Annotated in this window: 54 protein-coding genes and 1 pseudogene (1 of these 55 only partly in view); 26 read left to right on the forward strand and 29 right to left on the reverse strand. The window is 68.5% G+C overall.

Annotation, left to right across the window (positions count from 1 at the left end; all coding sequences use genetic code 11):
* From RCG67_RS13780 to RCG67_RS13805, 6 genes and pseudogenes are all read left to right on the forward strand, one after another.
* Window positions 1–216, forward strand: a pseudogene (locus RCG67_RS13780) (hypothetical protein); the annotation flags it as partial.
* Window positions 217–577: 361 nt separating this feature from the next.
* Window positions 578–883 (forward strand): DUF4193 domain-containing protein, encoded by a 306-nt coding sequence (locus tag RCG67_RS13785; protein WP_368827073.1) that lies wholly within the window; start codon window positions 578–580, stop codon window positions 881–883.
* Between the two features lie 752 nt (window positions 884–1635).
* The gene (locus RCG67_RS13790) at window positions 1636–2454 is read left to right on the forward strand and encodes an MBL fold metallo-hydrolase (protein ID WP_438612677.1); all 819 of its coding nucleotides are present in this window, start codon (window positions 1636–1638) and stop codon (window positions 2452–2454) included.
* 366 nt (window positions 2455–2820) lie between these two features.
* On the forward strand, window positions 2821–3228 hold the full coding sequence (locus RCG67_RS13795) for a hypothetical protein (protein WP_368827076.1): 408 nt from the start codon (window positions 2821–2823) through the stop codon (window positions 3226–3228).
* Window positions 3229–4122: 894 nt separating this feature from the next.
* On the forward strand, window positions 4123–5346 hold the full coding sequence (locus tag RCG67_RS13800) for an FG-GAP repeat domain-containing protein (RefSeq protein ID WP_368827078.1): 1224 nt from the start codon (window positions 4123–4125) through the stop codon (window positions 5344–5346).
* Window positions 5347–5523: 177 nt separating this feature from the next.
* Entirely contained in the window at window positions 5524–6792 is a 1269-nt protein-coding gene (locus RCG67_RS13805; protein ID WP_368827079.1) for an FG-GAP repeat domain-containing protein, read from the forward strand.
* A gap of 623 nt (window positions 6793–7415) precedes the next feature.
* Here RCG67_RS13805 and RCG67_RS13810 read toward each other — a convergent pair.
* The gene (locus RCG67_RS13810) at window positions 7416–7778 is read right to left on the reverse strand and encodes a SpoIIAA family protein (protein WP_368827081.1); all 363 of its coding nucleotides are present in this window, start codon (window positions 7776–7778) and stop codon (window positions 7416–7418) included.
* Between the two features lie 69 nt (window positions 7779–7847).
* Between RCG67_RS13810 and RCG67_RS13815 the strand changes: the two genes are divergently transcribed.
* A complete protein-coding gene (locus RCG67_RS13815) occupies window positions 7848–8072 on the forward strand; it encodes a hypothetical protein (protein WP_368827082.1) in 225 nt (74 codons plus the stop codon).
* A 342-nt stretch (window positions 8073–8414) separates the two neighbouring features.
* Here RCG67_RS13815 and RCG67_RS13820 read toward each other — a convergent pair whose 3' ends face one another.
* Window positions 8415–9671, reverse strand: a complete 1257-nt coding sequence (locus RCG67_RS13820) for an FAD-dependent monooxygenase (protein ID WP_368827084.1) — start codon at window positions 9669–9671, stop codon at window positions 8415–8417.
* 283 nt (window positions 9672–9954) lie between these two features.
* On the opposite strand from RCG67_RS13820, the gene RCG67_RS13825 reads away from it, so the two are divergent.
* From RCG67_RS13825 to RCG67_RS13840, 4 genes are all read left to right on the forward strand, one after another.
* Entirely contained in the window at window positions 9955–10755 is an 801-nt protein-coding gene (locus RCG67_RS13825; protein ID WP_368827085.1) for an IclR family transcriptional regulator, read from the forward strand.
* Between the two features lie 152 nt (window positions 10756–10907).
* Window positions 10908–12008 (forward strand): cupin domain-containing protein, encoded by a 1101-nt coding sequence (locus RCG67_RS13830; protein ID WP_368827086.1) that lies wholly within the window; start codon window positions 10908–10910, stop codon window positions 12006–12008.
* Between the two features lie 107 nt (window positions 12009–12115).
* On the forward strand, window positions 12116–12991 hold the full coding sequence (locus RCG67_RS13835) for a fumarylacetoacetate hydrolase family protein (RefSeq protein ID WP_368827088.1): 876 nt from the start codon (window positions 12116–12118) through the stop codon (window positions 12989–12991).
* Window positions 12992–13000: 9 nt separating this feature from the next.
* Window positions 13001–13741 (forward strand): maleylpyruvate isomerase family mycothiol-dependent enzyme, encoded by a 741-nt coding sequence (locus tag RCG67_RS13840; protein WP_368827089.1) that lies wholly within the window; start codon window positions 13001–13003, stop codon window positions 13739–13741.
* Between the two features lie 205 nt (window positions 13742–13946).
* Here RCG67_RS13840 and RCG67_RS13845 read toward each other — a convergent pair whose 3' ends face one another.
* Window positions 13947–15128 carry an NAD(P)-dependent malic enzyme gene (locus RCG67_RS13845; RefSeq protein ID WP_368827090.1) on the reverse strand — a complete coding sequence of 394 codons (1182 nt, stop codon included), beginning with the start codon at window positions 15126–15128 and terminating at the stop codon, window positions 13947–13949.
* Window positions 15129–15424: 296 nt separating this feature from the next.
* On the reverse strand, window positions 15425–17152 hold the full coding sequence (locus tag RCG67_RS13850) for a CocE/NonD family hydrolase (RefSeq protein ID WP_368827091.1): 1728 nt from the start codon (window positions 17150–17152) through the stop codon (window positions 15425–15427).
* A 196-nt stretch (window positions 17153–17348) separates the two neighbouring features.
* Between RCG67_RS13850 and RCG67_RS13855 the strand changes: the two genes are divergently transcribed.
* Window positions 17349–18290: an MBL fold metallo-hydrolase gene (locus RCG67_RS13855; RefSeq protein ID WP_368827092.1), complete on the forward strand. Its 942-nt coding sequence runs from the start codon at window positions 17349–17351 to the stop codon at window positions 18288–18290.
* A 120-nt stretch (window positions 18291–18410) separates the two neighbouring features.
* Here the strand turns inward: RCG67_RS13855 and RCG67_RS13860 are convergent, their stop codons facing one another.
* The 8 genes from RCG67_RS13860 to RCG67_RS13895 all read right to left on the reverse strand — a co-directional run bounded on the left by RCG67_RS13860 (window position 18411) and on the right by RCG67_RS13895 (window position 26043).
* Window positions 18411–19334 (reverse strand): alpha/beta hydrolase, encoded by a 924-nt coding sequence (locus RCG67_RS13860; protein ID WP_368827094.1) that lies wholly within the window; start codon window positions 19332–19334, stop codon window positions 18411–18413.
* Between the two features lie 4 nt (window positions 19335–19338).
* Window positions 19339–20451 carry an FAD-dependent oxidoreductase gene (locus RCG67_RS13865; protein WP_368827095.1) on the reverse strand — a complete coding sequence of 371 codons (1113 nt, stop codon included), beginning with the start codon at window positions 20449–20451 and terminating at the stop codon, window positions 19339–19341.
* Window positions 20452–20518: 67 nt separating this feature from the next.
* The gene (locus tag RCG67_RS13870) at window positions 20519–21490 is read right to left on the reverse strand and encodes a phosphotriesterase family protein (protein ID WP_368827097.1); all 972 of its coding nucleotides are present in this window, start codon (window positions 21488–21490) and stop codon (window positions 20519–20521) included.
* Window positions 21491–21531: 41 nt separating this feature from the next.
* The gene (locus RCG67_RS13875; RefSeq protein ID WP_368827099.1) at window positions 21532–22521 is read right to left on the reverse strand and encodes a phosphotriesterase family protein; all 990 of its coding nucleotides are present in this window, start codon (window positions 22519–22521) and stop codon (window positions 21532–21534) included.
* A 326-nt stretch (window positions 22522–22847) separates the two neighbouring features.
* Entirely contained in the window at window positions 22848–23591 is a 744-nt protein-coding gene (locus RCG67_RS13880) for a GntR family transcriptional regulator (protein ID WP_368827100.1), read from the reverse strand.
* 90 nt (window positions 23592–23681) lie between these two features.
* Window positions 23682–24320 (reverse strand): hypothetical protein, encoded by a 639-nt coding sequence (locus RCG67_RS13885; RefSeq protein ID WP_368827102.1) that lies wholly within the window; start codon window positions 24318–24320, stop codon window positions 23682–23684.
* Between the two features lie 394 nt (window positions 24321–24714).
* On the reverse strand, window positions 24715–25302 hold the full coding sequence (locus RCG67_RS13890) for a TetR/AcrR family transcriptional regulator (RefSeq protein WP_368827104.1): 588 nt from the start codon (window positions 25300–25302) through the stop codon (window positions 24715–24717).
* A gap of 132 nt (window positions 25303–25434) precedes the next feature.
* On the reverse strand, window positions 25435–26043 hold the full coding sequence (locus tag RCG67_RS13895) for a TetR family transcriptional regulator (protein ID WP_368827106.1): 609 nt from the start codon (window positions 26041–26043) through the stop codon (window positions 25435–25437).
* Window positions 26044–26164: 121 nt separating this feature from the next.
* On the opposite strand from RCG67_RS13895, the gene RCG67_RS13900 reads away from it, so the two are divergent.
* Entirely contained in the window at window positions 26165–27685 is a 1521-nt protein-coding gene (locus RCG67_RS13900) for an MDR family MFS transporter (RefSeq protein ID WP_368827108.1), read from the forward strand.
* Between the two features lie 476 nt (window positions 27686–28161).
* Here RCG67_RS13900 and RCG67_RS13905 read toward each other — a convergent pair whose 3' ends face one another.
* Window positions 28162–29178 carry a NosD domain-containing protein gene (locus RCG67_RS13905; protein ID WP_368827110.1) on the reverse strand — a complete coding sequence of 339 codons (1017 nt, stop codon included), beginning with the start codon at window positions 29176–29178 and terminating at the stop codon, window positions 28162–28164.
* 524 nt (window positions 29179–29702) lie between these two features.
* Here RCG67_RS13905 and RCG67_RS13910 point away from each other — a divergent pair.
* On the forward strand, window positions 29703–30902 hold the full coding sequence (locus RCG67_RS13910) for an MBL fold metallo-hydrolase (protein ID WP_368827111.1): 1200 nt from the start codon (window positions 29703–29705) through the stop codon (window positions 30900–30902).
* A 330-nt stretch (window positions 30903–31232) separates the two neighbouring features.
* On the opposite strand, the gene RCG67_RS13915 is transcribed toward RCG67_RS13910, so the two are convergent.
* Both RCG67_RS13915 and RCG67_RS13920 read right to left on the reverse strand, forming a co-directional pair.
* A complete protein-coding gene (locus RCG67_RS13915) occupies window positions 31233–32174 on the reverse strand; it encodes a LysR family transcriptional regulator (protein WP_368827112.1) in 942 nt (313 codons plus the stop codon).
* The gene (locus tag RCG67_RS13920; RefSeq protein ID WP_368827113.1) at window positions 32167–32931 is read right to left on the reverse strand and encodes an HtaA domain-containing protein; all 765 of its coding nucleotides are present in this window, start codon (window positions 32929–32931) and stop codon (window positions 32167–32169) included. Before RCG67_RS13920 ends, RCG67_RS13915 begins: the two co-directional genes overlap by 8 nt.
* Window positions 32932–33015: 84 nt before the next feature.
* Here RCG67_RS13920 and RCG67_RS13925 point away from each other — a divergent pair, with 84 nt between their 5' ends.
* From RCG67_RS13925 to RCG67_RS13935, 3 genes are all read left to right on the forward strand, one after another.
* The gene (locus RCG67_RS13925; protein ID WP_368827114.1) at window positions 33016–33201 is read left to right on the forward strand and encodes a ferredoxin; all 186 of its coding nucleotides are present in this window, start codon (window positions 33016–33018) and stop codon (window positions 33199–33201) included.
* An 11-nt stretch (window positions 33202–33212) separates the two neighbouring features.
* Window positions 33213–34364, forward strand: coding sequence for an NAD(P)/FAD-dependent oxidoreductase (locus tag RCG67_RS13930; RefSeq protein ID WP_368827117.1), 1152 nt, complete (start codon window positions 33213–33215; stop codon window positions 34362–34364).
* 329 nt (window positions 34365–34693) lie between these two features.
* Entirely contained in the window at window positions 34694–35980 is a 1287-nt protein-coding gene (locus tag RCG67_RS13935) for an MFS transporter (RefSeq protein ID WP_368827118.1), read from the forward strand.
* 287 nt (window positions 35981–36267) lie between these two features.
* On the opposite strand, the gene RCG67_RS13940 is transcribed toward RCG67_RS13935, so the two are convergent.
* Together RCG67_RS13940 and RCG67_RS13945 are read right to left on the reverse strand one after the other, a co-directional pair.
* A complete protein-coding gene (locus RCG67_RS13940; RefSeq protein WP_368827290.1) occupies window positions 36268–37440 on the reverse strand; it encodes a cytochrome P450 in 1173 nt (390 codons plus the stop codon).
* Window positions 37441–38026: 586 nt separating this feature from the next.
* The gene (locus tag RCG67_RS13945; RefSeq protein WP_368827119.1) at window positions 38027–39124 is read right to left on the reverse strand and encodes a hypothetical protein; all 1098 of its coding nucleotides are present in this window, start codon (window positions 39122–39124) and stop codon (window positions 38027–38029) included.
* Window positions 39125–39421: 297 nt separating this feature from the next.
* Here RCG67_RS13945 and RCG67_RS13950 point away from each other — a divergent pair, with 297 nt between their 5' ends.
* The 3 genes from RCG67_RS13950 (at window position 39422) to RCG67_RS13960 (ending at window position 42503) form a co-directional block, all read left to right on the forward strand.
* Complete coding sequence (locus tag RCG67_RS13950; RefSeq protein WP_368827121.1) at window positions 39422–39694, forward strand: hypothetical protein; 273 nt, start codon at window positions 39422–39424, stop codon at window positions 39692–39694.
* A gap of 574 nt (window positions 39695–40268) precedes the next feature.
* Window positions 40269–41321, forward strand: coding sequence for a ferredoxin reductase (locus RCG67_RS13955; RefSeq protein WP_368827123.1), 1053 nt, complete (start codon window positions 40269–40271; stop codon window positions 41319–41321).
* Window positions 41322–41342: 21 nt separating this feature from the next.
* Window positions 41343–42503 (forward strand): fatty acid desaturase family protein, encoded by a 1161-nt coding sequence (locus tag RCG67_RS13960; RefSeq protein ID WP_368827124.1) that lies wholly within the window; start codon window positions 41343–41345, stop codon window positions 42501–42503.
* 60 nt (window positions 42504–42563) lie between these two features.
* On the opposite strand, the gene RCG67_RS13965 is transcribed toward RCG67_RS13960, so the two are convergent.
* The 3 genes from RCG67_RS13965 to cspE all read right to left on the reverse strand — a co-directional run bounded on the left by RCG67_RS13965 (window position 42564) and on the right by cspE (window position 44506).
* Window positions 42564–43457 (reverse strand): glycosyltransferase family 2 protein, encoded by an 894-nt coding sequence (locus tag RCG67_RS13965; RefSeq protein WP_368827126.1) that lies wholly within the window; start codon window positions 43455–43457, stop codon window positions 42564–42566.
* Between the two features lie 178 nt (window positions 43458–43635).
* Window positions 43636–43785 (reverse strand): hypothetical protein, encoded by a 150-nt coding sequence (locus RCG67_RS13970; RefSeq protein WP_368827127.1) that lies wholly within the window; start codon window positions 43783–43785, stop codon window positions 43636–43638.
* 514 nt (window positions 43786–44299) lie between these two features.
* Window positions 44300–44506 carry a transcription antiterminator/RNA stability regulator CspE gene (gene cspE / locus RCG67_RS13975; RefSeq protein WP_035923571.1) on the reverse strand — a complete coding sequence of 69 codons (207 nt, stop codon included), beginning with the start codon at window positions 44504–44506 and terminating at the stop codon, window positions 44300–44302.
* A gap of 281 nt (window positions 44507–44787) precedes the next feature.
* Here cspE and RCG67_RS13980 point away from each other — a divergent pair, with 281 nt between their 5' ends.
* Complete coding sequence (locus tag RCG67_RS13980; RefSeq protein ID WP_368827128.1) at window positions 44788–45072, forward strand: hypothetical protein; 285 nt, start codon at window positions 44788–44790, stop codon at window positions 45070–45072.
* A 282-nt stretch (window positions 45073–45354) separates the two neighbouring features.
* Here the strand turns inward: RCG67_RS13980 and RCG67_RS13985 are convergent, their stop codons facing one another.
* From RCG67_RS13985 to RCG67_RS14005, 5 genes are all read right to left on the reverse strand, one after another.
* Complete coding sequence (locus tag RCG67_RS13985) at window positions 45355–45993, reverse strand: NAD(P)H-binding protein (RefSeq protein WP_368827129.1); 639 nt, start codon at window positions 45991–45993, stop codon at window positions 45355–45357.
* A 303-nt stretch (window positions 45994–46296) separates the two neighbouring features.
* Complete coding sequence (locus tag RCG67_RS13990) at window positions 46297–46695, reverse strand: hypothetical protein (RefSeq protein ID WP_368827131.1); 399 nt, start codon at window positions 46693–46695, stop codon at window positions 46297–46299.
* Between the two features lie 9 nt (window positions 46696–46704).
* Window positions 46705–47424: a GAF and ANTAR domain-containing protein gene (locus RCG67_RS13995; RefSeq protein ID WP_368827133.1), complete on the reverse strand. Its 720-nt coding sequence runs from the start codon at window positions 47422–47424 to the stop codon at window positions 46705–46707.
* A 361-nt stretch (window positions 47425–47785) separates the two neighbouring features.
* The gene (locus tag RCG67_RS14000; RefSeq protein WP_368827135.1) at window positions 47786–48007 is read right to left on the reverse strand and encodes a hypothetical protein; all 222 of its coding nucleotides are present in this window, start codon (window positions 48005–48007) and stop codon (window positions 47786–47788) included.
* A 108-nt stretch (window positions 48008–48115) separates the two neighbouring features.
* Window positions 48116–48409: a hypothetical protein gene (locus RCG67_RS14005; protein WP_368827137.1), complete on the reverse strand. Its 294-nt coding sequence runs from the start codon at window positions 48407–48409 to the stop codon at window positions 48116–48118.
* Window positions 48410–48591: 182 nt separating this feature from the next.
* Here RCG67_RS14005 and RCG67_RS14010 point away from each other — a divergent pair, with 182 nt between their 5' ends.
* The 4 genes from RCG67_RS14010 (at window position 48592) to RCG67_RS14025 (ending at window position 51150) form a co-directional block, all read left to right on the forward strand.
* Window positions 48592–49371 (forward strand): TetR/AcrR family transcriptional regulator C-terminal domain-containing protein, encoded by a 780-nt coding sequence (locus RCG67_RS14010; protein WP_438612673.1) that lies wholly within the window; start codon window positions 48592–48594, stop codon window positions 49369–49371.
* On the forward strand, window positions 49368–49691 hold the full coding sequence (locus tag RCG67_RS14015) for a hypothetical protein (protein ID WP_368827138.1): 324 nt from the start codon (window positions 49368–49370) through the stop codon (window positions 49689–49691). The genes RCG67_RS14010 and RCG67_RS14015 overlap by 4 nt, the downstream gene beginning before the upstream one ends.
* 41 nt (window positions 49692–49732) lie before the next feature.
* A complete protein-coding gene (locus RCG67_RS14020) occupies window positions 49733–50668 on the forward strand; it encodes a diacylglycerol/lipid kinase family protein (protein ID WP_368827139.1) in 936 nt (311 codons plus the stop codon).
* Window positions 50669–50934: 266 nt separating this feature from the next.
* Window positions 50935–51150, forward strand: coding sequence for a hypothetical protein (locus tag RCG67_RS14025; RefSeq protein WP_368827141.1), 216 nt, complete (start codon window positions 50935–50937; stop codon window positions 51148–51150).
* Window positions 51151–51393: 243 nt separating this feature from the next.
* On the opposite strand, the gene RCG67_RS14030 is transcribed toward RCG67_RS14025, so the two are convergent.
* From RCG67_RS14030 to RCG67_RS14045, 4 genes are all read right to left on the reverse strand, one after another.
* On the reverse strand, window positions 51394–51909 hold the full coding sequence (locus RCG67_RS14030) for a flavin reductase family protein (RefSeq protein WP_368827143.1): 516 nt from the start codon (window positions 51907–51909) through the stop codon (window positions 51394–51396).
* An 8-nt stretch (window positions 51910–51917) separates the two neighbouring features.
* Window positions 51918–53252 (reverse strand): NtaA/DmoA family FMN-dependent monooxygenase, encoded by a 1335-nt coding sequence (locus RCG67_RS14035; RefSeq protein WP_368827144.1) that lies wholly within the window; start codon window positions 53250–53252, stop codon window positions 51918–51920.
* A gap of 378 nt (window positions 53253–53630) precedes the next feature.
* Window positions 53631–54347, reverse strand: a complete 717-nt coding sequence (locus tag RCG67_RS14040) for an NADPH-dependent F420 reductase (RefSeq protein ID WP_368827145.1) — start codon at window positions 54345–54347, stop codon at window positions 53631–53633.
* A gap of 198 nt (window positions 54348–54545) precedes the next feature.
* A complete protein-coding gene (locus tag RCG67_RS14045) occupies window positions 54546–55148 on the reverse strand; it encodes a TetR/AcrR family transcriptional regulator (protein ID WP_368827146.1) in 603 nt (200 codons plus the stop codon).
* A 382-nt stretch (window positions 55149–55530) separates the two neighbouring features.
* Here RCG67_RS14045 and RCG67_RS14050 point away from each other — a divergent pair, with 382 nt between their 5' ends.
* A protein-coding gene (locus RCG67_RS14050; protein WP_368827147.1) for a DHA2 family efflux MFS transporter permease subunit crosses the window boundary here: on the forward strand, window positions 55531–56307 show its 5' portion. Its footprint extends 759 nt past the window's final position; 777 of the gene's 1536 nt are visible here — the first part of the coding sequence; its start codon is at window positions 55531–55533; its stop codon lies beyond the right edge, outside the window.

The following is a 56307-nucleotide window of genomic DNA, read 5'->3' on the forward strand; positions in this document are numbered from 1 at the left end:
CAGGAGCAGATGGGCTCGATCTCCCCCCGGTACCGGGACGAGCTCATCGCCTCCGAGCAGCACTTCCACGAGCTGCTGGACCGCGTCCACGGCACGCACCACGAGTACCAGCGCACCGGGACAGGCCCGGAGACCGCGCCCACCCTCGAGGACGCGTCCGCGGAGGAGACGGGGGCCGGCACCCGGCGCGGCAACGACGGCCACAACACCGTCTGAGCCCGCCCACGCTGAAGGGACCGCCTCCGGGCGGTCCTTTCCTCGTGGACCGACGGACTTCCTCCGCTGCTCCGGAGAGGCGACCGAGGCCCCAGCCGACGTGCTGGCCGCCCGGGGTCCGCACTCACCCCCTGGGTTTCTCGCGGCCGGAGCTTGCACCGGAAGCCCCGGCCGCAGCGCCGCCCCCACAAGAAGGGCAGGGAGTCGGCCATATGTGAAGTTCAAGGCGCTGAGCCTGTCCGCCGCCTCCCCCCCCTGTCGATCGGCTGGGGCGCCACCTGGCGCGGAATCCTGGGGGTGTCGGCCGAGTTCTGATTCGAGTCCACTCCTTTGATTGCTGTGAAGGAGCATGCTTCCGCGCTTGGCCACCGATGGCGACACCCCGCGCACCCGCCCCGAGGACGAGCCGGCCAACGAGTCATCGGAGGCGATCCGTGCCCGCACCAGCACGGCAGCCCAGGCGCCGTCGATCGATCTCGAGGACGCCGACACCGCCGAGGGCATCGACCCGCCCGGCGCTGACCTCTCGCACGAAGAGCTCACTGTGGCCGTGGTGCCGCAGCAGGCCGACGAGTTCGCCTGCGCCTCTTGCTTCCTGGTCCACCACCGCTCCCAGCTCGCCCGCCAGAACAACGGCCGGGCGTACTGCACGGACTGCGAGGGCTGAGCCCCTCGGCTCTCGTTCAGGATCGACGGCGCGGGCCCCGGCACCGGACGGTGTCGGGGCCCGCGCCGTCGTCGTCCTGCCGCCTCCTGTTCAGCCGGCCGACGGTGCTACGAGCTGCCGGCGGCCTTCTTCCGGCGCCGCACGGCCTGCGGGTTGAGCTTGGAAAGCGGTCTCGCGGGGCTGTCAGTCAGTGACGTCGAGCTGGAGGCCCGCCCAGGGAACGGCAGTGAGTCGCCCCGAGGCCCCGTAGGGATGGGAGGTGACAGACTCAGCACTGGAGGCGGCCGAAGTGGGCGCTGAGACGGACCAGTCGTTGAAGATGTTTGCGAGAAGGCGGCGTGCAAAGCTCATAGCGGATCTCCTGGCGTTGTGATCGCAGATGTCGTTCGGACAGGGACCGACGGCGCCCCTGCACTGCGGAAGGTGGACGAACCCGGGACCGATCAGAAGGTGAGGGATGGTCCGCCATCAGACGTGGACTGACATCAGCTGGGGATACAGGATTGAAGAAGAGGTATCTGCAGATAATGCAACGCTGCGCGTAATGTGCAACGCAACGGCATGAGAAAAGTGTCCGTGGGAGTTCGACTCCCTGTCAAGAGATTTCTGAATGCGGTCTCCCGCGTCGGGTCAGAGACTGTCAGCAGAGACCTCTCGTGCGCCTACTGTCCACGGGTGTCAACGGGTGGTGTGGTCGCCTGGGGTTTGTACGCTGTGGCCAATGCCGCACCGTAGGAGGAGAACCCGTGCCTGTGTGGATGTGCCGATCGTGTGGTGTGGAGCATGCTCTGACGGCCCAGCCGCCTGAGGGCTGCGCAATCTGCGCGGACGACCGGGAGGACAAGGCGCTCCACGGCCCGCGGTGGACGACTCTGGAAGAGCTGCGCAGCGCGGGCCATGAGACCCGGATCGAGCAGCTCGAGCCGGACCTGTACGGAATCCGTGTCGTTCCCCGTGTCGGGATCGGACAGCGTGCCCTGTTGTTGCGCACTCCGGCGGGGAATCTGCTGTGGGATCCGACCGGCTTCCTCGATTCGGCCGCGATAGAGCGGGTGCAAGAGCTGGGCGGGGCCGCCTTCATCATCGCCAGCCACCCGCACATGTACGGGGTGCAGGTTGAGTGGTCCCACGCTCTGGGTGGGGTTCCGGTGCTGGTGGCCGAGGCCGACCGCCAATGGGTGCAACGTCAGGATCCGGCGATCGGCTCTTGGTCCGGGCAGCGGCAGCTGCTGCCCGGGGTGAGGTTGCACACCCTGGGTGGGCACTTTCCCGGCAGCGCTGTGGTGCACTGGGAGGCCGGGGCCCAGGGCCGCGGCGTGCTGCTGGCCGGCGACACGCTTCACGTCAACCCGGACCGGCGGACGGTGGCGTTCATGCGCAGCTACGTCAATCAGTACCCGCTCTCGCCGGCCGTGGTGCAGCGGATCGCGGCTGCCGCCACGGCCCTGGAATTCGACCGGCTCTACAGCAACACCGGGGGCACCATCGACGCCGGGGCCCGGGACGCAGTGGCACGCTCCGCCGCCCGGCACGTGGCGTGGGTCCGCGGGGACCACGACCACCTGACCTGAACCCGAACCGGCAGGTTCACGACCCAGGATGCCCCCGGCCCGCTGCAGAACCTCGTGTACGGCCCCGAGGCCGGCTCTCCAATGGGTGGACGGCCGCTGCCGGCACCCAGACCTACCAACCTGCCAGCAAGATCCACCGCGACCAGATGGTGGCGTTCCTTTTCCGCGTGGCCGCGGTGAACGGAGCGCACGCCACCTGCGCTCCGAGCGCAGGTCCACTCCTGATCTACGAGGGTGCGGGCCGGCATTCGATCCCGCCACCATCCGAGCTGAGCACATAGAATCCGCAGTGACGCTCTCGCAGACGCTCCTCGTGCGCCAGCATCCCCTGTGCTTACCGACTCCACCGACGTCAGGACGCCCTTCATGCGCAGCTTCGCCGCTGCTTTGCTTGCCCTCGCGACCCTGACCCTGACCGGGTGTGGGCCCACCGCCGATGACATCCAGACGATGGTCAACGGCCCCGCCGAAACCTACGAGGACGCCGTGGCGCTGCGCGAAGACGTCGTCGACGCCGGCGTGGAATGCCCGGGCACGGATCAGCTGTCCGCGCCGGACGACCCGCAGACCACTTTCCTGGACTGCGGCAACGGCCTCATGGGGATGGCTGTTGCCGGCTCCGAGAAAGCCATGGAGGGCTTCGTGAACACCCTCGGAGACAGGGGAAGGGTTCCTTTCCTGCACGGGGGCAACTGGGTCATCCTCTCCTCGGATGAGGCTCGGCTGCAGCAGCTGCAGGACGAGCTGGGCGGGGAGGTCTCCGCCACGCCCTGACCCTGCGCGGCTCCCGCCCGGGTCCGCGCACAGGGGTGCTGGAAGAAGAAGCCGCGCCACTGGAGACGGAGTCGGATCGCTCTGGGACGCCCGGTGCCACCGGGGAGCCCGCGCAGAGGATGGCCCACCCTCACGGGGGCCGGAGGTCGAAGACCGGTCAGCGCACGCCTGGCAGACAGGAGGTCCGAGTTCGGCGCGGACTCACTGGGGTCAGCGGGCACAATCCGCGGGCAGTGACATCGCGGCTCCCCTCGCCCAGGGCCCAGGAACCCGTTGCACGAACACCTGAGGATTACCACATCCCGACGGCGCCGGCCGCGCCGGGTGGCGGGGTCGTCACAACGCCCCACCCGTTCGCTTTGGTGACTGGTCAGGAGAAAGGTGGGAGCTGACTCGATCCCCGCGCCGATCGTTCCCCTGCCCCCCCCTGCCCCAAGGGCGACATGAACTTCTTCCTCGTGGACAGCGCCCGGTAGCCGGGCCATATGTAAACCAGAAGTGACTCCATCCGCGGGCTCTGCACATCGTGAGGTTCCGGGTAACGGCGTTGAAGCTCCCTCAATATGGTTTTCGCCTGGGCCGATTCCGTGTGCGCACCGCAGGGCGAGAGGGACTGATGGAAGACCATGAAATGTGGTGCTGGTGCTGGTGCGTCAACGGTGGTCGACCTAGCCTGGACGGACCGGGGTGCCCGTGATCCCCAGCACATCGGAGCCGTCACAGGGACGGTCCGGCGGGATCCGGGATCGACGAGGAAAAGCCTGGCCGCCGCGGAAAGTGACCGAGAAGGGTGATATCGCGGACGACGGTCCGCCTGTGCCAACCGAGAAGTTCCACAATTGACGACCCATCATGACGATCCGTCGTGATGATCCACTATTGGGGGAATCCGAGATGAAGCACGCAACAACCTCACGACTGCTGGCGGGTGCCACGACCGCTGCCCTGGCCGCGGGGAGTGTCGCCGCGACGGGCACCGCCGCCCATGCCGCGGCTCAACCCTATTTCACCTACACCAACGGCTGGCGGGTCGACCAGCACGAACGGGAACTGGCCGACGTCAACGGCGACGGCAACGACGACATCGTCGGTTTCGGCAACCAGGGCACCTACGTGGCCTTGGGCCGAGACGACCGGACGTTCAACGCCCCTGAACGAGCGCTGGACAGCTTCGGCGTCCAGCAGGGCTGGCGCGTGGGCCAGCACCCGCGGGAGCTGGCCGACGTCAACGGCGACGGCAGAGCCGACATCGTCGGCTTCGGCAACGCCGGCACCTACGTCTCCTACGGGCAGGCTGACGGCGGCTTCACCCAGCCGGAGCTGGAGCTGAGCTCTTTCGGCACCAACCAGGGCTGGAACGAGGACCAGTACCCGCGGGTCCTCGGCGACGTCGACGGCGACGGCAGAGCCGACGTCGTCGGCTTCGGCGGCGCCGGCACCTACGTCTCCTACGGCCAGCCCGAGGGCGGGTTCACTGAACCCGAGTTGAAGCTGAGATCCTACGGCACCGACCAGGGCTGGAACGAGGACCAGTACCCGCGGGTCCTCGGCGACGTCGACGGTGACGGGATCGACGACATCGTCGGCTTCGGCGGCGCCGGCACCTACGTCTCCTACGGCCGAGCCGACAACACCCTCTCGGCGGCCGAGCTGAAGGTGGAGAACTTCGGGTACCAGCAGGGCTGGCGCGTCGACCAGCACCCGCGGGAACTGGCCGACGTCAACGGCGACGGGATCGACGACGTCGTGGGCTTCGGCAACGCCGGCACCTACGTGGCCTACGGCCAGGCCGACGACAGCTTCACGGACGCGAGCCTGGTGGTGCGCAACTTCGGCCGGGACCAGGGCTGGCGGGTCGGGATGCACCCGAGGGGAATGACCGACGCCAACGGCGACGGCCGCGCCGACATCGTCGGCTTCGGCAACGCCGGCACCTACGTGGCCTACGGCCAGCCCGGTGGCGGCTTCACCGACGGGGCGCTGTGGCTGACCGAGTTCGGCTGGGACCAGGGCTGGCGGGTCGAGTACTACCCGCGGGAGCTGGCCGACGTGAACGGGGATGGCCGCGCCGAGGTCGTCGGCTTCGGCTACTCCAACACCATCATCGAGATGCTCTGACGATCCACCGCGGTGTGCGGCCGCCTCGCCGACCGGTGGGCGGCCGCACACCCGCACCGCCGGATCCTGAACGCAACGGGCAGGACCCGCCCCGCAGGAGCGGGGCAGGCCAAGACGTCCACTCCGCGTTGCCTCCCGCTCACCGAACCAGACGACCCGGTCTGCTAGGAGATCACCATGAGCTGCTCCACCTCTGCCCGCCTGTTCGCGGGCGCCTCGACAGCGGCGCTGGTCTCGGCCGGCCTGGCCGTCGGCGCTCCGGCCCACGCCTCCCACACCACCACCGCCCACCAGATGTTCTCCTACACCGCCGGCTGGCGCGTGGACCAGCACGTGCGTGAGCTCGGGGACGTCAACGGCGACGGCATGGCCGACATCGTCGGTTTCGGTGATCCCGGGGTGTTCGTCGCCTACGGCCGGTCTGACACCACGTTCACCGCACCGACGCTGGCGGTGCAGAACTTCGGCACCGCTCAGGGCTGGAACAACGACCAGCACGTGCGCACGGTCGCCGACGTGGACGGCGACGGCCGTGCGGACCTCGTGGGCTTCGGGAACGCCGGCGTCTACGTCTCCTACGCCGAGGCCGACGGCTCCTTCACCCCGGCGGTGCTGGAGGTCGAGGACTTCGGCTACGACCAGGGCTGGCGGGTCGACCGGCACCTGCGCGAGGTCGCCGATCTCGCCGGGGACGGGACGGCGGACATCGTCGGCTTCGGCAACGCCGGGGTCCACGTGGCGTTCGGCCAGCCCGCGATCGGTCAGACCGACCGGGGGTTCGAGGACCCTGTGCCGCGCAGCCAGTACTACGGGTACGACGACGGCTGGCGGGTGGACCAGCACCCCCGCGAGCTGGCCGACATGGACGGCGACGGGGCGCTCGACATCGTCGGCTTCGGGGACGCCGGCGCGTACGTGTCGTACTTCACGATCCCCTTCGACCCCTTCACCTCCCCGGAGCTGAAGGTCCCCGACTTCGGCTCCGACCAGGGGTGGCGCGTGGGGCAGCACCCCCGGGAGCTGGGTGACGTCAACGGGGACGGGGCCGCGGACATCGTCGGCTTCGGACATCGCGGGGTCCTCGTGTCCTACGCCGGGGCCGAGCGCAGCTTCTCCACGGCGTCGCTCGAGGTCGAGGACTTCGGCACCGTGCAGGGGTGGCGGGGTGACCGGCACCTGCGGACCCTCGGCCGCCTCAACGCCGACGGGACCGCGGACGTGGTCGGCTTCGGGGACACCGGCGTCCACGTGGCCCACGGATTGACCACCGACGCCTTCGGGGACCCGTTTCAGGAGTACCACGTGTTCGGCTACAACGACGGCTGGACCGAGGACCGGTACCCCCGCATGCTCGCCGACGTGAACGGCCGCGGCCAGGACGAGGTCGTCGGCTTCGGACACTCGGCGATCTACGTGGGGGGCAAGCCCACCCCCGCCGCTGGCTGAAGAATGCTCTCAACGACCCAAGTCCGGGGGCAATCGAGCCCGCGGGTCGATGACGAGTATGGTCGCCATGACGAGGCAGAGTCCATTCCAGCGACTGGTCAGCGACCAGTCGCTGGCGATGCTCGGACCGTTGCTCTTGCCCCCTCCGCCGGCGAAGAACGGGAGAAGCGGGCGGCCACGGGTTGATGGCCATGACTTTCTGGAGGGCATCCTGTTCGCGACCGAGAACTGCATCGCCTGAAAAAGAGGGCCCAGAGAGCTGGGCTTCGGTTCGGAAATCATCTACTGGCGCCGGCTGCAGGCCTGACAAGAGGCCCGAGCGTAGGGGAAACTCCACAGCGTCGTACTTCAGGAACTGAGCCAGCAGGGCCTGCTCGGCTGCTCGAGGGCCTGCTTGGAATTGGCCAGCGTCGGGATAGGAAAAGGACGAGCTGACCAGCTCCAACCCCATCGACGGCGGCAAGAAGAGCACCGAATATCACGTGCTGGTCACCGCCGAGGGACCACCTCTGGCCGTCGCGATCACTGGGGCCGATGATGTGCACCGGCCGAGACACGCGGGCCGCGCAGAGGAGAGCTAAATCCCGGTGCTGGTGCTCGTCGGGGGCTCCAACGGCCCACAGTCAAGGTTGAGTAATCCAGGCCAGCGCCGAGTTGTGCTCGTCGGCCGGGAAAGTGCGCACGGATACCTGTGCCAGCTCGGCGGTCGACTCGATCAGCTTCGACACCCAAGCCGCGTCGGAGACCACCGCCAGGCGATCCACCCGCTTAAGGTATCCAGCGGCCTTCATATCCATCCACGCCGCCTTGGGCTCGACTGCCGAAACGTCGATCGAGCCCAGGACTGCCAGCACCCGCAGATTGCCGTGGTCCCGGAGCACCTCGTCGAGCACCTGTCGCATCCGCTGCTCATCCTCGACAGTGAGGCCTCCGCGGTAGTCGAGGGTGACGATATTGGTGCCAGGCTGCACCGTGGTCTCCAACATGCCCAGTCCCCCTGCTCGCTCGCATGGTCTTATGGGTTGCCCATTTGACGCTAATCGTGGCGAAGCTCGGTGGACAACCCTTACCAAGCTGGTCATTACCTTCGCCGGCGAAAACTGTTCCGCGAGCAACTGCCCGGGCTGGTCATCCTCCTGAGCTTGATCGCAGAAGCCGCCGTTGGAGGGGTCGTGGTCACCACATTCCCCTGGCCCGCACCCGTGCTCATGCTCGTCACTCTAATGGCCACCATCATCGCAGCGCTCTTCCTGCACCACAGACAGAACAACCGCACCTGACACTCTTGATGGAGCACCGGCCTGGGCCGCAGGGGCTGGTGCACGATCACGTGACATCCCAGCTGGCCTGATGGCCGCTATCCGGGCCATATGTAAAGCGCAGGGACCAGAGCCGCTGTCGGCTCCGGCCCCTGCGGGTTAACCAGCATTCGTTCGATCGATCCTGTACACGCCGCTGGACGGTTAGGGCCAGTGTGTCCGCGGGGAACTCCAGCTACAGCCCCGCAGACCTTACGTGCAATCGACGACCCAGCTACCTTGCTTCCACCAGGGCTGTCGCCCATCGCATGGCGGCTCCGTGCTTATGAGCATGCGACCGGATACGGAGCATTTTGTTGCCGGCTACCGGGTTCTCGGAGTCGCCAGTGATGCTGTTTCCTCAGTAACCGATGGGTCAGCGTACTTTTGCTCGCCATAGAGCCAGTCGGCGTAATCCCACGCGCCGTGCTTATCGGCGGCCTTCCAGAGTATGTTGCGCACGGTCCGTTCGACCGGGCGGCTGAGGTGCCAGGACTCGCCCCACATCCGCGCCGTCGTCTGGATCCGCGCGGTGCGGGGCTGGCGGACAGCGTTGTACTCCTGGAACACGGCGTTCCACTGGGTGGCGTCGTGGTGCTCCGGGTCCGCGAACACCGACTTCGCCGCGATGGCCTCCAGGGCGGCGGCGTCTTCGAGGGCCTGGCAGGCGCCCTGGGCGAGGTACTGCAGCATCGGGTGCGCGGCGTCGCCGGCCAGGGCGATGTTGCCGTCCACCCAGTTTCCGATCGGCACGCGGTCGAACATGGGCCAGCGCTGGATGTGGCTGAGGTTGTCCAGGGCGGCCCGGACCTCGGGCACGCAGTCCTGGTAGGCCTCACGCAGCTCGGCGTCACCTTCGTAGAGGAGCTGGCCGGCGGCGAAGGACTTCGACCGGTAGACGGCCACGGTGTTGAACAGCTCGCCCTGGCGCAGCGGGTACTGCACGAGGTGGCATTCGGGGCCCATCCACACGACCACGGCCTCCATGTCCCCGGCGTGTTTGATCTGGGAGATCGGCAGGGCGCCGCGGTAGGCCACGTACTCGGAGCCCACGGGCTGGTCGTCGGAGAGCTGGGCGCGCACCACTGATTTGAGGCCGTCGGCCGCGATGACCGCGTCGGCTTCGAAGACTCGCCCGTCGACGGCGGTCGCCCGGGCACCGTCTGCGGTGTTTGCGACCTTCTCGATCCGGACGTCGTTGTGGAGGACGACGCCGAGCCGTTCGCACTCTTCCCACAGCAGCCGGTGCAGGTCGGAGCGGTGGGCGACGATGTACGGGGCGCCGTAGCGTTCGTAGTACTCGCCGGTGACGTCTTCGCGTAGCAGCTCCTCACCGGTGATGGCGTCGCGGAAGACGATATAGCGGGGGGCCACGCCAGTTTCGATGGCGCGGTCCAGAATCCCCCACTCGCGCAGCAGGCGGGTGGCGTTGGGCGACATCTGCAGGCCGGCACCGACCTCCCCGAACTCGGGGGCCTGCTCGACGAGCTCGACCTCCGCGCCGTGCCGGCGCAGGGCGAGGGCGTTGCCGAAACCGCCGATGCCGCCGCCGATGACGAGGACCTTGGTGTGCTGTGCCATGGTGCTGGTTCCTTTCGGGCTGTGGGAATGCTGTGATCCGTGCGGGGTGCGGGGGACGTCAGACGCACCGGGGCGCACGAAGGGTTCGGAAGAGGACGGGCAGGAGGACGAGCTGCAGCACGGTGGTGGCGGGTGCAGACATGGGATCGCCACTTCAAGGTGGTGTGGGGAGCACACCGAACGGCTGTGACGCGCTTCACCAGAATGGGGTAGCTCATATCCCCGGTGGAAACTTTTTCTGCTCCATGGAACTCGAAATGGGCCGGTCGATAGACTGGCGGGCATGCAGAGCAAGGACCCCGCGCGCCGCCCGGCGTACTCACTGCAGTCGGTGGACAACGTGCTGCGACTGCTGCAGATGCTGCGCGACTCGGGCGGAGTGCGACTCAAGGACGTGGCCGAGGAGCTCCATGTGGCCCCCTCGACCGCCCACCGGCTGCTGCAGATGCTCGTCTACCGGGGCTTCGCGGTGCAGGACGACTCACGGCGCTACCTGGCCGGACCGGGGTTGGGGGCCAAGGTGCCGGACACCGGCTCGCACGGGCGGCTGCGCACCCTCATCCAGCCCTACCTCGAGCTGCTGAGTGAGCGAGTCGGGGAGACCACCAACCTCATGGTCCGGGTCGGCACGACCGTACGCTTCCTGAGCTCCGTTGAGGGCTCCGGCTGGCTGCGCGTCGGAGACCGGCGCGGCGCCGTGCTCCCGGCCACCGCCACCTCGGCGGGCAAAATTCTGCTGTCCTGGCTGCCCCAGGACGACCTCGCCCGCCTCTACCGCACGAGCTCTGCCCGCACGGTCGGGGAGTACCTGGACGAGGACGCCTTCCGCGCCTTCCTCCGCTCTCTGGCGACGATCCGTTCGGTAGGCCTGGCGTTCAACCGCGAAGAGGCCGAGCGTGGGGTCTCCGCGGTCGCGTGCGCTGTGCGTGACCGCGAGGGGCGCCCGCTGGCCGCACTGTCTGTCTCGGTTCCTGGCCAGCGTGGGGCCGTCATCGAGGACCCCGCTGTCATTCGGGCGCTGCGAGAGGTGGTCGGGGAGATCGAAACGGAGATCGCCGGCGCCCCGACGGCCTCCCCAGCCTAGCCCGACGCACCTATCGACATGCCCCCGCTTTAGTTCTGCTGTGCAGAATAATTTGTCCCGGGAGTCGGTCCATGTCCTAGCGTGGTGCGTAACTCACATCACACCGGAGGGCGTGCCGCCCGGCCGGTTCGGCGCCCACCGAGGAGTCCGCGATGAATCACGACAACCAGATGACGGCCCCGGCCCCGACCCCGCAGGAGCAGATCCAGCTCGATGCCCTGTACCGGGACTTCGAGTCCGGGCACATGATCCCGCTGTGGACCGAGATCGGCGATCTCATGCCCGAAGCCCCGAAGTCGGCGGCGGTGCCCTTCGTGTGGGAGTGGGGAAACCTGCTGCCGCTGGCCGAGCGGGCCGGGGACCTGGTGCCCGTGGGCCGCGGCGGGGAACGCCGCGCCATCGCCCTGGCCAACCCCGGACTGGGCGGACGCCCCTATGCGACCCCCACCCTGTGGTGCGCCATCCAGTACCTGGGCGGGCACGAGGTGGCTCCCGAGCACCGGCACTCCCAGAACGCCTTCCGCTTCGTCGTCGAGGGCGAGGGCGTGTGGACCGTGGTCAACGGTGACCCCGTGCGGATGTCGCGCGGGGACTTCCTGCTCACCCCGGGCTGGAACTTCCACGGTCACCACAACGAGACCGATAAGCCCATGGCCTGGATCGACGGCCTGGACATCCCGTTCGTGCACTACACCGACACCGCGTTCTTCGAGTTCGGCATCGACCGGGTCACCGACGAGTCCACCCCGCAGTACTCCCGCTCCGAGCGGCTGTGGTGCCATCCCGGCCTGCGGCCCCTGTCGGGTCTGGGCAACACCGTGTCCTCCCCGATCGGGGCCTACCGGTGGGAGCACACCGACGCCGCGCTCACCGAGCAGCTGGCCATCGAGGACGAGGGCTACCCCGCCACCGTCGAGCCCGGCCACGCGGCCGTGCGCTTCGTGAACCCGACCACCGGCGGGGACGTGATGCCCACGATCCGCGCCGAGTTCCACCGGTTCCGCCCCGGGGCCGAGACCCGCACCACCCGGGAGGTCGGCTCGAGCGTCTACCAGGTCTTCGAGGGCCGCGGCCAGTTCGTCCTGGACGGTGAGGTCCGTGTCGTCGAGAAGGGCGACCTGGTGGTCGTCCCGTCCTGGACCGCCTGGCAGATCCAGGCCGAGACCGGCTTCGACCTGTTCAAGTTCGGCGACCAGCCGATCGTTGAGAAGCTCAACTTCAACCGCACCTTCGTGGAGGGCGAGGAGAAGTAGCACCCCTCCCCAACCGGTGCGCGGTGCAGTCCGCGCCGCGCACCGGGCCACGTCCGGGGGGCGCCCCGCCGGGCGTCACCGCACACCAACCCAGGAGTACAGAACCCATGAAGCTTGCAACTCTGCGTATCAACGGCGCCACCACTGCCGCCCGCCTCGACGGTGAGGTCTTCACCGAGATCGAGGGCTACCCGGATCTCGGCGCCCTGCTGGGCGAGGAGAACTGGCGTGAGCTGGCCGAGCAGGCCGCCGGGGCGCAGCACCCGGCCGACCAGGCGGAGTTGGAGACGACCGTCGCCGACCCCGGCAAGGTCCTGTGCGTGGGGCTCAACTACAAGTCCCACATCCAGGAGATGGGACGCGACCTGCCGACCTACCCCACGATCTTCGCCAAGTTCTCCGAGACCCTCACCGCCCCGAACGACCCGATCGAGGCCGTGACCGAGGACGAGCAGCTGGACTGGGAGGGCGAGCTCGTGGTCGTCATCGGCAAGCGCGCCTACAAGGTCGCCGAGTCCGAGGCCGGTGAGTACATCGCCGGCTACGCCGCGGCCAACGACATCTCGATGCGCGGCTGGCAGTTCCGCACCAAGGAGTGGCTGCAGGGCAAGATCTGGGCGGCCTCCACCCCGGTGGGCCCGGTCATGGTCACCGCCGACGAGTTCGACCCGGCGGCGGCCACGCTGCGGACCACGGTCAACGGGGAGGTGATGCAGGAACACTCCATCGGGGATCTGCTCTTCACGCCTGCCCACCTGGTCTCCTATCTCTCCACGATGCTGCCGCTGAACCCCGGGGACATCATCCTTACCGGCACCCCCGGCGGCGTCGGGCGTGCCCGGACCCCGCAGGTCTTCCTGAAGTCCGGCGACGTGGTCGAGGTCTCCATCGACGGCATCGGCACCCTCAGCAACGAGATCCTCGACCCCGCCGCGTTCGCCGAGCGCACCACCGCCGCGGCCGTCCCTGCGGCGGGCCGGTAAGGGGTATCCGTGGTCGCCCGCCACGACCTCACTACGGACGAGGAGCTCAAGGCCCAGTTGCTGCTCGTGCGGCGCGGCACGGCGTTCTGGTCGCGGAAGGTCAACGAACTTACCGACGACGAGCTCGACGGCCCCACCCTGCTGCCCGGCTGGACCCGACGACACCTGATCGCCCACGTCGGCTACAACGCCCGGGCGCTGACCCGGTTGGTGCAGTGGGCCAACACCGGGGTGGAGACCCCGATGTACTCCTCCCCCGCGGCCCGCAACGCCGAGATAGCCTACGGGGCGACCCTGCCGCCCCGGGCGCTGCGCCACCTCAACGACCACGCCGCGGTCTCGCTCAACGTCGAGTGGCGCGACACCCCCGACCCCGCCTGGGCTCACGAGGTGCGCACCGCCCAGGGCCGGACCGTGCCGGCCATGGAAACCGTGTGGATGCGCAACCGCGAAGTATGGCTGCACGCGGTCGACCTCAACAACGGCGCCCGCTTCGCGGACGTCCCCACCGAGGTCCTTGCCCGGCTGCTGCGCGAGATCACCAACGCCTGGGCCGCCCGGGGCACTGACCCCGGCCTGCGGATCCAGGTCGACGGCTCCCCCGTACTCGACGAGCTCGGAGCCGGGGCCGGCCGTGAGTGCGGCCCGGTCGTGCGCGGAGACCTGGCAGCAGTGGTCCAGTGGGCCTCGGGCCGCGGCGGTCACCGGCTGCGCGAAGGCGCCGATGTGCTGGCCCCGCGCTGGCTCTGAACCGCACCGCACACACCGCCGCAGGTCCCCAAAATGCTCAAGCGTCTACCAGCGGTAACAATCCGGTTGTTGAGACCTCTGCTCCCCTAACCGCATATACATGAAGCGCAGGATCTGCGCCTCAATACTTTGTTGGTAAATGCCTGGGTGACCGCGGAAAAACGCGGTCACCCAGGCATTTAGGAGTCGATGAATGCGGATCTGGTCACACGGCCACCTCTTCATGCGCGCAGGCGGCCACGGCGGCGGCCACAGCCGGGGCCACCCTCGGATCCAGGGCGGAGGGCACGATGTGCTCGGCGGTCAGGCCGTCCTCGGCGGCGATCGCCGCGATCGCCTGCGCGGCGGCCAGCTTCATGACCGGGGTGATCCGGGCCGCCCCGGCGTCCAGTGCCCCGCGGAAGATCCCGGGGAAGGCCAGCACGTTGTTGATCTGGTTCGGGAAGTCCGACCGGCCGGTGGCCACCACGGAGGCGTACTTCGCCGCCACGTCCGGCATGATCTCCGGGTCCGGATTGGCCAGGGCGAACACGATCGCCTCGTCCGCCAGCTCGGTGAGGTACTCCTCCGGGATCGTCCCGCCGGAGACGCCCACGAACACGTCGGCGCCCTCCAGGGCGTCCTTGGGCCCGCCGATCAGCCCGCGCGGATTGGTGCGGGCCGCGTAGTCGGCCTTGATCGCGTTGAGGTCGTCGCGCTCCCGCGAGACGATGCCGCGGGAGTCCATCAGCACCACGTCCTCGATGCCCTGGGCCAGCAGGATCTCGGTGATCGCGACCCCGGCCGCCCCGGCACCCGCGATCACCACCTTGAGACCGGCCAGGTCCTTGCCCACCAGGGCCGCGGCGTTGAGCAGGGCGGCCAGCACCACCACGGCGGTGCCGTGCTGGTCGTCGTGCATCACCGGGATGTCGAGCTCCTCGATCAGGCGGGCCTCGATCTCGAAGCAGCGCGGGGCCGAGATGTCCTCGAGGTTCACCGCCCCGAAGGACGGGCGCAGCAGCTTGACCGTGCGCACGATCTCCTCGACGTCCTGGGTGTCGAGCACGATCGGGATCGAGTCCAGGTCGGCGAAGGTCTTGAACAGGGCGGCCTTGCCCTCCATCACCGGCAGGGACGCGGCCGGGCCGATGTCGCCCAGGCCCAGCACGGCGGAGCCGTCGGAGACCACGGCCACGAGCCGGCCGGCCCAGGTGTGGGTGCCCGCCATGGCCGGATCGGCGGCCACCGCGCGGGAGACCTCGGCGACCCCGGGGGTGTAGGCGATGGACAGGTCCCGGCGGGTGGCCAGCGGGGACTTCGAGACCACGGAGAGCTTCCCGCCCTCGTGCTTGGCGAAGATCTCCTCGGACGTGATCGGGCCGGGCTGCTGGTTCTCGTCGGTCATGCGCGTTCCTCGTGCTCTCATCGTTGAGGGCGTCAAAGACCCCGGTCGTTGCGGTCGCGGAGTCTGCGGTAGTGATCGACATTCCGCGGAACGGATCTAGGCATGTCCAGGACGGCGCCGGCATATCCCAGCAGGCGCCCCGGGCGGGAAGGTCCTCCTTACTTGGGCGGAGGCTTCAGTTCACCACGGACAATGCATCTGCGGTCGTCGCCCCCAGGAGGTCCTGGAGGCGACGGCCGGAGGCGGACTCTCACCAAGGCGTGCGGTGAGTCCGCGCCGTCGCTCCTGCGGTTCAGTCAGTCGGTTGCTGGGCGCGTGGCGTACGGCAGGACGAGCCGGGACCGGTGGGTGGCGTCGCGGTAGATCTTGTGGGTGACGGGCCGGCCCACCGGCAGGTGGAAGGCATCCGGGGGCAGCAGCGCGTTGTGCTCGTCGGCCAGCGGCTCGTCGCAAGACAACTCCACCGTGAGGTGGTGACCCGGCTTGAACGTGTTCGCGAAGGGGTACAGGCGCACCACGTACTCCTCGATCGTCCCGGGCTCCACCGGAACGGCGCGGGTGTGCGGGTGGTACGGGCTGCCCTCGGTGGTGCGCTCGTCGAGCTCACGGTGCGAGGCCTTGAGGTAGCCGGTGGTGATCAGCTGGCGCTTTCCGTTGGGGGCTGCGTCCCAGAGGCGCAGGATGAAGTTCGTGTCGTCCTGGTCGATTTCCGCGAAGATGTGGGCGGCGCCGCTGCCGATCAGTTCCGTGTCCACCTCGAACGGCTCGGTGCTCCAGGACAGGATCTCCACCTTGTCGGTCACCGTGAGCGGGGCCTGGTAGAAGCCGTCCGGTGCGGCGTGCTGCGCGCCCATGAGCTCGGGCTCCGCGGACAGTTTGCGACGCGGGCGCAGGTAGAGCGGCCTGTACTCCACATCCTTCGGCGGCCACTGGTCACCGGTCACCCGCTCGCGCGAACCCTCCACGAACACGGAGACCGCCGGCTCGTCCATCACGCCGTTGTCGATGCCCTTGAGCCAGTAGTCGTACCACCGGAACATCTTGTCGTGCTCCTCGATGAAGGGGCGCGACTGCATGGGCGGGTAGGAGCCGATGTCCAGTTTCTTGGGACCCTTCAGCGCATCGAACAGCTCGATCGTGCCGTCCATGGTCCAGCCGCGGCCCTGGTCGATCTGCAACCACACCGGGATGTCGATGTTCTCGGCCAGGTTGATGGGATTGCGCTCCTCATACCACTCCCCGTCGAGTTCGTTCAGCACGATGTCGAACCAGGCCTCGTGGTTCTTCGGGTAGTTGAGGACATGGACCAGGTTGGGCCAGGCGGCGACGTCCGGGTCCGCGAGGCGCCGGGCCACCCGCTCCTGGACCTCCTTCGGGGAGAACGTCTCCAGCATGCGGGACTTGACGCCGTCGGTGAACGCCCAGCCGGAGTCGCCGCCGCGGCCCTCCCGGGCCGCACGCGGCATGAACCACATGATGCCGCCGTGGTAGGTGGTCTCGTAGAAGTCGTAGTGGCCGCCGGACACGAAGATCGCTTTCAGGTGCGGGGGGCGCTCGGCCGCGGCCAGCACCTGCATCGAGCCGAAGTAGGAGATGCCGACCATGCCGACGTTGCCGTCGCACCACGGCTGGGCGGCGACCCACTCGATGACGTCGTAGGCGTCCTGGCCCAGCGACACGCCGCCGGCGTTGTAGTTGCCGATGTGCTCGCCCCCGGAGGCGCCCGAGCCGCGCAGGTCGCCGATGACGTGCACATAGTCGTTGGCCACGATGCGGGCGATGTCCCCGGCCTCGATGCAGCCGTCCCACATGGGAGACGGGCGCCGCTGCGGCGGCATGGTCAGCGCCAACGCCTGCAGTTCCTTGCCGTAGGGGCTCAGCGCCACCAGGGCCGGCCGCGGTTTGTCCTCCGGACCGGAGTAGACGTCCAGGGCGAGCTCCACCCCGTCCCGCATCGGGGCCCTCAGGTCCTTGCGGATGCGGATGGTCTCCCCGCCGGCGTCCCAGGTTGTGACATCAGCCATGAGTGTGCGGCTCCTTCGTGGACGGTCGAGTGCCAGCTTTCCCGCTGGACAGCCTGCTCTCTCGAGCGTGACATATACATATTATTATACTAAAGTCGCCCATGCAAGAACACGCCGTCGCCCTCCTGCACGCTCAGCGTTGCTGGGGTGATGATCATTGACGAGCGGGAACGGCCTCCGGGCCGAGGAGAGAGCGATGACGCAAGAAGTGAAGGTCCATCCGCTGGTGTCGCCCTGGGGCCGGTTCGGCCTCTACAGCTTCTTTCTCGACGCCCCGGAGCCGGCGATCGTGGACACGGGGATCACCACCTCGCCCGCCGAGGGGATGGCTCCGGCGCTCGAGGCGCTGGGGCGGCGCATTGAGGACGTCCGGTGGATCCTGCTGACCCACGGCCACATCGACCACCTTGGTGGGGCGCACGCCCTGTGGGAGCTCACCGGCCGGCGCGCCCAGGTCGTGATCCACGAGGCCGACGCCGACCTCCTGCGCTCCAGGCGTACGCACGTGGACTCCTACCTCGATGTGCGGCAGCCGTACCTGCACGACCCGGAGGGCGAGGCCAAGCAGGTCGGGATGGCCGGACAGGCCATCTCCGGGGAGATGGAGCCGACCGTCTTGGTGCGGGGCGGGGAAACCCTCTCCCTCGGCGGGGGCGTCTCCGTCTCCGTGCACCACATCCCCGGCCACACCGCCGGGTCCGTGGCCTACGAGGTCGTCGGGCAGAGGGACGTCTTCGTGGGGGACGCGGTGCAGGCCCACGGTGCGGCCAACGGCTTCCCGGGCTACGAGGACCCGGCCGCCTACCGGGCGAGCCTGGAGCACCTGCGGGATCAGGTCGCCCCGAACCGGTTGTTCCTGGGCCACCCCTACCGCGGCGCGGACGGGGAGCCCTACGAGATCGGGCTGGACCGGGACCGCGCCCGGCAGGCGCTCCAGCAGAGCCTCGAGCTCGAGGCCCGCATCGCCGACGCCACCCGGCGGGCCCTGCAGGACGGCCTGCAGGAGACGGAGTCGGTGTACTCGCCGTTCGAGGCCGTCGCCGAGGAGCTCGGCTACACCGGTGACCCCTCTCTGGAGCCTTCGCCCTTCTTCACCACGCTCGACGGCTACCGGCGGCGGTTCACCGCGGGTCGGTGATCCGACCGGCATGCGGCGTCGGCAGCTCGTCCTGCGCCCTTGCCGACAGCACGACGGCGGCACGGATCCGAGGATTCGTGCCGCCGTTCTCTCAGGTGGCCGGGGTCGGCCCCGGCCGAGTCAGTGCCGGTCGAGGAATTCCGCCGTCTCCCGGAACACCCGGTGGAACTCCGGGATCCAGGAGAAGTGCTGGACGAAGCCGTGGTTGGCCCCCTCGTAGCGGCTGACTGTCGCGTCTACGCCGGCCGCTTGCAGGCGCCGGCCGTAGAGCTCGCCCTCGTCGCGCAGGGGGTCGTGCTCGGCCGTGACGACCAGGGCCGGCGGCAGGCCGGAGAGGTCTTTCCGCTTGAGAGGAGAGACGCGGGGATCCGCAGGCTCCGCTCCGCTGTCGAGGTAGAACGCGTTGAAGGGTTTCAGCCCGGCCGTCTCGAGGCCGTACCCGGTGGCGTTCTCCTTCAGCGAGGCGTAGCGGTCGACGTCGAAGTCCAGATCCAGGGACGGGTAGAACAGGATCTGGTGGGTGATCCGGTCGAACCCGTCGTCCTTGGCCATCGCGGCGACGGCGGCCACGAAGGTGCCGCCGGAGCTGTCGCCGGCGACGGCGAGGTCCTGGCCGTTCCACTGCAGGCTCTCGCCCTGCTCGGCGGCCCAGCGGACCACTCCGTAGCAGTCCTCGAGTCCGGCGGGGAAGGCGTGCTCCGGGGCCAGGCGGAAGCCGACCGAGACGACCTTGCGCCCGGTCTCCTTCGCCAGGGCCCGGGCGACGTGGTCGTGGGTGTCCAGGCTGCCGAGGAAGAACGCGCCGCCGTGGAAGTACACCAGCAGGCCGTATTCCTCGGCCTCGACCGGGGTGTAGATCCGCACGGGTACCTCACCGGACGGCGTGGCCGCGACGGTGTCCTCGACGGCGTGCAGGGGCAGCCGGTCCTCGGGCGGGGCGACCTGGGCGGCCTCTCCCGCGCGCATCGCATCCGGGTCCAGCGGCGAGCCGTCGGGTGCCGGCAGGGTGGCCAGGAACTCGGCGATCTTGGGGTGGATCGTCATGGTCTCAGGCCTCCGATCGGGCCGAGGGCTTCTGGCCGGGGAAGACGTCCTCGAGCTCGTCCTCGGTCCACCCCTGGCGCGAGATGCGCTGCAGCTCGTCCGTCACCGGTTTGCGGGCGGCCTGGTAGGCGGCCAGCGCCTCCTGGACGGAGCCGGCCTGCTCGAGGGCGTCAGCGAGGGCGCCGGCGTCCTCGATGGCCGAGTTCGCGCCCTGACCCTGATGGTGCAGCATCGAGTGCGCCGCATCGCCCAGAAGCACGACCGAGTCCGAGTGCCAGGTGTCGACGGGGTCGATGTCGTAGACCGCGCGGGCGTTCACCGCGTCCATGTCGAGTCCGCGGGCGATGGCCACGATCCGCTCGTCGAAGCCGGCCACGGTCGCCAGGAGGTCCTCCTTGGTGATCTTCGGCGCCCAGGTGCTGTCCGGGACCAGCGCGGTGATGTCGAAGGACATCTGGTGGCGGTGGCGCAGCGGCAGCAGGTACACCTTCGTGCCCCTGCCGATGTACATCCGCAGGTTGTCGTCGGTGACCATCCCGTGGGCGTCGTCGATGGAGATCACCACGCGGTAGGCATGCTCACCGGAAAACACCGGGCCCTGGTCGCTGAACAGCTGCTCGCGCACCGTGGACTTGATGCCGTCGGCGCCCACGACCAGATCGGCCTCGGCGGTCTCGCCGTTGGCGAAGGTGAGGACGGAGCGATCGCCCTTGTCCTCGATCCTCGCCAGCTTGTGGCCGAGCTTGACCATGCCCTCCGGGAGCACGCCGAGCAGCGCCTCGATGAAGTCACCGCGGTGGATCAGGTAGGTCTGGGCCTGGTCGCCGAACTCCGGCCAGGTGTCCTTCATGATCGGCTCACCGGTGGCCGTGAGGATCTCAAAGTAGTCACTGGGCGAGCTCACTCTGGCGATCTCGTCGAAAATCCCCCACTGCCGGAAACGGGCCATGGTGGCCGGGCGCAGGCCGATGCCCGCACCGACCTCGCCCATCCGGGCGGCCTGCTCGTACACGGTGACGTCGGCGCCGAGCAGGCTCAGGGCCTTGGCCGCGGCGGCGCCGCCGTATCCGGCGCCGATGACGGCGATCTTGAGGTTTTGGATCTCGGATGTCTTCATGTCCTTCTTCTCTTTCGTGAGCCAGGTAGTGCCTGGAAGAACTGGGGGTGCGGTGGTCGTCGAGGGATCAGTTGCGGATCGTCAGGAAGTCGGCCGGGTTGTCGACGAAGATCCGGGTGATCGTGTCGTCGTCGACGCCGTTGCGGTGCAGGTCAGGGATCAGGACCTCAAAGATGTAGTTCACGGTGTGGCCCTTCACCCCCGGCCAGCCCAGCGGGCTGCAGTTCGCGTCGGCCGAGGCGAGGACGCTGTCCACCCCGCCGCCCTTCACGAAGCGCAGGAAGTGCTCCATGCGGCTCTTGCGGGGGCGGGCCCAGAACGGCGGGTCCGGCAGCTCCGTCTCGTAGCCGAACGTGTCGAAGCCGAGGCGGCCGCCCTGCTCGACGATCCAGGTGTCGGGGGTCTTCTCCGCGTTCACGCCGTCGTCGACGTGCCCGAAGAGCACGCGGTTCAGCGGCAGGCCCTCCTCGTGGAAGATCGCCACCGCCGGCTCCGGGTCGATCGCCAGGTGGGTCAGGATCGGCACGCCCGTGGCCACGGCGGCACGGGCGGCGGCGCGGTAGATGCGCTTGTCCAGCTCGGTCATCCGGCCGCCGCGGCTGACGCCGACCTTGATGATGCCGGCCTTGGACCCGGTGTCGCCGATGCCCACGGTGATCTCGTGGACGAAGTGCCGGGTCAGGTAGTCCACCGATGCCCGGGCGAAGTGCGGCAGCGCGGTGTCGCCGCCCACGAAGCCCGTGCAGGCGACGATGTGGACCCCGGTCTTGGCGGACAGGGACTTGTAGTAGTCGATGTCGCGGCCGTTGCAGATGCCGGTGGCGTCGACGAAGGTCGCAGCACCGTAGGCCTCGGCGTTGCGCGCGAACTCGCGCAGCTTCGGCACGGTCTCCTCGTAGCGCTGCTCGGGGGTCTTCCACCACTGCGTGTCCAGCTCGGAGCCGGGCATCCCGTACCCGACGTGCTCGTGGACCGCGACGAAGCCGAGCTCCTCGGCGGCGATGGTCCCCAGGACGGTGTTCACCTTAGACATGGTCATGCTCCAATGAGTTGTCGAGAGATCCGGTCGGCGTCGTGCGCTCAACGCCGGGCCAACAGGTCCCGGGGGTTGTCCACAAGGAGGCGCCGGGCGTCGTCGTCGGACAGGCCCTGGGCCCGGAGGAAGGGCATGAACGTCGCGGCGACATAGCCGAACGGCAGGTCGTAGTCCGGGTGCCCCTTGGCCACCCCGACCGCGTTGCCCGAGAGCATGACGCGGTTCCCATGACCGGCCGCGACCAGCTCGAGCACCAGGGCGGCGCGTTGGCGGTCGTCCACGTGGTCGGCGTCGTCGTCCAGTCCCACGTGGTCCAGGGCGACGTAGGCGCCCCGGCGGGCGACCTCCAGCGGCGTCCCGGCGGCCACCGCGTCCCTGCGGTCCAGGCCGCCCACGACGACGCGGTCGGCGGGCAGCTGCTCGTCCAGGACAACGTCGAGGTCGTGCAGCGCGTCGGCTCCGTACCGGATGGACACCGGCACGCCCGTGGCCAGGGCGGTGCGGGCCGCACCGCGGAAGAGGCTCTCGTCGGTGGGGGTCATGCCCTCCCGGGTGGCCGTGGTGGTCACGATGCCGGCAGCACCGCGGCGCTCCACGCGCGGGACCACCATGCCCTCGGTGACCTCCTGGGTGAAGAGGCCGGCGAACTTCTCCGCCGGCCACGGCGTTGGGGGGTTCGTCTGGGGGGTGAGGAAATAACCGCCGAGCATCTCCTCGGGACCCATGCCTGTCGAGGCCACGATGTGCACGCCGGTCGCCCGGGACAGCGCCTCGTACAGCCGCACGTCGCGACCGTGGAACATGCCCGTACTGTCGACGATCGTCGTTCCCCCGGCCTCGCGGAAGTCTGCCAGCTTGCGGGCGAGGGTCTCGAAGATCTCGGCGCGGTCCATGGAGACGTCGTAGGCGTGCTCCGCCCCAGGGACCACCGAGAGCAGCGCCTCATGCACCGCCACGACTCCCAACTCGGAAGCGGGAACGGGCCCGAGGACAGTGTTGACGGTCTTGTGGCCGCCGGTCGTTGTGGCCGTCATCGGCTCTGCCTTTCGTCGGCGTTCCGCCGGCTGGGGCGTCACGCACTGGGAGGGTCGCGCACCACGAACCGACGGTCGGAACTCACGTCGGGCTCGGTGCAGGCGGTGGTGGAGGAAAGAAGGCAGGGACCGGGAGGCTTCACGTCCGCCCAACGGGCCGTAGTCCCCTGCCTCGGTACTGTGATGTCCAACACCTTAGCTACTAAGTTGACACCGTGTAAAGCCAAATTGGGAAAAGTTGCCCGGCCGGGCTCGTGGCCGAAAGCAGGCCCCGGCATGGAGTACCGGAGCAGGAGAGCTTCCGAGGCCCAGTGGGCCCCGGCAGGTCACCGACTCGTGACGAACCGGTACTTGAACTCCTCGGCCCGGTGCACGGCGGAGCGCCACCCGGCGGGGAGGCCACCCGCCGTGTAGAAGACCGTCTCGATGACGAGCAGCGGGCTGCCCTCGCGCACGCCGAGGCCGGCTGCGTGCTCGGCGGTCGCCGCGGTGGCCCACGCCTCGTGCTCCGCCCGGTCGAGGACGATGCCGAAGTCCCTCTTCAGTAGATCGAAGGCGGAGCCTGTGTCCTGCAGCTCCTCGGCCGTGGGCCGGAAGCCCTCGGGCGCACGGATATAGACGCTGGCCTCGACGAGAGGCTCCCCCTCGACGGAGATGAGCCGGGTGAAGTGCAGCAGCCGCTCGTGCTCCGGCAGCCCGAGCCGACCCCGGACCGGAGCCGGCGGCTCCACCCGCTCAATGCCGGAGACCGTCGATGCCGGGTGCAACCCGCTGTCGGAGAGGAACTGATACAGGGCCCCCGACCTCACGTCGGCCGGCCGCTGCACCCGGGCACCGGCGACCGGGAACGTCCCCTTGCCCTGCTTGCGGTAGACATACCCCTCGCTTGCCAGCTCCTTGAGAGCCTGGCGGATGGGGGCACGGCTCACGTCGAAACGGGTGAGCAGCTGCGCCTCGGTGATCGGCCGCCCGGAGTCCGCAGCCCCCTCGGCGACCTCCTTGCGCAGGATGTCCTTGATCTGCCGGTACAGCGGGACCCCGGACGAGGGGTCGAGTTCGCCAGAAGCCATGAGTTCTCGGCCCTCCAGATCGTGGGTCTCCGGGATGGATCACCCGGCAGTCAACCACAAACTGGCGGAAGTACGGGGGACGCCGATCACTCAGGCCTCCGGTGCAGGCCCCGCTGCCCGCCGTACGGTCTGGGCATGCGTGGGTGGGGTCGGTGGGATCTGGGAGCTGGGGGCGTCCTTCGACGGGGCGGAGCGCCACTGGTCGCCCAGCACAGCCGTGAGCACCTTGTCCTGGACCAGCAGGAGAACCAGCGTCATGGCGCAGCCATAGCCGAAGATGCCGATGAGCCACAGCGGGTTCAGCCGCGGCGCCCCCTCCCCCAGGGCCGGGTCCAGCATCATCCACAGCAGGGATTCGACGAAGCCCAGCAGCACCGCCGGGACGACTCCGAACGGGGTGCGTCCGAGCAGGATCGGATGGACCGCCAGGACGAGGAAAATCACGACCGTCACCCCAACACCCAACAGCGCCGGGAGTGGCACGCCCGGCAGAGCGCCGGCTACAAGCATGAACAGCGCGGCCCATCCGACACCGGCTGCAAAGCTGAGGAACATCCCTATCAAGGCCTTCGGCGGCGCCTGAAGCGCGAAGAACAGCAGCACCGGGAGGATGAGCAGCCCGGTGTACGGGGCGAACGGGGTCAGCGCCTGAAAGGGCAGCATCAGGACGGTGATCAGGATGGCGCCCAGCGCGGCCTGGACCAGCGTCCCCTTGGTCTGCATGGACATGGTCGTCTCTTTTCTCGCAGTCTCGTCACGACGAGTCGAAGGATGGGGTCCGGCCCCGGCCGGCAGCCCGGTGAAATCGATCGCTCCCAGCGGGAGTCCTCGGGGAGGACACCGCCGCGCCCCGCAGCGTCAACGAACGGGCGGCGGTGTGATCCCCGCAACAAGTTAGACACTCACTGGACACAACGTCAAGTAAATTGCGTGACTGTCGCCACACTGGGTTGGATGACGCCGACGGCCGCCCTTCATGCACAGTGGGCAAGGATCAGGAATCGGCAGGCGTCGCGGACGTACAGGCGTCGGCGCAAAGAGGAATCGGGCGTGCCCTCGCGTTGCGCAGGGGCGTGGCCAACCGGAGTGACGGCATCCGGGCGTACCGGGTGCCGCTGTGAGGTCAGTCGGCCAGCAGGTGGCACCACGAGTCGGTCATCACCATCAGCGCCGTGTCGCGGTCGACCGTCCAGCCCAGGCGCATCCAGCGCCGGGAGAGGAACTCCAGCTCGCCGAACGCCAGCGAGCACCGGACGCGGCGGCTGGAGGGCTCAAAGCGGCCTGCGGCGTCGAGGCCCCTTTCCATGTCGTCGATAGCCGTGTCGAACCACTGGTCCACGGTCGACTGGATGTCCGCCTCGGCCGCCGCGGCCTGGTGGGCCACCGTGACGTAGGGGCGGATCTCCGCCCACTGGTCGAACTTGCGGGCCAGCCAGCGCCCGATTTGCTCGCGGTCCCCGGACTTCACCACCCACGTCAGGGACGGCTCGTCCGCCGCAGTGAGCCGGTCGTTGGTGTCGGCCACCAGTGCCCGCACGAGCTCGGCCTTCGAGGCGAAGTGCAGGTAGAACGTGGCCCGCGTGGTGCCGGCGGCCACGGCGATGTCGTCGACGGTCGTCGCGGCGTAGCCCTTCTCCCCGAACACCTCCAGCCCCTTGTCCAGCAGCAGCCGGCGAGTCATCTGCTTCTGCGCTTCGCGGAGTCGTGCCATTGCTTCAGAGTAATACCCGGCGCCCACTGAGCTGACATGAGGTCATCAGGAAACTCCTCTGTGCGGTCGATCCACCAAGAGGCACTCACCGAGGCGCCGCCGGGCTCGGTCCATGGTGCGTTCCTATCGTCATTACCGGCCCACCACGCCGCGCAGTTGCATGCTGCAGTGGCGGTAGAGCTCGACGGGGTCTCCGGCCTCCCCCTGGATGGCCAGTTCGCCCCAGCGACCCCAGGAGGTGCGCCACATCGCCACGGCCACCTCCGCGATCAGCAGCACGGTCATCGGATCAGCGTCCAGCAGCTGCTCGGCCAGCCGCGCCCGCAGCCGGGTGGTGAGGATCTGGTCCTGGGCGGCGGCCATGGACTGCAGTTCGGGCTCCCGGGCCAGCAGGCGCATCACGCGGCGGTGCTCGTCGAGCTCGGGGTCGTTTCCTGCGCCCATCACGGTCTCCGCCATCGCCTCCACCTCGTGTAGCACCGCAGCCGGGGAAGGGTCGGTGACCTCCAGGGCGTCGATGGCCCGCAGCATCCGCCGCTGCCCGGGCAGGGCGGCTTGTTCCTTGGCGGTGAAGTAGCGGAAGAAGGTGCGCGGGGAGACCCCGGCGCGTTCGGCGATCTGCTGCACGGTCGTCTCTCGCACGCCGTGTTCCTCAAACAATTCCAGGGCCGCCTGGTGGATCTCGTCGTGGGTCTCCAGGCGGCGCCGGGTGCGCAGGTCCTGGGGGGCGTCGGTGTCCATGCCGTCCTTCCTCACGCGGTGGGGTGTGATGCTGAGCACTTCCGCGTTGTGTCAGCTTATGTCGTCATGTCACTTTGTGCCACTATGGGGCGCAATCCACCACCTGAGAAAGAGGTGACCCATGTCCACAGACACCCACCACCGGGAGGAACTCCCGACCGGGCAGATGCGCGCGGTGGCCGACACAGCCGCCGCCTCCGCCCTGACGCTGGAGCCCGAACAGCCCACCACGAAGCACATCGCCGCGGCGATCACCGTGCTGGTGCTCGCCGCGCTGATCATGATCCTCAACGAGACGGTGCTCACCGTCGCCCTGCCGAACCTGATGGACGACTTTCAGGTCGGGGCGCCCACCGCGCAGTGGCTGACCACCGGGTTCATGCTCACCATGGCCGTGGTCATTCCCACCACCGGGTGGATGCTGCAGCGCTTCACCACTCGGGACCTGTTCACCGCCGCGATGGTGCTGTTTTTGGCCGGCACGATCCTGGCCGCGATCGCCCCGACCTTTCCGGTGATCCTGACCGCCCGCATCATCCAGGCCGGCGGCACCGCGATCATCCTGCCGCTGCTGATGACCACCACCCTCACCTACGTCCCGGTCGCCCACCGCGGGACGATCATGGGTCTGAACTCCGTGGTGATCTCCGTGGCCCCGGCCATCGGCCCGACCCTGTCGGGCATCGTGGTGGACGCCCTGGGCTGGCGCTGGGTCTTCGGGCTGATGATCCCCATCGCCGCGATCGTCTTCCTCGCCGGGTTGGTGCTGCTCAGGACCACCGGGGCGACCCGCATGGCCCCCCTGGACATCGCCTCCATCGTGCTCTCTGCTTTCGCTTTCGGCGGGATCGTCTACGCCCTCGCCTCGATCAGCCTGCTCTTCGAGGGCTCCTGGACCCCGGTGGTGGCCCTGGCTGTCGGTGTGGTCGCCCTGGTGCTCTTCGTCCGCCGCCAGCTGACCCTGCAGAAGACCTCGGACTCTGCGCTGCTGGACCTGCGCCCGTTCGCTGTGCACAACTTCCGGATCTCGGTGGTCGTCGTGATGATCGCCATGGCCACCATGCTCGGCACCGTCATGGTGCTCCCGATCTACCTGCAGAACGGCCTGGGCATCAGCGTCCTGACCGTCGGGCTGATCCTGCTCCCCGGCGGGCTGATCCAAGGCATTGTCTCCCCGGTCGTGGGTCGGATCTACGACAGGGTCGGTCCCCGCCCGATCGTGATCCCCGGCGCGCTCCTGCTGGCCGGCGGCCAGTGGTGGCTGTCCACCGTCAATGCTGGGACCACCACTGGGCTGGTGATCGCCATGCACACGGTGTTCTGCCTCGGCATGGCCATGCTCATGACCCCGCTGATGACCGTGGCCCTGGGCGCGCTGCCCCGGGAGCTCTACGGCCACGGATCGGCGATCATGAACACCCTCCAGCAGCTGGCCGGCGCGGCCGGCACCGCGGTGCTCATCGCCGCCATGACCATCGGCGCCGCCGCAGCCGCCTCCGCCGGCGCGGCATCGGACCTCGCCCAGGTGCTGGGCACCCAGGAAGCCTTCGTGGTCGGCGGCATTCTTGGGCTGATCGCCGTGGTCTGCTCCCCGTTCGTGCGCCGACTGCCGGCCGAACCGACACACAAGGCCGACGCCTGACCCCACCCCCACCACAGCGCAGAAGGGCCGGTGCGGAGCAGCAGCTCCGTACCGGCCCTGTTCGCACGCCCCTCACGACAGGGATTTCCATTCCACGATTCCTCCGCCGATCCGTAAGTCGTCCCGCGCGCACGGATGAGGATCCCTGCAGCGTCCCTTGAGACGTGAAGTCAGGAAGCGGCACAGGGTTCACGGCGTCCGTCCACGCTGGCCTCGGGCAAGGATCACCTCCTGGAGGTTGCCGGCCGTCACGACCCTTACCGATGGTCTTTTGCTTCTGCTTGGCCATTCAGAACACGCTCAAGACGTGACGGGCGTGGTATCCGGTGTCGGTCAATGCGCATGGAGGCCCCGCACTGTGTGCGGGGCCTCCACCACCAGAGGCGTCGGCTCATACGGCTGCCGCCTCGTGTCCTGGCGCATACCTCCGCCACGGCCTTTCGCCCCGACCAAGGCCACTGGGCCTGGCATGCCTATCAGGGGGAGTCCTCGCCGGGGACCAGGCGATCGACGCAGGAGTCGTCGACGTGCCGCGGTCCTGCGGCCCCGATGAGGGTGCCCTGCGGTCCGGCGACGTATCCGTCGATCTCGCATCGGATCCCCACCCCGGCGTTGGGTGCGGTTGGATCGGTGGCGTTGGGGCCTTCCGCGCGGGGCGTGTCTTCGCTGATCAGGTTGACCCCGGAGTTGTAGCGGGCGCTGATGCCGTCGCCGGTGTTGCCGTCGATCCGGTTGCCCACGACGTCGGCCTGGGAGTTGCGGTCGACGAGGACTCCGTCGCCGTCGTTGCCGGCGATCGTGTTGCCGACGATCCAGGCGCTGGACCAGCGTCCCACGACGATCCCCGCTCCCTCGTTGTCGCGGATGGTGTTCGGGGCCGTCTGCGGCTGGGTGGGGATGCGGAAGCCCACCCGCGCGTAGGAATTCTCCTGGAGGTTGATCCCGATCCCCTGGTTGTCTTCGATGGTGTTGCCGAAGACCTGCCCGATGCTGCCCTTGTCGAGGTGGATCGCCCCGGCGGTCTCGCGAATGACGTTGTCGTTGATCACGACAGAGGCGGGCCCGGAGAGGTGGATGCCGTGGCTGCCGCCGATGATGGTGAACCCCTTGACGGTGATGTCGGTGCCTTCGACGAACACCGTGAAAGCGTCCGGGCTGGTCGCCGGGGCATCTGCCGGCGGGCCCTGCAGCGTTGCGCTGCCCTGACCGTCGAAAGTGACGCCGGTGAGCTCCCGGGGGATGAAGACGCTCTCCCGGCACGTTCCGCTGACGGTCAGCGTGGCACCGGACCTCACTCTGTCGAGGGCCTTGCCGATCGTCTGTCCCGCGTCGCAGTTCACCGTGACCGTCTTGGCAGGCGGGGCGTCCGCGGCGGGTGCCGCCCCCGTGCCCAACGCCACGAGGGCGACCAAGGATGCCGGCACGAGGGCGAAGAAGAACCGTCTCGGCCTGGTGCCCTTCTTCCTCGAGCTGGATGCGGGACGATCATTCATCGCTGTCACCTGGTCTTTCGTGATGATGGGAACGGGAAACCGGAAGTGCCGCGCGACGGGATTCAGAGGACTCGGTGGTCCAGGCACCTTCGGCAGGCGCCCGCTCGGGAGAGCCGCACTGAGCTCGGCAACGACTTCGGCTCCTGCCGGCGCGACGAGCAGCCCAACCTGGGCCGTGATGCTGATCGTGCAACGCCACCACCCCCAGTCAAAAAGTCTCTAGGCATCCACGGGCGTGCACCCGGAATGCCCCCATAGCGGATACTGACTCAACACAGTGTCAACTGGCACGTGTGAGACACGCTACATACTCCGCCTGCTCTGCGAATGCCTACTTCCCTACTGGCCAGAAAGTTTCCGTCTTAGTGACAACTCACTAGACACGCCGTCATGCGACTTGCTAGAACTGACGCAATCTGTGCGGATGTTGCTCGCATCACATTGCTCGTATCGGATGCAATGACAGTCGCCCGCAGATGGACCCCGGTGGCGACGGTGCCGTCGGCCTGCCACGAGGAGAACGCATGTGTGACGTCATCGGAAAAGCGCTGACCCAGGTCCCTGCCGCGTCCAGGAGAAACTTCCTGCGCGGTGCAGGGGCCGTGGCCGTGGCCAGCGGCCTGGTCGGCGCCACCGGACCGGCGGCCACCGCCGCCGCCCCCGGGGGCAAGGGCAGCTCGGGCCAACGGCACCGGACCCGGGTGGTACTGCTGGGCACCGCCGGCGGCCCGGCGGTGCTGTCCGGGGACCGGTACGGGGTGTCCACCGCGGTGGTCTACGAGGACCGCGCCTACGTGGTGGACCTCGGCCACGGCTCGCACATGCGCCTGCACGGGGCCGGCCTCGGCGAGGAGGACGCCCTCGGTGGGACCTCCCTGGCGAAGGTCCGCGGGATCTTCTTCACCCACCTGCACAGCGATCACATCGTGGAGTGGCCGGCGGTCTACGCCACCGGCCCGCTCAACGTCATGGGCCCCGAGTTCACCGACCCGATCCAGGTCTTTGGCCCTGGCGACCGCGGCTCCATGGTGCGGGTCTTCCCGCCCGGGCGCCCCGCACCGGAGGTCTACAACCCGTCCGACCCCACCCCGGGCATCGAGGGCATGACCGGCTACCTGCGCCAGGCCTTCGCCGCGGACTTCAACGACCGGGCACGGGACAGCAACTTCGTCGGCCCTGACGCGATCTTCGACGTGCACGACATCGACCTGACGGGCGTGTGGGACGTGGACCCCGAGGGTGTCCCGCCCCGGCTGAGGACCCCGATCTCCGTGTGGCAGGACGGGGACGTGACCGTCACCGCGACCCTGGTGGATCACCACCCGACCGCCCCGGCCTTCGCCTACCGCTTCGACACCCCCGACGGCTCAGTCGTGGTCTCCGGGGACACCGGGGTGAGCGAGAACCTCATCGACCTGGCCAACGGTTGCGACTACCTCGTGCACGAGGTCATCGACGTTCAGTACGTCGATGACCTCACCGCTACCATGCCCCCGGAGATCGGCGGGCCGCTGAAGGAGCACCTGCTGGTCTCGCACACCAGCACCGAGCAGGTCGGCCGGGACGTGGCCGAGGTCGCCGGGGCGAAGAACTTGGTGCTCAACCACTTCGTGCCCGGCAACAACCCCGTCCACCGGTGGCGCCAGGCGCAGAAGGGCTACAGCGGCAACCTCATCGTCGGCGAGGACCTCATGCAGCTGGGGGTCGGCACGACCCGGCGGTGACCACCCGCCATCATGATGGCCACAGAGATCAGTCTGCTCTGCACGATGAACCGCCCCCAGCTCCTTCCATCATGTATCGATGTCAAGAACGAACGATGAGCCCGGGTGGACGGCCGTGGGTGGTGGGCCATCGTTCCGCCACGGGACAACAGCTGCGACAGGCCTTCTCCCTTGTCGGCCCTGGCGGCATGTCCCACTCATGTCGGGCAGGGAGAACACCGCCGCACCCCCGCGGGTCGCACCTTGTCTCCGCACGCCGCCATCAGCCGACGTTGAATGGTCACCCACGCACTGCCCATGCGTGTGGCGGGAAGCTGACGCACCGGCGCACTACAGCGACTGGGCCGCCTCGAGGAGGATCCCGCGCAGCCAGGTCCTGAATTGCTCATCGGCCAGCCACGGGTTCCAGACCATGTCGATGCCCAGCCCGGGGATGGGGAAGGGGAACTCCTCGATGCGCAGCCCGAGGGTCTCCTGCATGGCGGTGGCGACCCGGTGCCGGTGCAGACCCACACCGTCCGAGCCGGCGACCAGGTGCGGGACCAGCAGATTGTCGTCCACCCGGTCGCGCACCGTGTAGGCCACGCCCTGCTCGTCGAGGATGTCGTAGGGGCGCAGCAGCCGCGGGGAGCCGTCGAAGACCACGTGCGGCAGCCTCGCCAGCAACTCCTCAGATGTCGCACCGGCAGGGGTGCCGGCACCGGTGATGACGACCCACCGGTCCTCGTAGAGCCGCTCGCGCTGGAAGGACGTGGCGGTGGCTTCGGGGAGCAGAACCACGTCAGCCCCGTCCTGGGTGAACACCGTACTGGAGGCCATGGCCGTGAGCGTGTGCGTGGTGCGCAAGCGCAGCACCGCATGGGGTGCGTGCTGGGCGACCTGGCGGGCGATCGCGCTGCCGATGGTGAAGGCGGTGCTGGTGGTCATGGCCACGGTGATCACCCGGGCGTCGACGGCCGGGTCGAAGGCGGAGGGCCGCACGAGGCGCGCGGTCTGCTGCAGTGTGGCCCGCAGCGGGGCGATGAGCTCCACGGCCCGCGGGGTGAGGGCCATGCCGCCGCCCTGGCGCACGATGAGCTCGTCGTCGAGCAGGCGGCGCATACGGCGCAGCGCGTGGCTCATGGCCGGCTGCGACAGCCCCACCTTGGCCGCGGCCTTCGTCACCGACCGCTCTTCCAGCAGCGCCAGCAGCGGCACCAGCAGGTTGAGGTTGACCGAGGCCAGCTGGGTCAGGTCATCGTCCGTCGCGGTGCTGCCGTGGTTACTAGTCATGACGGGACGGGAACGTGAGGAACACCGGGCTCAGGGCTGCTCCGGCCTCGTACTGGCCGCCGAGGAGCACGCACCCGTGGCCGGTGAGCGAGGCCGTCGCCTCGAGGGAGACAGAACCATCGGCGGCCTCCACCGGCTCACCGATTTCCAGGTCGGCCAGCGGCAGGTACTTCTGCGAGGGCGTTCCTCCGCGTTCGGCCACCAGCAGCACCCCTGTCCGGCCGGTCAGCTCGATGCGCGGATCCCGCAGTTCGATGTCCAGCATCCCCCAGTGCCCGGTGAGCCGGACGGCGCCACGGAACTGCCACGCGCCGGAGGACCCGTCGGGGTCGTAGGTGCTCGCCGCGACGCCCTCCGGGAACTCGAAGCCAGCTTCTCCGCGGGAGGCCAGTGCCACAGCTTCGACCACCCCGTCGTCAAGGGCCTCGACATAGGTCACCAAACTGTCCTTGACCGCCCACGCCAGTCCTGGAGCTCTCACCACTGCGCACCTCTTTTCGCTCTTTCGGCACACCCGGGGATCAAGCGCGCGACGGTGGTCGCAACCCGGATAGGCGTGAAGAAATCCCACGTCACCGGTGTCGCAGAGTTCACTGTCCCATCGCCGATGATGTGCGTCAACAGAATGATTATCGAACTGGTCATTCTGGCAGTGCATGGAATCGGCTGCCGAACCGAGGAAGCCGAGAGCAGGCCAACCCCCACAGAGCACCCCTATCCATGCATGTAATTCATGATAGCGATTCTTAATATTCATTGGATTTACGTTACGTGAGCTGTGACACTTTTTGCGGAGGGGCCGACAGTACGGCCACGCACCACGTACCCAGCGGAGGAAGACATGAAGATCACCCTGGACCGGCCGCGCTGCGAGGGCCACGGCCTGTGCGAGGAGGCCGCCCCGCAGCTGATGCACCTTGATGAGGAAGGCGAGCTGGTCCTGGACGTCGAGGTCGTCGACGACGAGCTCGACGCCGCGAAGGCCGCCGTGCGAGTGTGCCCAGTCGCCGCGCTGCGAATCGCGTGAGGATGCGTCAGATGCAGCGCATCGTCGTCGTTGGAAACGGCATCGCCGGGCTCACCGCCTGCGACTCCCTGCGGGCCGCCGGGTTCGACGGGGAATTGACCGTGGTCGGTGCGGAGCACCACGCGCCTTACAGCCGCCCCGCCCTGTCCAAGGCGGCGCTGCTCGAGGGTGGGACCATGACCGCCCACCAGCTGCCCGCCCCCGAGCACGCCGCGACCGAGATCCTGGGCGTGAGCGCCGTTCGCCTGGACCCCACCCGCAAGCGCGTGCTGCTGGACGACGGCACTCAGGTGCCCTATGACGGTCTCGTCATCGCCACCGGCTCCCGTCCCCGGCGCCTGAGCCCCGGCAAACCCGCGGAGCTGACGCTGCGGACCCTCGAGGACGCGGTGGAGCTGCGCCGCCGGCTCGCCAGCAAGCCGACGGTGATCGTCGTCGGTGGGGGTGCGCTCGGGATGGAGATCGCCTCCGGGTGCCTGGACGCCGGGTGCCAGGTCACCCTCGTGGCCCCTGAGGCCCCGATGATCCACCAGCTGGGCCCGTACCTTTCCGAGGTGTTCGCCACTGCCGCCCAGCGCGCGGGTCTGACCATCGTTCCCGCGCAGGCGGTGGGGGCTTGGGAAGATCGCGGACACGCACAGGTGGCTCTGGCCGACGGGTTCGTTCTCGAGGCGGAGCTGGTGATCAGCGCCGTGGGAGACGTCCCGAACATCGAGTGGCTTACCGACAGCAGGCTGCTCACCAATGGCAGGCTCGAGGTCGACAGTCGCGGGCGGCTGCGGCCCGACATCGTCGCCGTCGGCGACGTCGCGGTTCTTCCGACCAGCCGCGGCACCCGTCGGATTCCGCTGTGGACCAGCGCCATCGAGCAGTCCAAGGTCGCCGCCACCGCGCTCCTGCGCGGCGAGGAGGCCCCGGAGCTCGACCTGGTGCCCTACTTCTGGACCGAGCAGTTCGGCCTCACCCTCAAGGCCAGCGGGCATCTGCCCATGGACGGGGCCCCCGAGATCCTCGCAGGCGACCTTCTCGAGAACTCGGTGCTGCTGCGTTGGGCCCACGAGGACGGGACTGGCACCGCGGTGGCGCTCAACCACCGGATCCCCATCCCCCGACTGCGGCGCCTGAGCAGTGCAGCCCCCGCAGCTGCATCAGCTGCCGCCTGACCACCCACACTCCGTGTGTAGCCCGGCCCGGCCCCGGGGATCGCCACCGGCGATCCCCGGGGCCGGGCCACCGCCACGACACCACGAGATACCCGACGCAGGCGAGCAGCAGGGCCACCCCGTGACCGATTCCGCGAGCACGGCCTCAGCGATCCCACCACCATGGTCGGATTCACCGGTCCTGATCTGACCCATCCGCACGCCATCGAGCAGACAGGACCTCACGGGGTGCCCCGACGGACCCTCGCCCCACGACGGGCGAACTGTGCGACGACTCCGGGTCGATACGGGCCCCAGGGACTTTCCGACCGCGAGAGAACACAGGACAGATGGCAACCGACGCTGCAGTCACCTCCGGGGAAATCCACAATCCGAGGAACCGGATTCCCGAGCCGGTGCTGGGGGCGGTGGGGTTCCTGTCGCTGTTCGACCGTTTCGGCACCGCGCCCATGCTGCTGGTGCTCGCCGATCGCACTCCCCTGTCTCTGGGACAGGCCGTGCAGCTCATCGCGGTCTACGCCCTGTTCTGCTCCGTCGGGCAACCGGTGTGGGAACTTCTCAGTGACCGCTTCGGTCGTCTGACGGTGCTGCGCATGGCGCTGGTGGGCGGGGTGGTCGGCGGGGTGGCCAGCGCGCTGTTCAGCGCCTGGCTGCCGTTGTTGCTGGCTCGGGCGTTCACCGGTCTGATGATCGGCGCTCTGTATCCCACTCTGCTGACCCTGCTGGGTGACTCCCACACCGGGGTCGAGCGTGCCCGGTCGCTGTCCGCCCTGCAGATCTACGCCTCGCTGGGCACCACCGTCGCCACGCTGACCGCCGGCACCATCGCCGCACTGCTGGACTGGCGGCTGGTTTTCGGGCTCACCGCACTGGGCTGTCTCGCACTGCTGTGGGCTCTGCGCGGGGCTGCCACCGATCCTGCCGAGCAACCCTCCACCGTGTTCCGCCATGCGATTTCTCCCTCCGCCCTGGGGGTGTACGGCCTGGCCGTGCTGATGGGTGCCGTACTCATGGGTGTGTTGGCCTATGTCGTCCCCGCCCTGCAGCACGCCGGTGTCGGGGTGGGGATCGCGGGGATGCTGGCGGCCACTTATGGGGTGGGCGTCATTTCCGGCGCCCACCTGATGCGGCGGCTGGTCCGCCGGTTCTCCCGCACTGGGCTCATGGCCACCGGCGGGACGGTCCTTGTCTGCGCCTACGCGGTGTCCTCGACCGTCCTGGCACCGGTGACGCTGACCGTGACGGCGCTGCTGATCGGGGTGTCCAGCGCCGTGCTGAACGTGTCCGTGCAGGGCTGGGCCACCGAGGTGGCACCCCGGGCGCGAGCCACCAGCGTCTCCCTCTTCGCCTGCTCACTGTTCCTGGGCAGCTCGCTGAGCACCTTCCTCACCGCCGACCTCGCCCAGCAGGGCCGATACGGGTTGATCTTCACACTGGCCCTTCTCACCAGCATCGCCTTGACCGTCGCGGCAGCACTGGGGCACGCACGCTGGACGCGGCGGCCGGGCCACGGACGACGGCGCCCGACCTCGCGTGACCACAGCCTCCACTTCCGGCGGCCAGCCCACGACCCACCCCGAACACAGCCGGTCGCGCCCCGCACCACCTCGAGATGAGCGCTGCCCGCCACAGCAGCCGGCACCTGGGGTAGGTCCCACGCGCCGGGACCGCTCGGAGTCGACTCGCCGTACGGGACTTAAGGGCGTAGTGCACACCAGGTAGCGGCGAACGTCGGCATCCTGATGTCGACGTTCGTCCCCCGGACGGCGTCGTCATGGTGCCCTGCCCCACCTCAGCCAGGACGCCCGGTGAGGCCGGGCACATCACCGAGAAGGAGCCCGCCCCGAGTCCTCGGGGCGGGCTCCTTCCATACCGGCACACAGTGCGCTTCCGGACCGGTGCCTCAGGCGGGGTCGACCTCCAGCACGGGCAACTTGTCGAGGCTACGGGTCATGTTGTTGATTCCGCGCTCGGGCTCCCCGACGGTGAACCGGCGCACCCGGCGGGCCAGGGCGCCAATCACCGCGAAGGCCTCCAGCCGGGCCAGGCCCTGACCGGCGCAGCCGTGCACCCCGTATCCGAAGGAGAGGTGGTCGGCCGGGTTGCGACGCACCCGGAAGGTGTCGGGGTCCTCGTAGTGGCGAGGGTCGCGGTTGCCGGCCCCGAAAAGCACCGCGACTCGTGCCCCGGCCGGGATCAGGACCCCCTCCACCTCGACGTCCTCCTTCACCAGCCGCCCCCACGTGTTGACCGGGGGCTCATAGCGCAGCACCTCGTTGAACGCCGCGGAGACCAGCGAGGGGTCCTGACGGATCAGCTCAAACTGGTCGGGGTGGGCAGCGAAGAGGGCAATGGCGTTGCCGATCGAGGCAATCGTGGTGTCCATGCCGGCCGCGACGTACTGGTGGATGATCATCCCGCAGGTCTCGTGCGGGATCTCCCCGCGGTCGGCGGCGTCGAAGATCGCCCGGCCCATGCTGCCCTCGGTCAGGTCCGTGGCCTGCACCCCGTGGGCCCAGCCGAACAGCTCCCCGGCGACCGGGAAGTTCTCGGCCGTGCGCTGGTTTGCCGGACCAAGCACGTTGAACGCCGCCTCGCCCCAGCGCAGGATGTTCGCCCGCGGCTCCCCCTGGACGCCGATCAGGTCGGCCACGACCTGCAGCGGCAGCGCGCGCGCCAGATCGTCCATCGCGTCGAAGGACCCCCGCTCCATCAGGGCCGCGACCATGGCGTCGGCCTTGGCGTCAATATCGCCCTTGAGCTTGCGCAGGGCCCGCGGCGAGAGGTTCTCCGAGAGCACCGCTCGCATCTTCTGGTGGTCGGGCGGGTCGGTCGTCAGGGTGGTGCCGACCAAGACCTCGTTCATCTGGTCGTTGAAGGCGATCTTGTTCGAGGAGAACACGGCCCAGTTCGCCATCGCGTTGCGGATGGTGTCGTAGCGGGTGAGCGCCCAGAGATCGTTCGTGTTCATCCGCACGACGGCGGATCGCTCGCGCAGCTCGGCGAAGGAGGGGTAGGGGTCCAGCAGGACCTCGTCGGAGAAGAGATCAAGATCGGATGAAACCAGTGTTTCCACGCTCAAGGTGCACCTCAGGTGATCGTTCGGAGTTCGCAAGGACGGGGACGCCCGGGCCGTTGCCGGCGGGATGCGGGCGAGCGGACGAGCCAACTGCAGGACATCCCTCCGGTCACCGACCCGTCAGACCGGGAACGACCCCTCTCCACCCATTCAAGGTGACACAGCACACATAGCACAAATGAATACTTCGAATGCATATCATGCTTGTTCTGAATGATGTGGCGTTATTCAAGCGCAGTTCCCGATGTGCCCGGGTGGTGCACCTCAAATGGGGGGAATCTCCGTGCAAGGGGCTGAAACTTCAGGCCATAACCAGGAGAATCGGCGGCACCACAGGAGGACCCTTCTCCGCAACGCCAACCGCCTGTAACCGGGCCATATGTAAAACGCAGGACGTTCAGCTGCCCAGTTACCTCAAAATGAGGCCGGGGACGACCTCATCGCAGGGAACCCCTTGCCCGGGAATCTTGACCGCAACGAGGCATGCTTAGGAGTCAACCGCGTCTTCAGCAGTCCCGTTGCGTTTGTTGGACGCCCACTGTGCTGACCCAGCACCGACCGGGCGATGGACTCGAGCGAACCTTCAGTTCTGGTAGTCATCGGCGAGCTGTCGCCGTTCGTGTACTCGCCGACTGTAGGTCGTCTCTCGGATCGACTCGTCGCTGTCGAAGTTCGACCCCAAGGCCCCGGCCAGGGTGCCCAGCGAGGCGGCCAACCAGGCCAGGTGGAGATAGTCGACCAGGCTGACCGGGTGGCCGAGCTGGGAGGCGAGATAGTCACCGGTGATGACCGCCAATCCCAGCACGAACAGCACCAACCACAGGAACATATACATCAAAGCCACGCTCAACCCGACCGTGATGATCGTGGCCGCATTGTCCAGCCCGGCTCGCCACCGATCGGTGGCGTCGCGGAGCCTGTTCCACAAACCGTTGTAGACGATCAGCCACGCACTCAGCGCCGCGATCACCACACCACTGATCGCGGCCATACGGGGCACGGAAAGTGCATCCGACATGTTCCAGATGGACGCATAGAAGATACCGAACGCCCCGGTGGCCGCCGCTGCGGCTACACAACTGGACAGGGCCGACAGCACACGCCCGGGACGGTTGCTGCGGACCATCCCTGACAGCAACCGCAACCGATTCCACCGCCCCGGAAGAACAACATAGGCCACGTCCCCCTCCCGCCCCGGGGGCACCCGGCGCACCGCGCCATGCCCCACCGCCTCCCGGGCCGCCGGGGCGGATGGGAAATCCATGGTCCCCTCCTGCACCGAGCGGATCAAGGCCACCACCAACTTCCGGATCCTTGTCCTGAGCCGGTATGCCCCCAGAGCCGGCAGCGCCACCAGGGCAGCCCGGGCCGCAGAACTCACCTCGCACAACACGGATTGACCATCGTGGACCCGGGGAAGATCCGTCAGATACACCACGTAGTCCCAATCTCGCCCGTCCCGGATCTCACCGGCACGCCCCATCAGAGGAATCTCCCCCTCCGAGGTGAGCGGAAGAGCCCCCGAACTGACCTCCACCTCCCACTGCACCCCCGCACCCCCAGCAGCACCAGGATCGTCCGACAGTTCCCGCGACAAATCAGCAGCAACCGATTCGGCTACCTTCTCCGGCAGGCCAGGATCGGCCATCAGCCCTATCCTCATCGTTGTTGTCGTGCTCATGACCCCATCATCAAGCACACACGCTCACCCCGGACCCACTTCACCTCATTGCCCCCACCGCAAACGCAACCCGCCCACGCGAAGGTTCAGTCCGTCCACGCCCACCCACACATCGGTTTCCCACCTCAAACTCGATCGCACAGGAATCCCTACAACCTCACCGCCCCCGCTCGGGAATGCCACGAGAGGTCCCAGAGCTGGAATCTCCAGGACCCCGAGGCGGACACCCTCGCAGAGGCTCCCACCTGATGCACCAAAACCTCCTGACCACACCGGCCCCCATGAAAAGAGAACCTGATGAGTTCCGCACCCGATGCACCCGACCCCACAGACCCCGCCAACAACGACGCGGGCGAAGAGACCACGCAAGTCCATGAGACCGCCGGCGAAGCCCAGGGCGGGTTGGTCGGTGCCGGAGCCGACCAGGAGTTCAACGACGCCGTCGAGCGACGCCTGGCCCGCCGGGCGCCCGAGGGCTCCTCCCCCGGCAGCAGCGCACCGGAGAGCGAGGGACTGCCCGAGCTGGAGGAAGAAGAGGACAGCCCGGTGCGAGCCGACAACCCTGAATAGCACCACAAGCCCGGTGCTCCACCCGGGCAGCCCACCGGTCCGGTTGGAAGGCCCCGATTCTCCTACTCATGGAGAAGTACCCGCATGAAGAAACTCCCGTTCGTCGTCGCCACCGCAGTGATGGGGTGTGTGATGAGCGACCGTCATGAGAAGAAGGCGACCGCCCCGGTGAAGAACAGGACTCGGATCCGGCGGCGCTGAGCAACGTCCCACCCCGGTGGTGCCACTCCACCTGGAGCGCTGGTCGTCGACAGTCCCGGGCCGGTGCAATCTGTGGTCCACCTCGTGGTCCCCACGGCAACGGTCTGCCTTGCTCGCTCACCCGGCCACGGGAACGTTGCCTGGTCTGCTGCGAACGAGCCGGATGGGCAATAGAAGAACCTCAGGGTTTCTCGGCGGTCACTGCGGGAAAATGTGGAAGCAGCAGAGAAGTCCACGACGGCGGCATCGCCGTCCCGGACCGGTCGCACCCCAGTCCGGCACCACCTTTTTCGTCATGGCGCCACAGTTTTCTGGACAGGATTGGGGCTGACAGGACGAGGACAGGCCCGGAAACTGCGCGATATTCTGTTGCATGGCCAGATTTCGTGTGCTGTCCCGCCTGGCGTCGGCCTTCACCACCCCGCGCTCCCCCGAGGATTTCCTGCGGCTCATCGACCCCCTGGCCAGCGCCCGGCAGCTGCGCGCCGTCGTCACCGCGGTGGAACCCGAGACCGCGGACTCGGTCACGATCCGCTTCCGCCCCGGCAAGGGCTGGAACGCGCACGAGGCCGGCCAGTGGGCCCGCATCGGCGTGGAGATCGACGGGGTGCGGCACTGGCGCTCCTACTCCCTGAGCACCGGTGCGGGGCAGGACCCGGCCATCACCGTGACCGCCATGGGTGCTGTCTCCACGGCCCTGGTGCGCGGCACGAAGGTCGGGGACGTGCTGTTCCTGGCCCCACCGGAGGGCGACTTCGTGCTGCCCGAGCACCCGCGCCCGCTACTGATGCTCACCGCCGGCAGCGGGCTCACCCCGGTCATGTCGATGATCCGCACCCTGGTACCGCGCCGCCCGGACGCGGATGTGGTGCTCGTCCACTCCGCACGCACCCGCGAGGACGCCCTGTTCGCCGAGGAGCTGGCCGAGCTGGCCGACCAGTTCCCCGGGTTCCGCCTCGTGCACTGGTTCACCGGTGAGCGCGGCCGCCGTCTGGATTTCACCACGACCGCCGACCTCGACGCCGTCTGCCCCGACTGGCGCGACCGTGCCGCCTACGCGTGCGGGCCCGCCGAGTTCCTCGACGCCGCCGAGAGCCTCTGGCAGCGGGAGGAGGGCCAGCTGCGCGTGGAGCGCTTCGCGCCGGCCCTGCTGGCCGGCTCCGGCGGGAAGGGCGGCCTCGTGACGTTCGAGCGCTCCGACCAGGAGGTCGAGGCCGACAGTGCGACGACCCTGCTCGAGGCCGGGGAGGAAGCCGGGGTGGCGATGCCCTACGGCTGCCGGATGGGCATCTGCCGCTCCTGCCTCGTGCCGCTGCGTGCCGGGCAGATCCGGGACCTGCGCACCGGGGAAGTCCACGGCGAGCCCGGTGAACTCGTGCAGACCTGCATCTCCGGCGCCGCCGGACCCGTCAACCTCGACATCTGATCCCCGCACGAAGGACGACCCATGGCCTCCACCGCTTCCCCCGACCAGACCACCGCCACCGCTGGACAGTCACCCGCTCGTTCCGCCGGCCCCGCACCGGACGAGGTCACCGCCGGGCGACCGTCCGCCGCCGCGCACCTGACCACCGAGCAGATCGAAGAGCTGGGTCGCGAGCTCGACGCGATCCGCGCCGCCGTGATCGAGGACCGCGGGGCCAAGGACGCGGCCTACATCCGCCGCGTCATCCGGACCCAGCGATCGCTGGAGGTGGCCGGTCGCGCCACGCTGCTGTACGCCGCACGCAAGCCCGCCTGGATCGCCGGTACCGGCATGCTGACCGTGGCGAAGATCCTGGAGAACATGGAGATCGGCCACAACGTGCTGCACGGGCAGTGGGACTGGATGCGCGATCCCGACATCCACTCCACCACCTGGGAGTGGGACTTCGTCACCCCTGCCGAGGCGTGGCAGCACACCCACAACGACCTGCACCACACCTGGACCAACGTCATCGGCAAGGACCGCGACGTCGGGTACACCATCCTGCGCATGGACGCCGACCAACCGTGGCGACCCAAGAACCTGGGCAATCCGCTCTACAACGCCCTGCTCGCCCCGATCTTCGAATGGGGCATCGCCCTCTACGACCTCGAACTCGACCAGGTGCGGGAGGGCACCAAGTCCAAGGCCGAGCTCCACCAGTCGCTGAAGGCCCTGGGAACGAAGTTCGCCAAGCAGATCGCCAAGGACTACGTCGCCACCCCGGTGGCCGCCGCAGTCCTGAGCGGCTCGGGGAAGCAGGCTCTGGCTGCCACGGCCACCGCCAACGCGGTGCGCAACATCTGGGCGCACGCCGTGATCTTCTGCGGGCACTTCCCCGCCGGGGCGGACACCTTCACCGAGGCCCAGATCGAGGGCGAGAGGCGCGGCGACTGGTACCTGCGGCAGATGATCGGCTCGGCCAACATCTCCGGCTCCAGACTGATGCACCTCATGACCGGCAACCTGTCCTTCCAGATCGAGCACCACCTGTTCCCGGACCTGCCCTCCAACCGCTACGCGGAGGTCGCAGTGAAGGTCCGCGAGATCTGCGCCCGCTACGGCCTGCCCTACACCACCGGGCCGCTGTATCAGCAGGTGGGCTCGGCGTGGGCGAAGGTCTTCCGCCTGGCCCTGCCCTAAAACGGCCGTCGGGGCGGCTTCAGCATGGGCCGGGACGCGGATGCTGGTGGGCGCCCGGGGTCAGCTGGTGCGGTGAGCGAGGAGGTCTGCGCGATTGATGCGTGACAGTGGAGCTGAGTGTGGGTGCATGGCTCGCAGTAGTTTCAGCGGCCGGTACAGGGATCGCAGCATGATCGCCGGCACCCTCAGCGCCGGGCTGTTGATCTGATGGGCGCGGCAGGTTCGGTCGAAGCGGTTCACGTAGTACCGGAAGTCTTCGGGGGAATTCTCCAGGCGGCGGGCCGATACGCCAGCGACCATGGTGGGGACGTAGGCGATCTGCAACCCGTGCTCGCTCAGGTGCAGAGACAGATCGAGGTCTTCGTGCATCTCATCGGCCTCGTCCGGGCAGACCGTGGAACGGATCCCCTCCCAGGCACAGCGGCGGATCGCCATGTTGGACCCGTACAACACCGGATACCGGTCAGGAGCCAGCCGCAGCGCCAATCGCCGCCCCGCATCGTCGAGTCTCAATCCCAGCCGGCGCAGCGGCATGTCCTCATAGGCCACCGGGCCGGTTGCCGCAGCGACACCCGGATCCACAAAGGCCTGCTGTACCTGCTCCACCCATTGCGGTGCCAGCACCGAGTCCGCATCGATCCGCCCCAGCACATCTGCGGTGGCACTGTTCAGCCCGGCATTGCGCGTGGGCACCAGCCCCTGCTCCAGGTTCTGCTGCACCACGATGATGGGGCTCTCCGGGTGCAGCCGCTGCACCCGGGCCACTACCGCCCCGGTGTCGTCGGTGGACCCGTTGTCCACCACGATGATCTGCTCCGCCGCCACCGTCTGATCCAGCACCGCTGCCAGACACCGCTCGATCACGGCTTCTTCGTTGAACGCCGGGATCACCACGGCCACAGACGGCCGACCAGGGCGCTGACAGGGAGGCATGTCACCCATGGTAGAGATCATCCTCGCCCATGATCGCCCACGCCCAGACCCCGATGTACCCCGGACACGACGGTGGCAACAGCAGTGTTCTGACGCGAGGAGAGCCTCCGACACAGTCCTCAGCGGACCTCGTGAGACAGCCCCTTCCGGTCAGGACCCGTAGTCCCGCCGGAGCATCACAGCGGGTGCGGGCCGGCCCTCAAGTGCCGTCGAGGACCTCGAACTCATCGCCGGGACTGAACTCCAGTCGCTGGCCGTCGAGTACGACCACATACCCATCGGCGATGTCCCGGGCCCCGGTGCCATCATCGGCCCCGAGGGTGTAGGTCACGGCCTGGACGTGCTCCACAGTGCCCGTCCTCTCGACTCCCCCACCACGGATCCGAACCCGAGCACCGACATGGCGCCCGATCAGAGAAATGTCCATGGGTTCACAGTTCCATGCGGTGGCACTGACGTCGAGCATCCCCAGATCACAGCCAGCCATGTTCAGCCAGGACGGACGGTTCTCAAACGGCTGACCATACGACGCAACCGGCAGGTACGGACAGCAGCATCCATCCGAGTCTCCGAACAGGAACTCTCCCCACTCTCGCCGCCTAGAATCGGCCCGAGAGTCCCAGGGATACGGCATGGTGGACCACCGGTTGACCAGATCGCGACACATCCGCTCAAGTCCTGTCCACTCGGTGTTCAAATCTCCCGGCGACCACGGTGAAGTGAGGCGAAGGACCCAGGAACGGAGACCACGGAGGCAGCGGAAAAGAGAATCGCCACCCGGCCGGAGCCGGATGGCGATTCCTGGTCGACGACGGGGCGTCTCAGCCCCGTGCCGGAGATCTCACGAGGAGATCAGAGCGTGATCACGCAAGCACGGTGATGTTCGCGGCCTGGGGGCCCTTGGGGCCGTCCTGGGTCTCGAACTCCACGCGCTGGTTCTCCTCCAGGGAGCGGAACCCGCCGGAGTTGATCGCGGAGAAGTGCGCGAACACGTCCTTGGAGCCGTCCTCGGGGGTGATGAAGCCGAAGCCCTTGTCGGCGTTGAACCACTTCACGGTGCCAGTAGTCATGGGGAACCTGTCTTTCTGAAGAAACGGAGCGTCCCCGGCGATCGGGGTGCTCGGGCGTTGCGATGCCTGCCAAAACGTCTTCTCAGAAAAACTGCCGCACCCGGAGTCGGGCGAACTGCTTGAAATGCGAAAAACGAAACTTCAACAACTGCGTTCCACCGTACGCGGGCCAGCCCGAAAGCGCAGTGACGGATGACACCTGTGGGCGGCTGATTCTCGCAGGTCAGTGCCACTTTCGGTCACAGTTCCCGGCCGCCGCGTTCCCGTGACGAGGATGAACCATGAGCTGGCATGAAGCCGCAGACGACGGTGGAGGCACCGGGGAGGCGGTACCGCACGACCAGGCCGACGACGTGCCCCGTGCTATCGGCGCGACGGTGGAACAGCTGCAGCTGGGCCAGCGGGTGCAGGCCCAGCTGCACGGGGTGGCGCACTGGACGGGGACGGTGGAGACGGTCGCGGTCCCGCTGGGGGTGGTGTGGATCCGCGAGGACGGACTGGGAGAGCGCAAGCTCCTGGACCTGCGGGAGTACCAGGTGCACCCCCAGCATCCCGCCGACAGGTGACCTGGACCGATCCACCCCGACAAGACCCCGCACCCAGACACGCCCGGCACCTCCGCAGCACCCCTCGGGGTGCCAGTCGGTCCCTGCGCCGCCTTCTACGACCGCATCTGGGAGGACTCCGGCACCTCACCGTCCGGACCCCCGCGTGATCGGGGCTGTCTCGGCGAAGGACCCAGCAGGCGACCGGTCACGTGCTGGGCTGCGGCCAGCCCAACATCAGTGCTGTCGTCCGGTGAATTAGGAGCGCGGCCTGAAGTTCGGTGGTCGCGGGGGCACCGTGGCTCAGTTGCTCACGGCCGGCGCGTTCGTGATGTGGCGGGCATCGAGGAGTTGGGTGACGGCGAAGGCGGCGACGTCGCCGGCGGCGGCGCTGCAGCCGATGGCGTCCTGGCCGAAGTATCCGACGTACTTCAGCCCGGGTCCTCGACCGGGAGTCGAGCGCAGGAACCGCACGATCGTCCAGTCCAGCCCAGCGCCGGTGACCGTGGCCATCATCTGCCGCATCTGCCCATGGACGCGCGGGTGCAGGGACCTGAGGAAGGCCCGATGGGCTCTCACCTGCGCAGTGGGCCGTTCCCGCGGGCACAGCCCGACAGCAGGGCTGCCCAGACCGATGTAGCGGTGCACCCCGTGGTCCTGCATCGCGCCCACCATGTGTACGGTGCCTTCCACCAGGTGCGCCCCGGGACGGTCCAGGCGCGGATCGAGCGCGTTGACCACGGCCTCGGCTCGCGCCACAGCCGCGGCCACGGCCACCGGGTCGGTGAGCTGCCCGCTCAGCACCTGCACCCGGCGCCCCCAGGTTTCGGGCACCGTGCTGGGGTCCGAGGCGAAGACCCGGGGCTCATAGCCGCGCCAGATCAGCTCCTCGACGACCTTGCGGCCGATGTCGTTGTCAGCCCCGAAGACGGTCACGCGCATGGGGTCCCCCGATCCCTCGAAACATGCACACGTTGCCCTTCGAGCATAGGCACCCCAAGGTCTGCCCTGAGGGGAACGGAACGGCTCTCCTTGTGACCAAGTACGATGCCGGACCGCAGCGCATCACACTCGAACCCCGACACCCGTTCTGCCGACGGCCAGGATTCCAGCGTCCCCGATTCGGAGGACAACCACCGTCAGAGCAGGGCCCGCACACCCACCACGCACACGACGGCGCTATGAAGGCCTGGCCCCTCGACCACAGAACCGAGATGAAGCCCTCCCTCCCAACGCAGATCGCCTCTAATGGGGCCATATGTATAGCGGAGGAGACGGAGCCGCCCTTGGCTCTGCTGTCCACGGCCTGCTTGACATCGTTTCCGGAGATCCGGATGCAACACCGACGGAGGGGAGTGTTCGTTCTGCGCCGTCGGAGTTTTCGCGGTGGAGCAGCTCGGAGGTGTAGGGGGCGCGCAACGGAGGCTGCCGGTCGATGAGCTCGTTGGCGGCGTGGGCCAACAGGTCGCGCTGGAAGGCGGGCAGGCCCAGGCAGTGGTGCAGGTAGGCCTCGACCTCGACCTCCCCGGCGCTGCCGCCGAGGGTGAAGTAGTGCAACCACAGCTGCTTCACCTGGATGCCGGCGCGGCCGATGACCTCGAGCAGCAGGCGGGCTTGTTCCGCCCCGATCCCGTGGTCATCCACGGGTGCCCCTCACCCTTCCGGGTCCGGGTGGCGCTCCAGGATCTGGCGGGCGACCTCGGCCATCGGACGCCCCTGCGCGCGGGCGGCCGTGAGCAGCACGCAATGGGCGTCGTCGGGGTCGGTGACCCGTTGTTCCATCAGCATCCCGGTGGCCCGGTCGATCGCCTGTCGATCCTCGAGACCGGCCTGCAACGCGGCGCTGAGCCGCTGCGGGGCGTCGCGGGTCTGGGCCGAGCCCAGCAGGGTGGCCGCCGCGGCGGCCAGCAGGCCCAGCTGCTGCTCCTCGTGGCCGGTGAAGGCATCGCCGACGGTGGCGTAGACCTTCATCGCACCCAGGCATCGGTCCTGGAACACCAGCGGGACACTGAGCACCGAGCGGATTCCGGAGGCGGCGGCAGCCGTCGACCACTGCGGCCACCGGTCGTCGTCGGTGGTGTCGTTGACGCGCTGAGGGGTCGCGGTGGCCCAGGCGCTCAGGCACGGGCCGTTCCCGAGGTCGTACTGGAGCGCGTCGGCAGCCTCCACGAGATGGCCGGTGGCCCCCGTGCTGATCCTGGTGCCCTGGGCGTCGAGCAGGGAGACCCCGGCACCGGCGGCTACGGGGATGAGGGCCTGGGCGACCTGGGCCAGCTGGTGCACCGCGGCCGCAGCGTGCTCCTGGGACAGCAGCAGGTTCTGGATGCGGGCGAAGACCATGGTCGGCTCCGTCGCGGAGGACTCGGGGTGCATGAGGACCTCTCTCGGTCCGACGGGGCGGGTCGAGTCCACGGCGCATCGTGGACTGTCGTGGCGGCCTCGATAGCCGGTAGTTTCTCGCACGATGACTGCCCCTTCTCTCAGGGATACGCCGGGCCGCACCGGGCCGGGCAGCCGGTGAATGGTCACGGAGTCGGCGCCGCTTCTGGTGCGGTGACTGCCCCGAGTCGGGACTCTGACAACCTGAGTGACCTTCAAAGATGGTGAGGCCCGCCTCGGCACGGGGTGACCGGGCCAAGGCGGGCCTCACGAATCCTGCTGGTGCCTCACCCCACCCCACCCGGAGGCCTCCACTGACGGGGAAGCACGGGCTACCGGGGGATCTGCGACCGCTTCAGACGGCGTGGGCCACCGAGGCGTGACGCAGCCGGTACTCGTCGGCGGGGATCAGCTTGGCGAGCCCGTTGCTGGCCTCGCGCACCCACAGCACACCCAGGTGGGCTGCCACCTGGCTCACGGTGCCGGCATGGCGCAGGTGGTGCTCATCCCATACTTCGATCCGGTCCCCGGGGTGCACCCGGGTGAGGTCGTGGAGCCATGGATCAGTGGTGGTCATGATGCGTCCTGTTCACATTCGTGCGGGGAGATTCAACATGCTGCGCCCGGTCTGCGGGGATCCGAGCCCCGAAACTAGGCTCGGATCCCCGCAGACCGGAAGGGGTGCTCAGGCGGAGTAGTTCTCGCGGCTGCCGGACTTGGCCAGCCCGCGGGACACCAGGTAACCGATGGTCAGGTAGGTGATGTACTCCATGGCCTGACGCGCGTCGAACAGATCGGCGCCGTCCTCGGCCCCGCCGTCACCGACCAGGATGGCGGTGACGACGACGGCCACAAGCACCCCGAGGTAGGCGATGAACTCGGTGGTCTTGGTCGCAGCCTTGGTCTCGGTGGCGCGACGGGTCGTGTGCTCGGCGCCGGTGGTGGCGGGGGTGGCAGTGTGGGAAGCAGTGTTCGTCAAGGGATTCTCCTGAAGAAGTAAAGGGGTGCCGGATTCGGCAGGGCACCGGAGGGCGGATCGCCGTCGGCGCAGTCAGTGGAAGGCGTGGGGGCGCCGTGTGCTCGACGCCTGGCCTACGCCGTAGACTGTACGTGTAGACTACGAATAAAGCAAAGCTCCCTTATTGAAGGATCCTGATGCCCATGAGCTCCCCTGCCGCAGACCCCGACACCGACCCCGTCGAGGACCCCTCACCGACCTCCGAGACCAAGACGCGCAAGCCGCGGCTCAGCCGGGAGATCATGCTCACCGCGGCCCTGAAGCTGGTGGACGCCGAGGGCCTCGACGCCTTGAGCATGCGCCGGCTGGGGGCTGAGCTGGACCGGGACCCGATGGGCCTGTACCGCTACGCGAAGAACCGGGCGGATCTGCTGGACGGGATCACCGAGGTGGTGCTGGACCGGCTGGTGATCCCCACCGACGGGGCGGACTGGCAGGCGCAGCTGCGCGCCACCGCCCACGACTTCCGCCGCTTGGCCCTGGAGCATCCGCACGTGGTGCCGCTGCTGGTGACCCGGCCGCTGTCCACCCCACTCGGGCTGCGCCCGCTGGGCACCCTGCGGCCCCTGGAGAACATCCTGGCCCTGCTCATCGACGCCGGCTTCGCCCCGGCCGATGCGCTGCACGTCTACCGGGCCTACTACGGGTTCCTCTACGGGCACGTCCTCAACGAACTCCAAGAGATCGTCGTGGACGAGCAGGAGAACGAGTCCCTGCTGCGCCTGGGCCTGCACCGCCTGCCCGCCCGCCAGTTCCCTCGGCTGCGCGCCATGGCGTCGTTGCTGGCCGACTACGACGGAGCCGCCGAACTCGACCAGGGCATCACCATCCTGCTCACCGGCCTCGCCGCCCAGCTCCACCCCACCGCACCCAGCACCCCGAGCACATCGATGCCCGACCCCGCCCCACAGGAGCTCTCATGACCACCACCGCCGCTGACCACACCGGGCGCCACCAGCACTCCACACCCCACGAACAGACCGCCCCCGCCCTGGTGGCACCGGTCCTGGCCGCACCCATGGCCTCCGCGCCCACAAGGACACCGGGCAGCCGCCTGGACCCGGGAGAGGACTTCCCGGAAGATCTGACCGGGCTGGGCATGGCGGATCTGCAGGTGCTGCACTCGAGGATCACCCGCCAGCTCGACCACGACTACCTCACCGATCCCGCCGGGCCCCGTCCGGCCACCATGGACCGGAGCTTCGAGGTGGCCGCTGAGCTGGACGCCCGCGACACCGCATGAGAGCCCATGACCCAGATCGAACCCTCACCGACAGGCACACCATGAACACCACCCACGCCACAGACCCCACCGACACCACTGATCCGGCGGTCCGCAGGTTCGATGCCATCTGCGTGATCTTCAATCCGCACAGCACCGGGGACGCCCCGGAACTGGCCGGGCAGCTGCGCGAGCAGCTGGCCCAGGACCTGCCTTACAGCCCGGAGATCCGGATGCTGCCCACCGCCCACGCCGGGCACGCCGTGGATCTGGCGAAGGAGGCGGCCGGCACCCCGAACGCCCTGGTGGTCTCGGTCAGCGGGGACGGGGGCTACAACGAGGTCGTCAACGGGGTCATGGCCGCCGGGAAAACCGATGCCGTGTGCGCGGTGCTCCCCGCCGGCAACGCCAACGACCACCACCGCACCACCGCCCGCCAACCCCTGGCCGAAGCCATCGCCGAAGGACAGGTGCGGAAGATGGATCTGCTGCACCTGTCCACCGGGAACCACCCGGGCGCGGAGGCCCTCTACGCCCACTCCTACATCGGCTTCGGGCTGACCCCGGTGGTGGCCATCGACATGGAGAAGGGCAACAAGGGCGCGCTCAAGGAGATGATCTCGGTGGTGCGGACCTTCGCGAAGTTCCGGCCCTTCCGCATCCAGCACTCCGACGGCACCCGGGCCAAGATCGACAGCCTCGTCTTCGCCAACATTCCTCAGATGGCCAAGTTCGCCACCCTCAGTGAGGCCGAGGACCGGCCGGCCGATGGGAAGTTCGAGGTGATCCTGTTCCCGCACACCGCCAAGTGGAAGGTGCTGCTCAAGGCCGCCCGCGCCACCACCACCGGGCTGGGGGACCAGCCCAGTGTGGCCCGCTATGAGTTCATCGCCCTCAAGCCGATGCCCTACCAGCTCGACGGGGAGGTCCGCTCCGTGCCCGCCCACACCACGGTGCGCATCGAGTCCGCCCCCTCGGCCCTGACTGTCATCGGCTGAGCGACCCACTACCGGCTCAGCACCCCGGGTGCTGGAGGCGACCATGGTCAGGACATGGGACACGCCCCCCCTGTCATCATCCGGAACCCTGCCCTGCCTGCGGCACCGAACGATGGCGTTACTGCGGGTGGCGGTCCAAAAACGTCAACGACGTGTAGCAACCAGCGTCCGGGACTATTTTCATTTGCTACAGGGGTGGTTAAGCAGCCAGCCAGCCCGCTCCATCATGAACGCCCTGCGCGGCCTCGATATTGAAGGAGCACCTGGTGCTCGACGCCCTTGCCGCCCAGCAAGCTCGGCTGCTGCAGCTCACGATCGCTCAGGCTGACATTTCGGTGTTCCAGCTCTGGTGGCACTACTTCAGTCTGGGCGGTGATGTCGGCCAGCTCGAAATCGAGGCCTACCTCCACCAGGCGCTGCATTTGCCCCGCCTCGATCGTCAGCTACTCGACCACGCCGCCTCCGAGCTCATCAACGACTAGCCCACTCCGAAAGACCCAAAGTGATCCCTGTTCTCACAGCGACCACGGCCCTTCTTGTGCCCTACGGCACAGACATCGCAGGCCCCAAGGAGGCCTCACCGCAATGCGGTCTGCCTCTAATGGGCCATATGTAAAGCGGTGGGGAAGATGCCGCTCTTGGCTCCGATGTCCGCGGTCCATCAGCAGCTGTGCTGACCCTGAAAGTGTGGTGGGGCCCTTGCCCTCAGGGCGCGGTGATGCGCCTCAGGGTGCCTCGTTCGGGTGCAGGTGGCGGTAGCGGCCCTGGTAGTACAGGAGGGGTTCCAGGGCATGCCCACTTGCTGGGCTCATCTCGTTGACCCTTCCCAGGACGATGACGTGATCGCCCGCGTCGTGCTCGGCCCAGATCTCACAGTCCAGCCACATCAGGGTGTCCTCGAGGACCGGGTTCCCCGCCAGGGTTGGGTGCCAGCGGATGCCCGCCCACTTGTCGGTGCCCTTGCGGGCGAACTGGTTCGAAACCCCCTGCTGGTGACTGGAGAGGACGTTCACCGCGAATCTCCCGGTCCGCCGGATCCGGGGGTAGGTGGTGGAGGTCTTCATGACACTGAAGGAGATCAGCGGCGGGTCGGTGGAGACGCTATAGAAGGACTGGCAGGTGAACCCGACCGGGCCCTGCTCATCACGGCCGGTGATGACCGTGATCCCGGAGGCGTAGAGCCCCAGGGCGCCCCGGAAGGCGCGGGGGTCGATGCTCTGCCGGTCGGCTGCCGTTTGCATGGCCGGGGTCACCGTGCCTGGTCTGCGAGCCGGGGGTCCAGTCCGTACTGGGCGTGGGCTCCCAGGTTCTCCCGCAGGGTGGGACCTTCGTAGTCGTGGTGGTAGAGCCCGCGTTCCTGCAGGAGGGGCACGACCTCGTCGACGAAGGTGTCGATCCCGTCCTCGTAGACGTCGATGGAGACCCAGAAACCGTCGGCGGCCCCGGCCTCGAACCACTCCTGCAGATGGTCGGCGGTCACCGAGGCAGGCCCCACCGGTGTGGGGTGGTAGTCGATGACCCCGTGGGCGAGGATGTCGCGGATCGTCCACCCTTCCCGGGCGACCTCCAAGGCCCGCGGGGAGCGGGGATCGAAGGGACTGGGCCGGGCGGCGGCCAGCTGCTCCTGGGTCAGCGGCCGGTCCAGCTGACCGACCTCCAGATCCAGCCCCAGCATGGATCCCAGGTACGGGACGCGGGCCGGGAAGATGTGCTCGCCCAGGGCCACGCGGCGGTCCAGGGCGGCCCGCTTGGTGGGGCCGATGGCCGGCATCACCCCGGCGAAGAACTTCACCTCATCCGGGTCGCGCCCGGCACGGCGCGCCGCGTCACGGACCGCCTCACGCTGGGCCCGGGCGTCCTCGATGGTGAACACCGCCCCGATGACCGCACTGGCGTACCGGCCGGCTATCTCGAGTCCGTTCTCCCCGCCGCCGGCGGAGAAGATCACCGGCTGGCCCTGCTCCGAAGGCGGAATGGGCAGCGGCCCCTGGGAGGCGACGTGCTCCCCGCCCAAGTTGATCGCCGGGATCTTGCCCGGGTCCGCGAACCGTCCGGTGCTCGTGTCCTTGAGCCAGGCGTCGCGCTGCCAGCTGCCCCACAGCGCCTGGGTGATCTGGATGGTCTCGTGGGCGCGCTGGTAGCGCTGCGGGCGGGCGGCGATCTGGCGGCCGAAGTTGGCCGCGGAGGCGGGGTCGCTGGTAGTCACCGCGTTCCAACCGGCACGGCCGTGGCTCATCACATCCAGGGCCTTGAACTGCCGGGCGAGGTTGTAGGGCTCGTTGAAGGTCGTCGACCCGGTGGCCACCAGCCCGATGCGTTCGGTGCCCCGGGCGATCGCCGCCAGCGTCATCATGGGCTCCAGGGTGAGCTGGGGTGCCTCGTGCTCCAGGTTCCCGCTCAGGGCCAGGAAGTCGGGCAGGAACAGGAAAGCGAACTTCCCGCGTTCGGCGGCCTGGGCGTAGCGGACTTGGGCGTCGAAGTCGGTGTAGTTGGACGGATTCACCCCGGGGGCCCGCCAGGCGGCGGGCTGGGAGCCGTAGCCGTTGCCGAGCTGCATGCCGAGGATCATCTGCGGGCTGGTCATCGAGGAGTCTCCAGTGCGAGTGAACTTAAACGGAGTGTCTCTCCGCCTACGAACTCCAAAGATACGGAGACTGTCTCCATATTGTCAACGGGGCAGAAACACCCCGATCCGGAGAGGCAGATGATCATGGGGCAACCGCGGGGACCGATGTCGCGGGCGAAACAGTGGGCCACCGTGCCGACATCCTGGCGGCGACACGGTGCCGCTGCCCGCCCCATGGGCTCGGCGCCTGATTGCCGACGATGGCCCGGAGGGCCGGTGTGCGGGGTGGCACCCTGTCGTCACCACCGGGGCGACTCCACAGTCACACCACAGCCCGGGCTACTCGGTGTTCCCGCCCTCGATCGGGGCGGCGTGAAGGAAGGTCGCGGGGCCGGGTCAGAAGGTGCGCTTGGCCACCCGCACCCGTTGGGCTCCTTCCAGGGCGGAGGCCAACCGGGCGGCGGTGACGGGGGCGGCCGGGGTCTCGAGCATCTGCTCTGCAGGCGTGTCCGGGTCGGCGAGGTAGAGGCGGGTGTAGGCGGCGGCCTCGGGCTCGAACCGCCAGCTCTCGGTCAGGGTGCCGGCGTCGAGGGTGTCGAAGCCGAGCCGGTCGATCAGTGCTGCCACCTGGGTCTTCGCCCCGGCGTCGTTGCCCGCCATCGGCAGGGCGGTGCGGTCGGGGGACCCGGCGGGGCGGGCCAGGGCGGGGATGTGGTCGGCGAGGATGTTGTTGAACGCCTTGGCCAGCCGGGCTCCGGTGAAGTGGCGTTGGACGAGCTCGCTGGTGGTGAGCTCCTCCGCGTCGAGGACGGGGATGCGCCCGTCGCGGAACGGGTAGTAGTTGCTGGTGTCGACCACCGTCTTGCCCTCCAGCAGGGCGGCGGGGAGGGTAGTTGCCGCGGTCAGCGGCACGGACAGCACCACGATCTCCCCGGCGTCGGCCGCCTGCTCGACGGTGCCGGCGGTGGCCAGCGGGCCCAGCTCGGCGACGAGGTCGGTGAGGGTTTCGGGGCCGCGGGAGTTGGCGACGACGACCGGGGTGCCGGCCGCTGTCGCCAGGCGGGCGATGGCCGCACCGATGTTTCCGCTGCCGATGATTCCAAGGGTGGGCATGACAAGTCCTCGCTCTGGGAAAGGTGGGATGGGATGGGGGTAGTGATGTCCCCTCGGGCGCAGGTCGCGTCGTGGCGGTTCACGACATGCCGGCGGGCCGACACCTGGGAACCCTCACGGACTCCGCGGGCGTCGCCGCTTCGTCATGAGGAACACCGCGCCGGGCTGCGTGGGCGTCCCCGTGGCTGCCGGTGCTGGTCAGCTCGCCGGGGTGTCTCCGGGCCGGGGTGTGGCCCAGCCGGAGCGGATCATCTCGCGCACGGCCTGGGCCGAGGCCTCGTCGGCCATGGCTGCCCCGCGCACCCAGGCCGTGGCCAGGGCGGCCAGGAACAGGTCCCGTCCACGCACCCACGGCCGGGCCGCGCCCTCACGCTGGGCCGCGCCGAGGAACTCGTCAGTGGTCGTGATGAAGCCCTGGCAGGTGATCGCCAGCGGAGAGGACTCCTGGGACAAGGCAGCCCGCAAGGGATCGGGCAGCCCGTCGAAGGCGGTCACCCACTCCCCCAGCGCGTCCAGCCAGTGCTCCAGAGCCACCGCCGCATCCGTCTCCTGCCGAAGAGCCTCGAGCTGGGCCTCCAGCTCCTCGTTGCGGGCCTGCAGCAGAGCGGCCAGCAGGGCGTCCCGGTTGGGGAAGTGCCGGTAGAGGGTCCCGGCTCCGACACCGGCCCGCTTGGCCAGCGCGTCCAGGGACCCGGTGATGCCGGCCTCGGTGAAGAACTCCTCGGCGACTTCGAGGATGCGGGTGCGGTTGCGCCGGGCGTCGGTACGCGGCCGACGTGTACCGGTCTCTGCCTCGGTCATGGTTGAGTCCTCTCCTCGACTAAGTGGAGACTATCTCCGTATGGTTGTCGAGGGCAAGCGAGGGCGCCTTCCACACCACAACCCGACGCATCTCGCTCGACAGGATCCGCGCCACCGACCACCTGCCGAACCCACCCAAGTCCAGCCACCCCCGCTGCGCCATCTGCCCACAGACCCCAGTCGCCACCCCAGGCGTGGCCACGATCACAAGCAGGGAAAGAAGCAGCCACTTGTCAAGGGGAGACACTCTCCGGTTTACTGATGTGGAGGCGTTCTCCACTTGACGACATGCCCCCCTTCCCGCCGTCGACCACAGGGACCCGGTCTGCCCGGAGCCCTCCTCGAGGCTGACCCCACCGCATTGTGAAAGAGAGCCACCCGTATGACCACCCGCCAGGCCTCGATCGACCCACAGCCCGACACCGGCCCCCATGTTCTGGGCACTTCCCAGGTCGTGGGTGCGCGCGACAAGCTCGCCCCCGGTGACGGCCTGGTCCTGGGGCTGCTGATGGCCTCGACCTTCATCGTGCTGCTCAACGAGATGCTGTTGGGGGTCGCGCTGCCCACCCTCATCGAGGAGCTGGCGATCACCGCGACGACCGGGCAGTGGCTGACCACCGGCTACCTGCTCGTCCTGGCCGTCCTGATCCCGGCCACCGGCTTCGTGATGCGCAAGTTCCACCTGCGGACCATCTTCCTGACCGCGATGTCGCTCTTCACCCTGGGGACGGTGCTCGCCGCTCTCGCCCCCGGCTTTGGGGTCCTGTTCACCGGCCGGATCATCCAGGCAGTGGGCACCGCCGTGTTCCTGCCGTTGTTGATGGCCACGACCATGCGTCTGGTCCCGGCGGCCCGCCAGGGCCGGATCATGGCGCTGGTCGTGATCGTGTCCTCCGCCGCACCGGCCCTGGGTCCGGCGGTCTCCGGCCTGGTGCTGTCCCAGCTGAGCTGGCGGTGGCTGTTCCTCCTGATGGTGCCGGTCGCCCTGGTCGGACTCGTGCTGGGTGCGGTGAAGCTGCGCAACATCACCACACCGGAGCCGGTCACCCTCGACGTACTCTCCCTCGCTCTCTCGGCCGTGGGGTTCGGTGCCCTGGTCTACGGGCTGGCCACCATCGGTGAGTCCACCTCGGGCCACACCCCCGTCTCCCCCTACCTC

This window comes from Kocuria cellulosilytica (assembly GCF_040981245.1).
GTDB classification, from domain to species: Bacteria; Actinomycetota; Actinomycetes; order Actinomycetales; family Micrococcaceae; genus Kocuria; species Kocuria cellulosilytica.

Coding starts and splice junctions, on each gene's coding strand:
- RCG67_RS13950 (WP_368827121.1), top strand. CDS start 39,422: ATGAGTTCCGCACCCGATGCACCCGACCCCACAGACCCCGCCAACAAC.
- RCG67_RS13805 (WP_368827079.1), top strand. CDS start 5,524: ATGAGCTGCTCCACCTCTGCCCGCCTGTTCGCGGGCGCCTCGACAGCG.
- RCG67_RS13875 (WP_368827099.1), bottom strand. CDS start 22,521: ATGACGGCCACAACGACCGGCGGCCACAAGACCGTCAACACTGTCCTC.
- RCG67_RS13860 (WP_368827094.1), bottom strand. CDS start 19,334: ATGACGATCCACCCCAAGATCGCCGAGTTCCTGGCCACCCTGCCGGCA.
- RCG67_RS13905 (WP_368827110.1), bottom strand. CDS start 29,178: ATGAATGATCGTCCCGCATCCAGCTCGAGGAAGAAGGGCACCAGGCCG.
- RCG67_RS14030 (WP_368827143.1), bottom strand. CDS start 51,909: ATGCAAACGGCAGCCGACCGGCAGAGCATCGACCCCCGCGCCTTCCGG.
- RCG67_RS13800 (WP_368827078.1), top strand. CDS start 4,123: ATGAAGCACGCAACAACCTCACGACTGCTGGCGGGTGCCACGACCGCT.
- RCG67_RS13945 (WP_368827119.1), bottom strand. CDS start 39,124: ATGAGCACGACAACAACGATGAGGATAGGGCTGATGGCCGATCCTGGC.
- RCG67_RS13880 (WP_368827100.1), bottom strand. CDS start 23,591: ATGGCTTCTGGCGAACTCGACCCCTCGTCCGGGGTCCCGCTGTACCGG.
- RCG67_RS13930 (WP_368827117.1), top strand. CDS start 33,213: ATGCAGCGCATCGTCGTCGTTGGAAACGGCATCGCCGGGCTCACCGCC.
- RCG67_RS13855 (WP_368827092.1), top strand. CDS start 17,349: ATGACGCAAGAAGTGAAGGTCCATCCGCTGGTGTCGCCCTGGGGCCGG.
- RCG67_RS13925 (WP_368827114.1), top strand. CDS start 33,016: ATGAAGATCACCCTGGACCGGCCGCGCTGCGAGGGCCACGGCCTGTGC.
- RCG67_RS13810 (WP_368827081.1), bottom strand. CDS start 7,778: ATGTTGGAGACCACGGTGCAGCCTGGCACCAATATCGTCACCCTCGAC.
- RCG67_RS14020 (WP_368827139.1), top strand. CDS start 49,733: ATGAACACCACCCACGCCACAGACCCCACCGACACCACTGATCCGGCG.
- RCG67_RS14000 (WP_368827135.1), bottom strand. CDS start 48,007: ATGACCACCACTGATCCATGGCTCCACGACCTCACCCGGGTGCACCCC.
- RCG67_RS13935 (WP_368827118.1), top strand. CDS start 34,694: ATGGCAACCGACGCTGCAGTCACCTCCGGGGAAATCCACAATCCGAGG.
- RCG67_RS13885 (WP_368827102.1), bottom strand. CDS start 24,320: ATGTCCATGCAGACCAAGGGGACGCTGGTCCAGGCCGCGCTGGGCGCC.
- RCG67_RS13865 (WP_368827095.1), bottom strand. CDS start 20,451: ATGAAGACATCCGAGATCCAAAACCTCAAGATCGCCGTCATCGGCGCC.
- RCG67_RS13825 (WP_368827085.1), top strand. CDS start 9,955: ATGCAGAGCAAGGACCCCGCGCGCCGCCCGGCGTACTCACTGCAGTCG.
- RCG67_RS13835 (WP_368827088.1), top strand. CDS start 12,116: ATGAAGCTTGCAACTCTGCGTATCAACGGCGCCACCACTGCCGCCCGC.
- RCG67_RS13980 (WP_368827128.1), top strand. CDS start 44,788: ATGAGCTGGCATGAAGCCGCAGACGACGGTGGAGGCACCGGGGAGGCG.
- RCG67_RS13955 (WP_368827123.1), top strand. CDS start 40,269: ATGGCCAGATTTCGTGTGCTGTCCCGCCTGGCGTCGGCCTTCACCACC.
- RCG67_RS14010 (WP_438612673.1), top strand. CDS start 48,592: ATGAGCTCCCCTGCCGCAGACCCCGACACCGACCCCGTCGAGGACCCC.
- RCG67_RS13960 (WP_368827124.1), top strand. CDS start 41,343: ATGGCCTCCACCGCTTCCCCCGACCAGACCACCGCCACCGCTGGACAG.
- RCG67_RS13795 (WP_368827076.1), top strand. CDS start 2,821: ATGCGCAGCTTCGCCGCTGCTTTGCTTGCCCTCGCGACCCTGACCCTG.
- RCG67_RS13900 (WP_368827108.1), top strand. CDS start 26,165: ATGTCCACAGACACCCACCACCGGGAGGAACTCCCGACCGGGCAGATG.
- RCG67_RS13915 (WP_368827112.1), bottom strand. CDS start 32,174: ATGACTAGTAACCACGGCAGCACCGCGACGGACGATGACCTGACCCAG.
- RCG67_RS14040 (WP_368827145.1), bottom strand. CDS start 54,347: ATGCCCACCCTTGGAATCATCGGCAGCGGAAACATCGGTGCGGCCATC.
- RCG67_RS14015 (WP_368827138.1), top strand. CDS start 49,368: ATGACCACCACCGCCGCTGACCACACCGGGCGCCACCAGCACTCCACA.
- RCG67_RS13845 (WP_368827090.1), bottom strand. CDS start 15,128: ATGACCGACGAGAACCAGCAGCCCGGCCCGATCACGTCCGAGGAGATC.
- RCG67_RS13995 (WP_368827133.1), bottom strand. CDS start 47,424: ATGCACCCCGAGTCCTCCGCGACGGAGCCGACCATGGTCTTCGCCCGC.
- RCG67_RS13890 (WP_368827104.1), bottom strand. CDS start 25,302: ATGGCACGACTCCGCGAAGCGCAGAAGCAGATGACTCGCCGGCTGCTG.
- RCG67_RS13895 (WP_368827106.1), bottom strand. CDS start 26,043: ATGGACACCGACGCCCCCCAGGACCTGCGCACCCGGCGCCGCCTGGAG.
- RCG67_RS14045 (WP_368827146.1), bottom strand. CDS start 55,148: ATGACCGAGGCAGAGACCGGTACACGTCGGCCGCGTACCGACGCCCGG.
- cspE (WP_035923571.1), bottom strand. CDS start 44,506: ATGACTACTGGCACCGTGAAGTGGTTCAACGCCGACAAGGGCTTCGGC.
- RCG67_RS13910 (WP_368827111.1), top strand. CDS start 29,703: ATGTGTGACGTCATCGGAAAAGCGCTGACCCAGGTCCCTGCCGCGTCC.
- RCG67_RS13830 (WP_368827086.1), top strand. CDS start 10,908: ATGAATCACGACAACCAGATGACGGCCCCGGCCCCGACCCCGCAGGAG.
- RCG67_RS13820 (WP_368827084.1), bottom strand. CDS start 9,671: ATGGCACAGCACACCAAGGTCCTCGTCATCGGCGGCGGCATCGGCGGT.
- RCG67_RS13965 (WP_368827126.1), bottom strand. CDS start 43,457: ATGATCTCTACCATGGGTGACATGCCTCCCTGTCAGCGCCCTGGTCGG.
- RCG67_RS13850 (WP_368827091.1), bottom strand. CDS start 17,152: ATGGCTGATGTCACAACCTGGGACGCCGGCGGGGAGACCATCCGCATC.
- RCG67_RS14035 (WP_368827144.1), bottom strand. CDS start 53,252: ATGACCAGCCCGCAGATGATCCTCGGCATGCAGCTCGGCAACGGCTAC.
- RCG67_RS13985 (WP_368827129.1), bottom strand. CDS start 45,993: ATGCGCGTGACCGTCTTCGGGGCTGACAACGACATCGGCCGCAAGGTC.
- RCG67_RS13870 (WP_368827097.1), bottom strand. CDS start 21,490: ATGACCATGTCTAAGGTGAACACCGTCCTGGGGACCATCGCCGCCGAG.
- RCG67_RS13920 (WP_368827113.1), bottom strand. CDS start 32,931: ATGAATATTAAGAATCGCTATCATGAATTACATGCATGGATAGGGGTG.